Annotated in this window: 60 protein-coding genes (1 of these 60 running past the window's edge); 34 read left to right on the top strand and 26 right to left on the bottom strand. The window is 39.8% G+C overall.

Features of this window, described 5'->3' with window-relative positions:
* The 3 genes from B2906_RS15385 to B2906_RS15375 all read left to right on the top strand — a co-directional run.
* Positions 1-573, top strand: the 3' portion of a protein-coding gene (locus B2906_RS15385; protein WP_219959340.1) for a metal-dependent hydrolase family protein. It extends 711 nt beyond the left edge of the window; 573 of the gene's 1,284 nt are visible here — the last part of the coding sequence; the start codon falls outside the window, past its left edge; the stop codon is at positions 571-573.
* A 199-nt stretch (positions 574-772) separates the two neighbouring features.
* The gene (locus B2906_RS15380; protein WP_286941289.1) at positions 773-2,290 is read left to right on the top strand and encodes a S10 family peptidase; all 1,518 of its coding nucleotides are present in this window, start codon (positions 773-775) and stop codon (positions 2,288-2,290) included.
* Between the two features lie 13 nt (positions 2,291-2,303).
* On the top strand, positions 2,304-3,395 hold the full coding sequence (locus B2906_RS15375; protein ID WP_286941287.1) for a serine hydrolase domain-containing protein: 1,092 nt from the start codon (positions 2,304-2,306) through the stop codon (positions 3,393-3,395).
* A gap of 4 nt (positions 3,396-3,399) precedes the next feature.
* Here the strand turns inward: B2906_RS15375 and B2906_RS15370 are convergent, their stop codons facing one another.
* From B2906_RS15370 to B2906_RS15360, 3 genes are all read right to left on the bottom strand, one after another.
* Entirely contained in the window at positions 3,400-3,795 is a 396-nt protein-coding gene (locus B2906_RS15370; protein WP_219959337.1) for a response regulator, read from the bottom strand.
* A gap of 165 nt (positions 3,796-3,960) precedes the next feature.
* Positions 3,961-5,589, bottom strand: coding sequence for a chaperonin GroEL (gene groL, locus B2906_RS15365; protein WP_091655178.1), 1,629 nt, complete (start codon positions 5,587-5,589; stop codon positions 3,961-3,963).
* A gap of 36 nt (positions 5,590-5,625) precedes the next feature.
* The gene (locus B2906_RS15360; RefSeq protein ID WP_091655179.1) at positions 5,626-5,904 is read right to left on the bottom strand and encodes a co-chaperone GroES; all 279 of its coding nucleotides are present in this window, start codon (positions 5,902-5,904) and stop codon (positions 5,626-5,628) included.
* 221 nt (positions 5,905-6,125) lie between these two features.
* On the opposite strand from B2906_RS15360, the gene B2906_RS15355 reads away from it, so the two are divergent.
* On the top strand, positions 6,126-6,836 hold the full coding sequence (locus B2906_RS15355; RefSeq protein ID WP_091655180.1) for a hypothetical protein: 711 nt from the start codon (positions 6,126-6,128) through the stop codon (positions 6,834-6,836).
* An 11-nt stretch (positions 6,837-6,847) separates the two neighbouring features.
* Here the strand turns inward: B2906_RS15355 and B2906_RS15350 are convergent, their stop codons facing one another.
* The 9 genes from B2906_RS15350 to B2906_RS15310 form a co-directional block, all read right to left on the bottom strand.
* Positions 6,848-7,777 (bottom strand): sterol desaturase family protein, encoded by a 930-nt coding sequence (locus B2906_RS15350; protein ID WP_091655181.1) that lies wholly within the window; start codon positions 7,775-7,777, stop codon positions 6,848-6,850.
* Between the two features lie 145 nt (positions 7,778-7,922).
* A complete protein-coding gene (gene secG, locus B2906_RS15345) occupies positions 7,923-8,282 on the bottom strand; it encodes a preprotein translocase subunit SecG (protein ID WP_091655182.1) in 360 nt (119 codons plus the stop codon).
* Positions 8,283-8,292: 10 nt separating this feature from the next.
* On the bottom strand, positions 8,293-9,039 hold the full coding sequence (locus B2906_RS15340) for a hypothetical protein (protein WP_219959334.1): 747 nt from the start codon (positions 9,037-9,039) through the stop codon (positions 8,293-8,295).
* Positions 9,040-9,070: 31 nt separating this feature from the next.
* Entirely contained in the window at positions 9,071-9,610 is a 540-nt protein-coding gene (locus tag B2906_RS15335) for an LptE family protein (protein WP_219959333.1), read from the bottom strand.
* A complete protein-coding gene (locus B2906_RS15330; RefSeq protein ID WP_219959332.1) occupies positions 9,594-10,889 on the bottom strand; it encodes a sigma-54 interaction domain-containing protein in 1,296 nt (431 codons plus the stop codon). The genes B2906_RS15335 and B2906_RS15330 overlap by 17 nt, the downstream gene beginning before the upstream one ends.
* On the bottom strand, positions 10,886-12,364 hold the full coding sequence (miaB, locus tag B2906_RS15325) for a tRNA (N6-isopentenyl adenosine(37)-C2)-methylthiotransferase MiaB (protein WP_219959331.1): 1,479 nt from the start codon (positions 12,362-12,364) through the stop codon (positions 10,886-10,888). The genes B2906_RS15330 and miaB overlap by 4 nt, the downstream gene beginning before the upstream one ends.
* Before the next feature lie 85 nt (positions 12,365-12,449).
* Positions 12,450-13,550 carry a DNA polymerase IV gene (gene dinB, locus B2906_RS15320; RefSeq protein ID WP_286941231.1) on the bottom strand — a complete coding sequence of 367 codons (1,101 nt, stop codon included), beginning with the start codon at positions 13,548-13,550 and terminating at the stop codon, positions 12,450-12,452.
* Positions 13,540-14,775 carry an anthranilate synthase component I family protein gene (locus tag B2906_RS15315; RefSeq protein ID WP_219959330.1) on the bottom strand — a complete coding sequence of 412 codons (1,236 nt, stop codon included), beginning with the start codon at positions 14,773-14,775 and terminating at the stop codon, positions 13,540-13,542. The genes dinB and B2906_RS15315 overlap by 11 nt, the downstream gene beginning before the upstream one ends.
* A 56-nt stretch (positions 14,776-14,831) precedes the next feature.
* Complete coding sequence (locus B2906_RS15310; RefSeq protein ID WP_219959329.1) at positions 14,832-15,554, bottom strand: YceI family protein; 723 nt, start codon at positions 15,552-15,554, stop codon at positions 14,832-14,834.
* Between the two features lie 125 nt (positions 15,555-15,679).
* Between B2906_RS15310 and B2906_RS15305 the strand changes: the two genes are divergently transcribed.
* The 7 genes from B2906_RS15305 to B2906_RS15275 all read left to right on the top strand — a co-directional run bounded on the left by B2906_RS15305 (position 15,680) and on the right by B2906_RS15275 (position 21,804).
* Entirely contained in the window at positions 15,680-16,201 is a 522-nt protein-coding gene (locus B2906_RS15305) for a gamma carbonic anhydrase family protein (RefSeq protein ID WP_219959328.1), read from the top strand.
* Positions 16,202-16,282: 81 nt separating this feature from the next.
* Positions 16,283-16,804 (top strand): hypothetical protein, encoded by a 522-nt coding sequence (locus B2906_RS15300; RefSeq protein ID WP_219959327.1) that lies wholly within the window; start codon positions 16,283-16,285, stop codon positions 16,802-16,804.
* Between the two features lie 105 nt (positions 16,805-16,909).
* Complete coding sequence (locus tag B2906_RS15295; RefSeq protein WP_219959326.1) at positions 16,910-17,623, top strand: esterase family protein; 714 nt, start codon at positions 16,910-16,912, stop codon at positions 17,621-17,623.
* A 19-nt stretch (positions 17,624-17,642) separates the two neighbouring features.
* Complete coding sequence (locus B2906_RS15290) at positions 17,643-18,599, top strand: ATP-grasp domain-containing protein (RefSeq protein ID WP_091655190.1); 957 nt, start codon at positions 17,643-17,645, stop codon at positions 18,597-18,599.
* Positions 18,600-18,617: 18 nt separating this feature from the next.
* On the top strand, positions 18,618-19,736 hold the full coding sequence (locus tag B2906_RS15285; protein WP_219959325.1) for a carboxylate-amine ligase: 1,119 nt from the start codon (positions 18,618-18,620) through the stop codon (positions 19,734-19,736).
* A gap of 42 nt (positions 19,737-19,778) precedes the next feature.
* The gene (locus B2906_RS15280) at positions 19,779-20,609 is read left to right on the top strand and encodes a type 1 glutamine amidotransferase (protein WP_255590670.1); all 831 of its coding nucleotides are present in this window, start codon (positions 19,779-19,781) and stop codon (positions 20,607-20,609) included.
* A 4-nt stretch (positions 20,610-20,613) separates the two neighbouring features.
* Positions 20,614-21,804 (top strand): hypothetical protein, encoded by a 1,191-nt coding sequence (locus B2906_RS15275; protein WP_219959324.1) that lies wholly within the window; start codon positions 20,614-20,616, stop codon positions 21,802-21,804.
* 116 nt (positions 21,805-21,920) lie between these two features.
* Here B2906_RS15275 and pyrE read toward each other — a convergent pair whose 3' ends face one another.
* A complete protein-coding gene (gene pyrE / locus B2906_RS15270; RefSeq protein ID WP_091655192.1) occupies positions 21,921-22,565 on the bottom strand; it encodes an orotate phosphoribosyltransferase in 645 nt (214 codons plus the stop codon).
* Between the two features lie 96 nt (positions 22,566-22,661).
* Between pyrE and B2906_RS15265 the strand changes: the two genes are divergently transcribed.
* Positions 22,662-23,339: an NUDIX hydrolase gene (locus B2906_RS15265; RefSeq protein WP_286941179.1), complete on the top strand. Its 678-nt coding sequence runs from the start codon at positions 22,662-22,664 to the stop codon at positions 23,337-23,339.
* On the opposite strand, the gene coaD is transcribed toward B2906_RS15265, so the two are convergent.
* From coaD to B2906_RS15245, 4 genes are read right to left on the bottom strand one after another with little or no spacing between them, the layout of a single operon-like run.
* Positions 23,336-23,791 carry a pantetheine-phosphate adenylyltransferase gene (gene coaD, locus B2906_RS15260; protein ID WP_091655194.1) on the bottom strand — a complete coding sequence of 152 codons (456 nt, stop codon included), beginning with the start codon at positions 23,789-23,791 and terminating at the stop codon, positions 23,336-23,338. The two genes, B2906_RS15265 and coaD, sit on opposite strands and share 4 nt — an antisense overlap.
* A gap of 2 nt (positions 23,792-23,793) precedes the next feature.
* Positions 23,794-24,612 carry a DUF3822 family protein gene (locus B2906_RS15255; protein ID WP_219959322.1) on the bottom strand — a complete coding sequence of 273 codons (819 nt, stop codon included), beginning with the start codon at positions 24,610-24,612 and terminating at the stop codon, positions 23,794-23,796.
* A gap of 13 nt (positions 24,613-24,625) precedes the next feature.
* On the bottom strand, positions 24,626-25,207 hold the full coding sequence (locus B2906_RS15250) for a hypothetical protein (protein WP_219959321.1): 582 nt from the start codon (positions 25,205-25,207) through the stop codon (positions 24,626-24,628).
* Positions 25,208-25,256: 49 nt separating this feature from the next.
* Positions 25,257-25,766, bottom strand: a complete 510-nt coding sequence (locus B2906_RS15245) for an NUDIX domain-containing protein (protein WP_091655197.1) — start codon at positions 25,764-25,766, stop codon at positions 25,257-25,259.
* A 14-nt stretch (positions 25,767-25,780) separates the two neighbouring features.
* Between B2906_RS15245 and B2906_RS15240 the strand changes: the two genes are divergently transcribed.
* From B2906_RS15240 to B2906_RS15220, 5 genes are all read left to right on the top strand, one after another.
* Positions 25,781-27,220 (top strand): ATP-dependent DNA helicase, encoded by a 1,440-nt coding sequence (locus B2906_RS15240; protein WP_219959320.1) that lies wholly within the window; start codon positions 25,781-25,783, stop codon positions 27,218-27,220.
* Between the two features lie 125 nt (positions 27,221-27,345).
* Positions 27,346-27,741, top strand: a complete 396-nt coding sequence (locus B2906_RS15235) for a DUF1573 domain-containing protein (RefSeq protein WP_091655199.1) — start codon at positions 27,346-27,348, stop codon at positions 27,739-27,741.
* 72 nt (positions 27,742-27,813) lie between these two features.
* Positions 27,814-28,563: a TerC family protein gene (locus B2906_RS15230; RefSeq protein WP_219959319.1), complete on the top strand. Its 750-nt coding sequence runs from the start codon at positions 27,814-27,816 to the stop codon at positions 28,561-28,563.
* Between the two features lie 46 nt (positions 28,564-28,609).
* Positions 28,610-30,355, top strand: coding sequence for an ABC transporter ATP-binding protein (locus B2906_RS15225; RefSeq protein WP_286941127.1), 1,746 nt, complete (start codon positions 28,610-28,612; stop codon positions 30,353-30,355).
* An 81-nt stretch (positions 30,356-30,436) separates the two neighbouring features.
* Positions 30,437-30,949 carry a UpxY family transcription antiterminator gene (locus B2906_RS15220; RefSeq protein WP_219959317.1) on the top strand — a complete coding sequence of 171 codons (513 nt, stop codon included), beginning with the start codon at positions 30,437-30,439 and terminating at the stop codon, positions 30,947-30,949.
* 26 nt (positions 30,950-30,975) lie between these two features.
* Here B2906_RS15220 and B2906_RS15215 read toward each other — a convergent pair whose 3' ends face one another.
* The 5 genes from B2906_RS15215 to ligA form a co-directional block, all read right to left on the bottom strand.
* Positions 30,976-31,680, bottom strand: a complete 705-nt coding sequence (locus B2906_RS15215) for a hypothetical protein (RefSeq protein WP_219959316.1) — start codon at positions 31,678-31,680, stop codon at positions 30,976-30,978.
* 125 nt (positions 31,681-31,805) lie between these two features.
* Positions 31,806-31,994, bottom strand: a complete 189-nt coding sequence (gene xseB / locus B2906_RS15210; RefSeq protein ID WP_219959315.1) for an exodeoxyribonuclease VII small subunit — start codon at positions 31,992-31,994, stop codon at positions 31,806-31,808.
* Positions 31,991-33,304, bottom strand: a complete 1,314-nt coding sequence (gene xseA, locus B2906_RS15205) for an exodeoxyribonuclease VII large subunit (RefSeq protein ID WP_286941103.1) — start codon at positions 33,302-33,304, stop codon at positions 31,991-31,993. Before xseA ends, xseB begins: the two co-directional genes overlap by 4 nt.
* 2 nt (positions 33,305-33,306) lie before the next feature.
* A complete protein-coding gene (gene dapA, locus B2906_RS15200; protein WP_286941089.1) occupies positions 33,307-34,170 on the bottom strand; it encodes a 4-hydroxy-tetrahydrodipicolinate synthase in 864 nt (287 codons plus the stop codon).
* A 72-nt stretch (positions 34,171-34,242) separates the two neighbouring features.
* A complete protein-coding gene (gene ligA, locus B2906_RS15195) occupies positions 34,243-36,696 on the bottom strand; it encodes an NAD-dependent DNA ligase LigA (protein WP_286941075.1) in 2,454 nt (817 codons plus the stop codon).
* Between the two features lie 141 nt (positions 36,697-36,837).
* Here ligA and B2906_RS15190 point away from each other — a divergent pair, with 141 nt between their 5' ends.
* Both B2906_RS15190 and metG read left to right on the top strand, forming a co-directional pair.
* Positions 36,838-37,470: a TetR/AcrR family transcriptional regulator gene (locus B2906_RS15190; protein ID WP_144605361.1), complete on the top strand. Its 633-nt coding sequence runs from the start codon at positions 36,838-36,840 to the stop codon at positions 37,468-37,470.
* Between the two features lie 66 nt (positions 37,471-37,536).
* The gene (gene metG / locus B2906_RS15185) at positions 37,537-39,594 is read left to right on the top strand and encodes a methionine--tRNA ligase (RefSeq protein WP_286941356.1); all 2,058 of its coding nucleotides are present in this window, start codon (positions 37,537-37,539) and stop codon (positions 39,592-39,594) included.
* Between the two features lie 196 nt (positions 39,595-39,790).
* Here the strand turns inward: metG and B2906_RS15180 are convergent, their stop codons facing one another.
* On the bottom strand, positions 39,791-40,693 hold the full coding sequence (locus tag B2906_RS15180; RefSeq protein WP_286941068.1) for a YitT family protein: 903 nt from the start codon (positions 40,691-40,693) through the stop codon (positions 39,791-39,793).
* 185 nt (positions 40,694-40,878) lie between these two features.
* Here B2906_RS15180 and B2906_RS15175 point away from each other — a divergent pair, with 185 nt between their 5' ends.
* From B2906_RS15175 to B2906_RS15160, 4 genes are read left to right on the top strand one after another with little or no spacing between them, the layout of a single operon-like run.
* Entirely contained in the window at positions 40,879-42,306 is a 1,428-nt protein-coding gene (locus B2906_RS15175; RefSeq protein ID WP_286941063.1) for a circularly permuted type 2 ATP-grasp protein, read from the top strand.
* Positions 42,307-42,315: 9 nt separating this feature from the next.
* Positions 42,316-43,293: an alpha-E domain-containing protein gene (locus B2906_RS15170; protein ID WP_286941054.1), complete on the top strand. Its 978-nt coding sequence runs from the start codon at positions 42,316-42,318 to the stop codon at positions 43,291-43,293.
* The gene (locus B2906_RS15165; RefSeq protein ID WP_286941046.1) at positions 43,293-44,042 is read left to right on the top strand and encodes a peptidase; all 750 of its coding nucleotides are present in this window, start codon (positions 43,293-43,295) and stop codon (positions 44,040-44,042) included. The genes B2906_RS15170 and B2906_RS15165 overlap by 1 nt, the downstream gene beginning before the upstream one ends.
* A gap of 1 nt (position 44,043) precedes the next feature.
* On the top strand, positions 44,044-44,901 hold the full coding sequence (locus tag B2906_RS15160) for a transglutaminase family protein (RefSeq protein ID WP_286941039.1): 858 nt from the start codon (positions 44,044-44,046) through the stop codon (positions 44,899-44,901).
* On the opposite strand, the gene B2906_RS15155 is transcribed toward B2906_RS15160, so the two are convergent.
* Complete coding sequence (locus B2906_RS15155) at positions 44,902-45,672, bottom strand: DUF6503 family protein (RefSeq protein WP_286941033.1); 771 nt, start codon at positions 45,670-45,672, stop codon at positions 44,902-44,904.
* Positions 45,673-45,837: 165 nt separating this feature from the next.
* Between B2906_RS15155 and B2906_RS15150 the strand changes: the two genes are divergently transcribed.
* The 3 genes from B2906_RS15150 to B2906_RS15140 all read left to right on the top strand — a co-directional run bounded on the left by B2906_RS15150 (position 45,838) and on the right by B2906_RS15140 (position 49,472).
* Positions 45,838-47,058, top strand: a complete 1,221-nt coding sequence (locus tag B2906_RS15150; protein WP_286941027.1) for a PepSY-associated TM helix domain-containing protein — start codon at positions 45,838-45,840, stop codon at positions 47,056-47,058.
* Between the two features lie 42 nt (positions 47,059-47,100).
* Positions 47,101-48,201: a glycoside hydrolase family 130 protein gene (locus tag B2906_RS15145; RefSeq protein ID WP_286941019.1), complete on the top strand. Its 1,101-nt coding sequence runs from the start codon at positions 47,101-47,103 to the stop codon at positions 48,199-48,201.
* A gap of 188 nt (positions 48,202-48,389) precedes the next feature.
* A complete protein-coding gene (locus tag B2906_RS15140; protein WP_286941013.1) occupies positions 48,390-49,472 on the top strand; it encodes a sulfatase-like hydrolase/transferase in 1,083 nt (360 codons plus the stop codon).
* Between the two features lie 235 nt (positions 49,473-49,707).
* On the opposite strand, the gene B2906_RS15135 is transcribed toward B2906_RS15140, so the two are convergent.
* Positions 49,708-50,046, bottom strand: a complete 339-nt coding sequence (locus B2906_RS15135; protein ID WP_091655218.1) for a single-stranded DNA-binding protein — start codon at positions 50,044-50,046, stop codon at positions 49,708-49,710.
* 482 nt (positions 50,047-50,528) lie between these two features.
* Here B2906_RS15135 and B2906_RS15130 point away from each other — a divergent pair, with 482 nt between their 5' ends.
* The 5 genes from B2906_RS15130 (at position 50,529) to B2906_RS15110 (ending at position 52,647) form a co-directional block, all read left to right on the top strand.
* Entirely contained in the window at positions 50,529-50,786 is a 258-nt protein-coding gene (locus B2906_RS15130; RefSeq protein ID WP_286941008.1) for a hypothetical protein, read from the top strand.
* 79 nt (positions 50,787-50,865) lie between these two features.
* Positions 50,866-51,072 carry a GDCCVxC domain-containing (seleno)protein gene (locus tag B2906_RS15125; protein ID WP_286941000.1) on the top strand — a complete coding sequence of 69 codons (207 nt, stop codon included), beginning with the start codon at positions 50,866-50,868 and terminating at the stop codon, positions 51,070-51,072.
* A 30-nt stretch (positions 51,073-51,102) separates the two neighbouring features.
* Complete coding sequence (locus tag B2906_RS15120) at positions 51,103-51,459, top strand: bleomycin resistance protein (RefSeq protein ID WP_286940993.1); 357 nt, start codon at positions 51,103-51,105, stop codon at positions 51,457-51,459.
* 62 nt (positions 51,460-51,521) lie between these two features.
* Positions 51,522-52,130 (top strand): hypothetical protein, encoded by a 609-nt coding sequence (locus tag B2906_RS15115; RefSeq protein WP_286940990.1) that lies wholly within the window; start codon positions 51,522-51,524, stop codon positions 52,128-52,130.
* Positions 52,117-52,647 (top strand): GNAT family N-acetyltransferase, encoded by a 531-nt coding sequence (locus tag B2906_RS15110; RefSeq protein ID WP_286940980.1) that lies wholly within the window; start codon positions 52,117-52,119, stop codon positions 52,645-52,647. The genes B2906_RS15115 and B2906_RS15110 overlap by 14 nt, the downstream gene beginning before the upstream one ends.
* Before the next feature lie 107 nt (positions 52,648-52,754).
* On the opposite strand, the gene B2906_RS15105 is transcribed toward B2906_RS15110, so the two are convergent.
* Entirely contained in the window at positions 52,755-54,110 is a 1,356-nt protein-coding gene (locus tag B2906_RS15105) for a glucoamylase family protein (RefSeq protein WP_286940974.1), read from the bottom strand.
* Positions 54,111-54,193: 83 nt separating this feature from the next.
* Between B2906_RS15105 and B2906_RS15100 the strand changes: the two genes are divergently transcribed.
* The 3 genes from B2906_RS15100 to B2906_RS15090 all read left to right on the top strand — a co-directional run bounded on the left by B2906_RS15100 (position 54,194) and on the right by B2906_RS15090 (position 56,972).
* On the top strand, positions 54,194-55,441 hold the full coding sequence (locus B2906_RS15100; RefSeq protein WP_286940966.1) for an ectonucleotide pyrophosphatase/phosphodiesterase: 1,248 nt from the start codon (positions 54,194-54,196) through the stop codon (positions 55,439-55,441).
* Positions 55,441-55,839 carry a group III truncated hemoglobin gene (locus B2906_RS15095; protein ID WP_286940963.1) on the top strand — a complete coding sequence of 133 codons (399 nt, stop codon included), beginning with the start codon at positions 55,441-55,443 and terminating at the stop codon, positions 55,837-55,839. The genes B2906_RS15100 and B2906_RS15095 overlap by 1 nt, the downstream gene beginning before the upstream one ends.
* 116 nt (positions 55,840-55,955) lie before the next feature.
* The gene (locus tag B2906_RS15090; protein ID WP_286940955.1) at positions 55,956-56,972 is read left to right on the top strand and encodes a hypothetical protein; all 1,017 of its coding nucleotides are present in this window, start codon (positions 55,956-55,958) and stop codon (positions 56,970-56,972) included.
* The last annotated feature ends 54 nt before the right edge of the window (positions 56,973-57,026 follow it).

Below are 57,026 nucleotides of genomic sequence, written 5' to 3'. Positions count from 1 at the left end.
GCTAAAGACTTTGGAATTCATGTGGCAGCTCATGCCCATGGGGACGAAGGAATGCAGCGTGCGGTAAAAGCTGGGGTTTATTCGATTGAACATGGTACTTTGATGTCTGAAGCAACCATGAAGTTGATGAAGGAAAAAGGAACTTGGTACGTGCCAACTATTACGGCAGGAATGTCAGCTGCTGCTTTTGCAGAAATTCCGGGATATTATCCTCCAGTAGTAGCAGAAAAAGCGAGAAGGATTGGAGCTCAGATCCAAGATACTTTCGGAAAGGCCTATAAAAGTGGGGTGAAAATCGCTTTCGGATCTGATGCAGGGGTTTATCCGCACGGAGAAAATTACAGAGAATTTGTCTATATGGTTGAGGCAGGAATGCCAGCAATGGAAGCTCTGAAATCGGCAACCCTTACCAATGCGGTTTTTATGAAAATTGAAGACAAATTAGGCTCGATTGAGACTGGAAAAATTGCCGATATCATTGCTGTGAAAGGTAATCCTGATCAGGATATCTCTGTCATGAAAAATGTGGTTTTTGTGATGAAAGAAGGAAAGGTTTATAAGGCTGAATTATGAAATTAGAAGGCTGAAAAGGCAGTGCCAGTTGGCAGTACCCAGTAGGCAGTAAGCAGTAGGCAATCTCGGAGAACGATGAATCTGAAATTAGAAAGAGTTCTCAGGAGATTTTAAATTATCAATGATCAACCACCAATTTTCAATAGACAATAACCATTAACCAATAAACCATTAACCAATAACTCAACAATCCATAATCATGTACTTAGTATCCAGATTAAGACTAGTTTTCCTTTTTACCTTTATTTCAACCTTCACTTTTGCTCAGGAGAAGGCTCATGAATCCAAAGAGCTTCCCAAAGCTCAGGTGTTTGAAAGTAAACAGACTGTCACCATTGACGGCAAGGTAATCAACCTTCAGGCAAAGGCAGGAACCCTAGAACTGAAGGACGAGAATAATAAGCCTATCGCCCTTTTTGGTTTTACTGCTTACTTTAAAGAAAATGGAGGAAAAAATAGACCCATCGTTTTCGCCTATAACGGAGGCCCTGGTTCATCGTCTTACTGGTTGCACATGGGTATCATGGGACCCAAAAGAATTGTTGTCGACGATCCGAATTACAACCAAGGAGCTCCCTATCAACTAGTCAATAATGAATTCTCCATTCTGGATGTAGCAGACGTGGTCATGATGGATCCTGTTGGCACAGGTCTTTCCGTACCCATTGGAGATGCAACCGGAAAGGATTTTTGGGGAGTGGACCAAGATATCCGCTCTGTCAGCTTGTTCATCATGCAATTTCTTAAGGCTCATGATCGGCTGAATTCTCCTAAATATATCCTTGGTGAGAGTTATGGGACTTTTAGAAATGCAGGAGTAATGAATTACCTGCTAAATAAGGGATATGCTTTGAATGGTGTGATTATGGTTTCAGCCGTATTTGACTTGAGATCACTGTTTTTCGCTCCTAATGAGGATTTATCCTATATCGTGTATTTGCCTACTATGGCCGCTACTGCTTGGTATCATAATAAGATAGAAAGGAAACAGTCGGACTTGGATGCATTCGTGGAAGAAGTGAGAGGGTTTACAGAAAATCATTATACGCCGGCCTTATTTAAAGGAAACAGAATATCTGATACTGAAAAAAATCAGGTTGCTGCCAGTCTTGAATCCTATACTGGAGTCTCTGCAGATATTTGGAAGAGAGCTGATTTGAAAATTACAGCCGGTGAATTTTTCCAGGAATTATTGCGCGATGAAAAGAACACAGTGGGACGACTGGATTCCAGATACAAAGGAATCAATATCGATCCAATGTCAATGGACTCCTTCACAGATCCTCAAAGTGATGCCATCTCACCTGCTTATACTATGGGCTTTCTAGACTACTTTCATGGAGCCTTGGGCGTGAGTAAGGACTTGCTTTATGCTACCTCTGCTTATTCCAAAGAAGGATTCAAATGGGACTGGAAGCATCAGGGCAATAACTTTTGGGGAGCAGATGCAGCCGTCACCACAGTTCCTGATATGACAGAAGCTCTGAGTAAGGATCCAAATGTGAAGATATTGATCATGAATGGATATTATGATTTAGCAACTGTCTTCTATGGCGTGGAGCATAGTATTTCTCATATAGATCTCCCCAAGTCGGCAACTGACAGAATTATCATGGAATACTATGAAGCCGGACATATGATGTACACCCACTTGCCATCTGCGAAGAAATTTAGAGAAGATTTGAAGACATTTATTGAAGATACTTTAAGAAAATAAAGTAGATTTCCACATGATAAAATTCAAGTTTTTCAAGGCCCTGTTATTGAGCGGGGCTTTTTTTCAATTGGTAACTGGCTTGGTCCAGGCACAGTCATCATCTCTTTATTTTCCGCCTATCAATTCTGAGGATTGGGAAAAAATGTCAATTTCTGAAGCAGGTTTTGACCAGGAGAAAATGGGTGAATTTTTGAATTGGCTGAGTGAAACAGATACCAGAGCTTTTCTGATTTTAAAAGATGGTAAGATTGTCATAGAAGAGTATTGGGGCAATAAACTGACAGGATTGGGTCAGATGGATGCTAACTCTTATTGGTATTGGGCTTCTGCCGGCAAAACTCTTACTGCTACTTTGATCGGAATAGCTGAAGAGCAAAAACTATTAAAACTCAAAGATAGGTCTCAAAAATACTTGGGGAAGGGCTGGACCTCATTAAGTCATAAACAGGAGAAGAAAATACGTTTGATTCATCACTTGTCCATGGCCACAGGCTTGAATGATCAAGTTTCAAATTTAGATGATACTACGCCCTCATCCTTTCAGTATTTGGCTGATCCAGGCAAGCGCTGGGCCTATCACAATGCTACTTATACAGTTCTGGATAAAGTGATTGAAGTATCCACTGGAATGGATATGCAGGAATACTTTCGGGTAAACATCGGAGATAAAATTGGCATGAAGGGTTTTTGGCAAAAGACCGGACAAAACAATGTCTTTTTCAGTACGCCTAGGAGTATGGGCAGGTTTGGTCTAGTGCTTTTGGCCAATGGGAGCTGGAATGGAAATAAATTATGGGAAGGACAGTTTTTTAAGGATATGATCCAACCATCTCAGCAGCTGAACCCAAGCTATGGATACTTGACTTGGCTAAATGGAGAGAGTTCATATCTATTACCAGGAAGTCAAACAAGACTGCCGGGAAGTTTGATTAAAAGTGCTCCAGAAGATATGTATCAGGCTATGGGAAAAAATGGACAGTTCTTGATGGTTGTACCATCCCAAAATCTGGTGATTGTTAGAGTAGGGGGAGCTCCGGGAAATCTTCCGGTTCCATTTTTATTGGCAAGACAAATTTGGGATAGGCTAGGACCCATACTAAAGTAAAATTTTAGTCCTCGGAATCGTTTCTTGAAAGTTGATAGTTGATTTTCTCCATGGTTAGTGGTTTTTCGATAAATCCACTAACTACTTCATAATCCATAGCCTTTTGCCTATCCTGAAAATCAATGGAGCTGGAAAGGATGACTATTTTATCTTTTCTTTTCGGAAATTTTTCCAGATAAAAATTCAAAAACTCCCATCCGTTCATAACGGGCATGTTAATGTCCAAAAAAATCATGATTTGTTGGTCTGTTGGGAGTTCGGCTATTGCCATTAAAGCTTCTTCACCTTCTAGAAACTGGTAAATGTGCTTGGAGATATCCGTCTTTCCTAACAGCCGTTTATTGATCAGATTATTTATCGGATCATCGTCCACAAGAAAAATCGCTTCGAAATGGATCATGTTGGCAAAAGTAACTAATCAGGCTGTATATAGCCCAAAATACAATTATTCCTACTGTCAGAAAAAACTTTAGGAGCCTTTTTTCAAAAATGATTTTACAGGCACTCAAAATCAGGACAATAAAAAAGGAGGCCGAAGCCTCCTTTTAAATTTTATGGGGTTGAATTACATCATTCCACCCATTCCTCCGCCGCCCATTGGAGGCATTGCAGGACCATCTTCTTTAACGTCTGCTACTACACATTCGGTAGTCAAAAGCAATGCTGCGATTGAAGCCGCATTTTCCAAAGCAAGTCTGGTTACCTTAGTTGGGTCGATTACCCCCGCTGCGAATAGATCTTCATATTGATCTGTTCTCGCATTGTAACCATAGTTTCCTTTGTTTTCTCTGATCTTATTGATTACTACAGAAGGCTCGCCACCTGCGTTCAATACGATAGTTCTCAAAGGAGACTCAATTGCCTGTCTGATGATATTGATACCCGTGTCTTGGTCTTCGTTGGATCCTTTCAAATCCGCCAAAGCATCAACAGCTCTTACAAGAGCTACACCACCACCCACTACTACACCTTCTTGTACAGCAGCTCTGGTAGCATGCAATGCATCATCTACACGGTCTTTCTTCTCTTTCATTTCTACTTCTGTTGCAGCTCCGATATATAGGATAGCTACACCACCAGAAAGTTTAGCAAGTCTTTCCTGCAACTTCTCTCTGTCATAGTCAGAAGTAGTTTTTTCTATTTGAGCTTTGATCTCAGCGATTCTACCCTTGATTGCATTTGGATCACCAGCACCGTTTACCACAGTAGTGTTGTCCTTGTCGATGTTGATTTTCTCAGCACGACCCAACATATCAACAGTAGCATTCTCTAATTTGAATCCTCTCTCTTCAGAGATTACAGTACCGCCAGTAAGGATAGCGATGTCTTCCAACATTGCTTTTCTTCTGTCACCGAAACCAGGAGCTTTAACAGCAGCCACTTTCAGAGCACCTCTGATTTTGTTAACTACTAGAGTTGCCAATGCTTCTCCGTCTACATCTTCAGAAATAATTACCAAAGGCTTGCCGGACTGTGCAACTGGCTCCAATACTGGAAGCAACTCCTTCATGGAAGAAATCTTCTTATCATAAATCAAGATATAAGGAGATTCCAATTCAGCTTCCATTTTCTCAGTGTTGGTCACAAAGTATGGAGAAAGGTAACCTCTGTCAAACTGCATACCTTCTACAGTTTTAACTTCAGTTTCAGTACCTTTTGCTTCTTCTACAGTGATTACACCGTCTTTTCCAACTTTGTCCATCGCATCAGAAATCATCTGACCGATTTCCTCATCATTGTTAGCGGATACTGTAGCTACCTGAGCTATTTCTTTAGAGGTAGAAATCTCTTTGGAGTTTTCTTTCAATCTGGCAACTACAGCAGCTACCGCCTTGTCAATACCTCTTTTCAAATCCATTGGGTTAGCACCCGCAGCTACGTTTTTGATACCTACGTTGAAAATTGACTGAGCCAAAACAGTTGCAGTAGTAGTACCGTCACCTGCATTATCAGCAGTTTTGGAAGCTACTTCTTTCACCAACTGAGCGCCCATATTTTCGATAGGCTCTTCCAATTCGATTTCTTTTGCTACAGATACACCATCTTTAGTAATGGTAGGTGCACCGAATTTTTTATCAATGATTACGTTTCTTCCTTTTGGACCAAGCGTAACTTTTACAGCGTCTGCCAAAGCATCAACGCCTTTTTTCAGTCTGTCTCTTGCGTCTGTATCGAAAAATAGTTCTTTAGCCATTTTCTTGATTTTTTAGTGTTTGTTCTTGTTGAATGATTAAAGGATCGCGAAAATGTCAGATTCTCTCATAATAAGGTAATCTGCACCATCTACGTTGAGTTCAGTACCGGAATACTTTCCGTACAAAACAGTGTCTCCAACTTTTACAGTCAAGGGCTCATCTTTTTTACCATTGCCAACTGCTACTACGGTACCTCTTTGAGGCTTCTCCTTGGCAGTGTCCGGGATGTAAAGACCGGATGCGGTTTTCTCTTCAGCTGCAGCAGGTTCTACTAGAACTCTGTCCGCAAGAGGCTTGATGTTCACTTTTGACATAGTTATGAAATTGTTTAAAGGTTAGTTTAAAATTCTATACTCCCTAATGAGCGATTCCTGTGCCAAGGGAGTTTTTCATGAAAAGTCTGACAAATCGGCTACATCCTGTCAGGTAGAGGACTGCCAATTCGAATTTTGAGCTACTTTTTGTCTGCCAAAATTTCCAAAAATGCTGGATAAAATGTCAGAATTCTGTAAATTTTCGTAAACCTATGTTGCCTATGAAAACATTGTCGAAAAACTGGATGACAGAAGGGCTGATTGATTTCGAATATAAGAAGTATCAATTGTTAGCCTATTTGCAGGAAACAGAAAAGCAGTTTAAAGCGGTTCGCCTGTATCCGCATTTAGGGGAGTTGATTGAGCATCATCGAAACCTCAATGAGTTTAAATCCGGGAAAAAGTCTATCTCTGACTTCTTTCCCAAGGCTCTTTCACATGTGGATTTGAAGCAAGTTAAACTTCACTACAAGGACCTGGAAAAAGAAGATCAGGTGCTGCAGGAGGTAAACCAAATTGCGGACTTTGCCTTACCCAGCATTGAGAAAAAAATCGTGGAGGGAAGAAATATCTATGATTATGTAGAGGATCAAGTGGAGTTTGAACCAGTAGGAATTCAGCCGATTTACAATAGGGAAGGCTTTGTTTTTCTGACAAGAGAGAAAGACTCTGATGTCTATGCATACAGGTATAAATCCAGTTTGCTCCAACTTGCAGGAGAAAAATTCCGAAGTATCAGCTTATGGCTTTTAGGTGTTTTTCAGAAAACCCTTGTCAAGACATTGGAAATGCTCAAATTGGAATTAATCCGGGAGGTAAAAGAATTGCCCAATCCAGCTACTTGGAGAATGCACTCCCACCAGGCTTTTCCCATTGATGAAACGTTGATACCAATCAGTAAAAGGCTATTGCTTCAAAAAGTCAATTCATAAAAAAAGGAGGCCTAACTGGCCTCCACTAATTCTTCTTTCTTATCTATTTCCTTTTCTACGGGAACCAACTTTTTCTCCCGGTTAGCTATTACTTCAGCGCCAGGCTTGTCAAATAATATTCTCCAGGCTTCTTTAAAGCTTTGAGCTTTTCTTAAGTCAGAGAAAATGTCTCTCCATTCATGAAATACCAGGTAAATAGGATTGTAAGAAGTTACCGGCTTGGTAATTCCATAATTAGGTCTTTCGCCTTCCGGCATGAAAGTGCCAAACATTCGGTCCCAAATTATGAAGGTTGAACCGTAGTTTTTATCCAAATAATGCTCATCACTAGCGTGGTGAACTCGGTGATGGGAAGGAGTGGTGAAAATGAATTCAATTACCGGGTGAAGTTTTTTGATGTATTCTGTATGGATCCAGAACTGATAGAGAACTGCTATCTGGTGGCAAATGAAGAATACAAAGGGGTCAAAACCCATGAACATCACAGGGAAAAAGAAAATGATTTTAATATGCTGTGTCCATCCCAAACGGAAGGAAACGGATAAGTTATACTTGGATGAGTTGTGATGGGTAATATGCGTAGCCCACCAAAACCTCTGCTCATGCGCGACTCTATGTGCCCAATATCTGGCAAAGTCAATGGCGATAAAACAAAGGATAAAAGACCACCAAGTCGCCGGGATTTTGAAAGGGGAAATGTTGTAGAAGAACAATGCAGAACCAAAAGTGGCTAATTTGATCATTGCGCTGATGCCCACATTAACAAAACCAATAGTGGCTGCCGCAAAGAAATCTTTGGCATCGTATGAATCTTTCTTTTGATACCAGCTAATTCCCCATTCTAAGAATACTAGGAAAAACATGATCGGTGCTGCCCATAAAATGAGATTAGGCCAGCTTTCTAGATTAAGATCCTCCACTCGGAGTGTTTGATTATTCATAAAGGATAATTTGGTTGAAGCAGCAGATTTTAAAGAACGGTGATTAGCTATCCGCTGAAAAAACGCTTATCTACTAAATTAAATAAAAAAGTCCGCCTTATGAAGGCGGACTCTAATTATATTCTTAAATGGTCTTAATTTTCCATTATTGGTTGGAACTGCTGTCCGGAGTGGTAGTCTCGGCTGGAAGAACGCTTTCACCCTCGGTATCTCCGAATGCCGGAGCAACTACTTGCTGCTTCGCACTTTCAATATTTGGTGATGCGAACTGATTTGGCTGGCTTCCAGTGTAGAAAGCTGAAGATGCCAAGGAAAGAACCAAAATTGCAATTGCCAATACCCAAGTGGCTTTTTCAAGTACATTCCCTGTACGAGTTACACCCATGATTTGGGAAGCACTTCCACCGAAAGCTGCCCCAACTCCACCTTTAGAATTTTGTCCTAAAATCACAAGGATCAAAAGAACTGCTAAGATTAGGATAATGGTGATTAATAAGGTAAACATATATTTTTAATTAAGATTTTTTCAGATTTTCAATCAAGTCCGCAAAGTAAGCCCTTTTATCCGGAAACTTCAAACTCAATTTCTTATAAATTTCAATGGCTTTTGCCTGTTTATCTTGCTTTACCAAGAGTTTGGCATATGATTCTGAAATCAGATTGTCATTAATTTTAGTGCTTTCTGCAGCAAGATTTTCTGTATTTTGATTGGCCTCTATTTCTTTAATGGTAGCCAGCTTGATATCCTTTTTGCTGAACGCCTTAATCAGGTCAATTTGTTCCTGCTTTTTGGAATCGAGAATTTGCTTCTTCTCTTTCTTTTTGATCGTTTCGATCAAATCTTCTCCCGCTCCCAGTCTTTTAACTCGCTTTTTAGGCTTTTCAGGGCTTTTTGGCTTCTCAGGTTGGGGAGCAGTACCTTTCAATTGATCACCCAATGCTTTTAAAGACTGGGTTCTGCTCGCTTGATCAGGTTTTTCAGGCTGGTCTTCCGGAAGAAGATCGTCTTTTCTGGACCCTGTATCGCTTGCACTTATTTTTTGTTCTATCAGTTTTTTCAACCAAATCCTATCCGGACTGGTGATTGCAGCCATTCCCAAAGCGCTAGATTTGGATTTCTTTTGAAATTCATACCTGGCTATCAAAACATGAGGGATTTGAAAATAAGGAAAGTTTTCCTGCACCTTCTTCAATTGGAGGATATCACTCTTCTCCAAGGAGTCGGCTTTTTGGATTATTTCTTGAAATTGGCTGGCGTTCACTTTCTGGCTTTTGGGTGAAAATATAGAAAATTTACCAATTTGCTACAGTTGCAGTAAATACATCCTGTATGATGTTTTTGAAAATTTCCTCGATTAACTGACTTTCTACATCCAAAAAGGTAGTATTTCTCGAGTCATAATCCTGGAAAAAGGAAAAACTTCTTTTAAGATTTTCTTCTTCATTGGTTAGGTTGATATAATCAACTTCTACTGAAATGGTTAACCGCATTTGTCCAGCTCTATCAGGCACGTTTGGATCCCCACTAGATACCGCTGCTTGTGGTGTGAGTGTATAACTTTTGATTGCTCCGGAAAATTGCAAATCTCCATTACTCCTTACTAATTCCAGTTGGGTATTCCTCTGATAATATTCTTTCAGACTTTCTGTAAATAGCTGCTCCATATTTGCCGGACCACCACCAGAATCGTTGAAGAAATTATCAACAGAGAATGTCTTCACCAATTCATAATTAATGTTGGTTCCGGTAAAGCTGTATTTGACCGAGCAGCTTTGGAATAATAGAAAAATCAATCCCAGTACTAGGCCAAGGTTCTTATTGATCAATTTCATATTGCTTGATTTTTCTGTAAAGGGTCCTTTCAGATATTCCCAAATCGCTCGCCGCATACTTTCTTTTATTGTTATGCTTTCTTAACGCCCGAAGAATCATTTCCTTTTCCTTTTTCTCCAAAGAAAGTGAATTGTCATCTTCTTCGTGAATGATATCTTCAATTGCTTCGTCCTCGTACTCATCGGTATCTACAGAAGAGGGCTTCTGAGATTCTAGTACCAGTGGAACATTGTAATTGGGACTGTTGTCGCTTTTGTTTTCAGCCGGAGCTAAATTGCTCTCCATATCCTCAAACAGCCCGCTGTGTTTTTGAATTATACTTTGGTTTAAACCACCGCTTTGATAAGACTCCAATACCAATTTTTTGAGCTCATTCATGTCCTTTTTCATATCAAAAAGAACCTTGTAAAGAATATCTCTTTCTGAAAAATCCATCCCTTCGCTTTTTCCCTGATTATTAGGGAGCGTCATAGGGAGGCGGGAATTTTCTGCTGGTAAATACCTGGATAAGGTTTCTGCATCTACCTCTCTTTGCTCTTCCAAGAGGGAAATTTGTTCAGCAATATTTTTCAGCTGCCTGATATTTCCGGGGAAAGGATAGCGCATCAATAAGGTTTGCGCCTGCTCATCCAGAGAAATAGGCTTAACATGATATTTTTCAGAAAAGTCAGAGGTAAATTTTCTAAAAAGTAAAACCACGTCCTCTCCACGCTCTCTCAAAGGCGGGACATAAATTGGAACAGTGTTTAACCTGTAGTAAAGGTCTTCCCTGAATTTTCCTTTTTCTACTGCCTTTAATAAATTGACATTGGTGGCAGTGATGACGCGGACATTCGTCTTCTGGACTTTTGAAGAACCCACTTTAATGAATTCCCCATTTTCTAAAACCCGAAGTAATCTCGCCTGTGTTCCCAATGGCATTTCTCCTATTTCATCCAAGAAAATAGATCCTCCGTCTGTTACCTCGAAATAGCCTTTTCTAGCTTCATGAGCTCCGGTAAATGATCCTTTTTCGTGACCAAATAATTCAGAATCAATGGTTCCTTCCGGAATCGCTCCGCAGTTGATCGCGATAAACTTTCCATGCTTTCTGGTAGAAATGGAATGGATGATTTTTGAAAAACTCTCCTTACCGCTCCCACTTTCTCCGGTAATCAAGACCGTCATATCTGTAGGAGCAGCCTGCATTGCTACTTGAATGGCATGGTTCAGTAGGGGACTGTTTCCTATGATTCCAAACCGGAGTTTGACGCTATGTATCTCTTGGGCTGTGATCATGCAAAGTTTGGATTTACTTCCAAAACTTCTCCGAACAGTGTTGCGGGAGAGCAGTCTGTAATTTTCACTTTGACATAGTCACCTATTTTCAACCCTGCAGCTGGTACGATGACTACCTTATTTGCAGAATTTCTACCTTTCAGCTCATCCTGAGACTTTTTAGAAGTCCCTTCGATCAATATTATTTGTTCTTTCCCTAAATCCAGCTTGTTTCTTTCAAATGAAATCTGACTTTGCTTGGAAATGATTTCTGCCAATCTTCTTTTCTTGACATCCAAAGGAATGTCATCTTCATATTTCTTAGCGGCTAGAGTTCCTGGTCTTTCAGAATAGTAGAACATGTAGGAAAAGTCATATTTCACTATATCCATCATGGTCAAGGTATCCTGATGCTCTTCTTCAGTTTCGGTACAGAAACCTGCAATCATATCAGAAGAGATACCGCATTCCTCACCAAGGATTTCACGGATAGCCTGCACTCTATTCAAATACCATTCTCTATCGTAAGTTCTGTTCATAAGTTCAAGAACCCGGCTGTTTCCTGATTGAACAGGCAAGTGAATGTATTTACAGATATTGTCGTGCTTTTTAATGGTATACAACACCTCATCAGTAATATCCTTAGGGTGGGAGGTAGAAAATCTTACTCTCAAAAGAGGACTCACTTGGGCAACCATCTCCAACAAATTGGCAAAATTGACCACCTCTGTGACATCACCTTCTTTTTTATTGAGACGTGCTTTGTTGTTTTCTTCAGGAGACCATTTGTAGGAATCTACATTTTGACCTAAAAGTGTGACTTCTTTATAACCCTTATTAAAAAGATCCTGAGCTTCTGCAACAATAGAATGTGGGTCCCTACTTCTTTCTCTTCCTCTAGTAAATGGTACCACGCAGAAGGAACACATATTATCACAACCTCTCATGATAGAGATGAAGGCCGTCACTCCGTTGGAATTTAACCTTACTGGTGCAATATCGGCATAGGTTTCCTCTCTGGATAAAAAGGTGTTTACCCCTTTTCTTCCATCCTCAGCAGCATTGACTAAGTTAGGCAAGTCTCTGTAAGCATCCGGACCGACTACTACGTCTACTATTTTTTCTTCCTCAAGTAATTTATCCTTCAGACGCTCAGCCATACAGCCTAAGACGCCAATAGTCATTTCAGGCTTATGTTTTTTAACAGCATTGAAATGATTCAATCTGTTTCGGACTGTTTGCTCGGCTTTTTCACGGATAGAGCAGGTATTCAAAAAGACCACATCAGCCTGCTGAAAATCCGAAGTCGTATCGTACCCATTTTCTTTCATGATGGAAGCCACGATTTCTGAGTCAGAAAAATTCATCTGACAGCCATAGCTCTCAATGTAGATTTTCTTGGATTTACCGGTATTTTCCTCAACGGTGGTTTTATAATCGACTGCTTGCTCCTCTTCTCCAGTGATAATGTCGATATCTTTGATCAGTTGGTCCATGTAGTATTTTGAATCTTAAGGGATGCGAAATTAACAAAAAGCGGACAAAATGGCAGATTTCTTAACGATATTTATTAATAAGTGTTTATTCAAATGGAATCCTCAATTGCTCTCCAAAATGAGTCTGTTCTTCTGTAATGTTGAGGTTGGAAACTCCCAAGCCCAGTAAGCGCACCGCTTTGGGGATTTCTTCCTGGTAAAGTAATTCCTTTGCTATCTCCCAAATCAGTTCTTTTTCAGGATATTGTTCCAAGGTTTTACTTCGAGTTTGCTGGGTAAAATCAGAATATTTCAGTTTCAAAGTAATCGTTCTGCCTTTGACTCCGGACTTCTCCAGCCTTCGTATGACTTCTTCAAAAATTGGAAAAAGTTGTTCTTCCATTTCCTGAACCGTAATCAAATCCCTGTCAAATGTATTTTCTGCGCTTAGAGATTTTCTTGTTCTATGAGGTTGAACTTCGGAGAGATGGATTCCTCTCACAATGTTATAATAGTGTAAGCCTGATTTTCCGAATTTTTTGGTTAAAAACTGAAGGGAAAAGTCCTTAAGATCTTTGCCGTTATGAATCCCGAGTTTTTGCATCTTTTCGGTGGTGACCTTTCCAATTCCGAAAAACTTCCCAATCGGTAACTTTTCTAAAAATTCTTCAGCATCTTCTGGAAGGATGACCGCTTGTCCATTTGGCTTATTGAGATCGGAGGCAATTTTCGCCAGAAATTTATTGTAAGAAACCCCAGCGGAGGCATTCAAGCCGGTTGCCTCTTTGATTTTTGCCCGGATTTGCCTAGCTATTAGAATGGCGGACTTGATGTCTTTTTTATTTTCTGTGACATCCAGAAAGGCTTCGTCCAAGGAAAGGGGTTCTACCAAATCTGTGTATTCGTAGAAAATCTCACGAATTTGATATGAAATCTCGCGGTATCTATCAAACCTGGCTTTGGCAAAGATGAGATGAGGGCACTTTCTTGATGCCAATACGGAAGACATGGCCGAGTGAATTCCATATTTTCTAGCCTCGTAGCTGGCAGCAGCCACTACGCCACGCGCGGCATTTCCACCAACTACCAGCGGTTTGCCTCTCCATTCCGGATGATCCAACTGCTCCACTGAAGCATAAAAGGCATCCATATCCACATGGATGATTTTTCTGATTTTTGTTTGCTCTATGCTGTTTTCAAGATCCACGTAATACCTCTAAAAGCGCGCTGGCCTTGAGCAGACACTCCTCGTATTCCTGCTCTGCTTCCGCATCAATGGTGATGGCGCTACCTACTGCAAAATACAGTTTCTTAGTTTCTAAATCAGTAACTATACTCCGGATAATGACTGAAAAATCGAAATCTCCGTTTTCCTGAATTATTCCCAAAGCGCCGGAAAACCAGCCTCTTTGGAAGTTTTCAAATTTTTCGATCAGCTCCATGGTGCTGATTTTTGGTGCACCAGTCATACTTCCCATGGGGAAGGTCGCCTGAAGAATCTCCTTCAGGCCTATTTTTGGTAAAAGATTCGATTGAACAGTACTGATCATCTGATGAACTTTCGGAAATGAGTATACACCAAATAGTTCAGGTACATGAACAGATCCAATCTGAGAGACTTTGGATAGATCATTGCGCATCAAATCGGTGATCATCAGATTTTCTGCTCTTTCTTTTTCACTTTGAAGCAGGATTCTTTTGTTAGCTTCATCTTCCTCTTTATTCTTTCCTCGTTTGGAAGTTCCTTTGATGGGCTGGGCAATCAATCTGGATGCTTCTTTTTTCAAGAATCGCTCAGGAGATGCCGAGATTAGGTACTTTTCCTTGGACTTAAAAAGGCCTGAGAATGGCATAGGTGAAAGCTGCATGAGTTTGAAAAAACTGATAATTGGGTCAAGTTTTTCGAAAGAAGCTTGGTATGCTATGCAGTAATTCATCTCATAGGTATTTCCTTCTATGATTTCATTTTGAATTGCTTCAAAAGCGCGGATGTACTCCTCTTTCGAAGTCAAAGCTTGAATCTCTGTAGGGGTAGAGTCAATTTTAGGGTTTGACCCTTCCATTGATTTTTCAGGTAGAGCTTGGTTAGAATAGATTTTGTCTCCGTCCCAGGTGATTCTGAGTTCAGCTTTGAAAAAAGTTAGATCAGGAACTTTGACTAAAATAGGATTCTTGCTGCTGAGTTTTTCCAGCTGATTTTTGTAATCGTAAGAAATGATTCCTGCTGCAGGGTAATTTGAATCTTCCCATAAAGAATCATCCTCTAAAGCAGTATTACCTGCCAGAATTTGATCCGGAAAAGTGCCCTCGGGATAGTCATGCCCGTTTCCGAACGTAAGACAATAAAAAGCATAATTCTGGTCAATCCATTTGATCAGCTTTTCAATGACTTGATCCGATTGGATGGGATATTCAAAAAGGTCGTTTTTCACAGATACAAAAAAAAGAGGAATTCGTTCGAATTCCTCTTTTTAAGATTAATTTCTGATTAGTTAGCTTTTACGTCCAACTGCAAAGAAACAGTGTTATAAATAAACTGATCTTTTGCTTTGTCTACTGCATTGGCTTCGTCACCATAGGATAATCCCCAAGCTGTTCTGTCAATGTTGAATCCAGCTTTTGCCATTACCGCACCATTTTCAATAGTTACAGCAGCAGGGAATTTGATGTTTTTGGTAGTTCCTCTCATGGTCAAATTACCGCTAATCCAATGAGTTGGGTTTTCTGGAGAAAGCTCAGAAGCTGCCTTAGGAGTGTTGTCAGTCTCGAATTGCTCCTGATCTGCTACCATGTCGCCAGCGGCAAATGGTTCTACGCCTGTGATTTCAAATGTTGCTGTTGGATAGTTTGCAGCATCAAAGAAATCTGCGGATTGCAAGTGTCCCCAAAGTTTTCCGTAATCTTCTGAGCCATCTTCCAAATCTTCGATTTTCAATCCTTTGATGTCAAAAGTGAAAGATCCACCTGTGATTTCTGAACCTTGAACAGTCAAAGTACCAGTTGTAGCAGGAATTTTACCGAAATGCTGGCCTGCAGGCTTGTAACCTCTCCAAGCGATAGAAGTAGAGGCAGGATCCAAAGATAGGGTAGAACCTTCACCTTCAGCTACTTCCTGAGCATCGGTAGTTTCTACTGTGTCACCTGGTTTGCTACAAGCGAATGTAATCATTGCAGCGGCTAAGAATAGTCCGGTTTGTTTGATAAACTTCATAATGGTTTGATTTAGTTTCTTTATTTGATGTATATACACGGAAACTCAAAATTGGTTAAAAAGTTCACGGAGTTCAAAAAAAATTATCAATTTTTGTTTTTGAGTCAAACAAAAGCCCGAAAGTGATGAAAGCATTGATTATGGAAGTGAACGGTAAATCTCCACAAATGGGGAAAGAATGTTGGTTGGCACCTAATGCCACCTTGGTAGGAGATGTGATCATGGGAGATAATTGCACAGTATGGTTTAATGCCGTCATTCGTGGAGATGTTCATGAGATCAGAATTGGAAATGATACCAATATTCAGGATGGAGCAGTAATTCACTGTACCTATAAAAAAGCTGGTACATATATAGGTAATCGGGTTTCCATTGCCCATAATGCCATTGTTCATGGATGTACAATTCATGATGATGTTTTGATTGGAATGGGGGCTGTGGTGATGGATGGAGCTATTGTGCATTCTGGAGCCGTGATTGCTGCTGGAGCAATCGTATTAGCCAATACGGTTGTTGAGGCCAACAGTATTTATGCGGGCATGCCAGCCAAAAAGGTAAAAGATACCGGACCTGAAATGTTGGAAGTTATTGAGCGTACTGCCAAAAATTATCCCATGTACTCCAAATGGTTTTCAAAAAATGAGTGAGTTAACCGGATTTTTTTGATTTGGATCATTTTTAAAAGCGGCTGATTTTCTTACTTTTAACAAACTTTTAAACTACTTTTTATGACTAAGTTATTGGATTTTGTAGGCAAGAAAAACCACTTAATAATTTTGTTTGCCTTGGTAATTCTCTTCAACGTTCTCCTGTCTTTTTTTATGCCAAAAGATCAGGCTCTTGACCTAAAGTTCGCTTATACTTTCGGAGAGGCCTACCAATCGATTGAAACCATGGATCTGGAAACCAGGCAAATTTACCGTCTTGGAGTTTGGACGCTGGATTTTCCTTACATGATTTTGTATTCTCTGGCGTTCTATGGTCTACTGTTTAAAATCTGGGGAAATAGGGGATTCATCAAGCTTCCTTTTCTGATTGCATTAATGGATTTGGGCGAAAACCTTTTGGTAATAAAGATTTTAAATTCTTTTCCTGATGTGAATAAAAGTATGGCGATTTTGGCCTCTGTTTTTACGACTTCGAAATGGATTTTAGTGGGTGTACTAATGCTTTTTATCTTGGGAGGCCTTTTTAAAATTCTACATTCTAAAGCCCTTTCCAAAGAGGAGAGGGAGGAAGTCAAGGCATAATTCATTCTTTCAATACTCTTTCTCTGAGGTTCTTTGCTTTTGGGGAAATTTTTGAATAGTTTTTACCAATAGACCTATCAACTCATCAGGTCTATTTGATTATTTATGAAAGAAGAATATATAAAGTGGTATTCGCCAAACCTTCACAGGGATGTGCAAATGCTGGTTTTTGGTCATGCAGGATATCCTGTTGTAGTTTTTCCAACTTCCAAAGGCTCGTTTCACGAAAATAAGGACATGGGTTTGATCGGCTCAGCTCATTGGTATTTGGAGCAGGGTTTGATTCAGATTTACTGTCCTGAGAGTAATGATGCTCAGTCTTTTTATAATAAAAATATACACCCTCACGATAGAATTCAGAATCATATAGCTTATGATAAAATGATTTGTCATGAAATCGTGGAAAGGATCAGACTGAATACCTCAGTAGCAAAAGTGGTCATGGCGGGATGTAGTTTTGGAGGATATCATGCTGCCAATTTCGCTTTTCGGCATCCCGGCTATGTGAGCCATATGTTCAGTATGTCTGGGGCATTCAATATCCGGGATTTTATGGACGGATATCATCATGATGATATTTATTACAATAGTCCTCTAGAATACCTACCCGGCTTGATGGATGGGGAGCTCTGGAATATGGACATAGTTTTAGGCACTTCCAATTGGGATATCTGCTTTGATGCTAATCTCAAGCTTAATGAATGCCTGAAAAACAAGAATTTGAATCATTGGCTGGATGTGAGGCAAGAGCGTCATCACGACTGGCCTTTGTGGAAAGAAATGTTTCCCCATTATCTCAGTAGAATAAAATTTAATTAACCCTTTGGTATAAATAGCAATGAAAAAAATCGGAATACTTTTCGGAATGGAAGATACTTTTCCTCATGCTTTTGTGGAGAGAGTCAATCAAAAGGCAGAAAAAGGCATAGTCGCTGAAGCTGTCAAAATTGATAAGGTAGTACAAAATCAACTGACTGATTACGCTGTCATTATAGATAGAATATCTCAGGACGTACCCTTTTACAGAGCATATTTGAAAAATGCTGCTTTGACCGGCACCGCAGTGATCAATAATCCTTTTTGGTGGAGTGCAGACGATAAATTCTTTAATAATTGCCTAGCAGATCAGTTGGGAGTTCCATTGCCGAAAACTGTTTTATTACCGTCAGCTGAACACCCAACAGACACTACCAGTAAGTCATTTAGAAATCTGGCAGCTCCTCTGGACTGGGATTCCATGTTCAATTACATAGGCTTTCCGGCTTACATGAAACCTTACGCAGGTGGAGGCTGGAAAAATGTTTATAGATTGGAAAACAAAGAAGAGTTTTTTCAAAAGCATCCTGAGACCGGGCAATTGGTGATGTTGCTGCAGGAAGAAATTGTGTTTGATGAATACTTCAGAGTCTATTGTTTGGGAGGAAAGGCTGTTCGAATCATGCAGTATGAACCCCGAAATCCTCATCATCTTCGCTATGTAATTGATGGGCCTCCTGCCTCCAAAAAGCTATTGGCAAAAGTGAAGGAATATACCCTAGCTCTATGTAAAGGATTGGGATACGATTTTAATACCGTGGAATTTGCTGTTCGGGACGGAATCCCTTATGCTATTGATTTCGGTAACCCTGCACCAGATGCAGATATCAATTCGGTTGGTCAGGAAAACTTTGACTGGGTAGTGGAAGAGGCTGCGAAAATGGCGATCAGCTACGCCAAAGCCCAAAAGCCGGGGAAGATGAATCTTACTTGGGGAACTTTCATGAGAAATTCTGTAGAAGCAGCCAAGCGCTTCTAAAACTCAAACCAAAAGCCTATGTGCGCTTCAATCAAAAAGCTTCCCCCCTTTACCTTGGGCGTGGAAGAAGAGTATCAAATCATAGATCCCAAAACCAGAGATCTCAGGTCCCATATGTCCAAAATTGTGGATGGAGGGAAGATAGTGCTTAGGGAACAGGTGAAGGCTGAGATGCATCAATCTGTGGTCGAGGTTGGAACCAATATCTGTAAAAACGTAGGAGAGGCCAGAAAGGAAGTTTCTTATTTGAGGAATAAAATCTCCGAATTGGCAGCAAAACAAGACTTGGTAGTAGGTGCCGCGAGTACACATCCATTTGCTAAGTGGCAAGATCAGGAGATTACTGATGATCCGCGCTACCATAATATTGTGAATGAGCTGAAGGATATTGCCAGGTCCAACTTAATCTTTGGACTTCATGTGCATGTGGGAATAGAAAATAGAGAAGTAGCCCTTCAATTGATGAATCAGGCTTGCTATTTTTTGCCCCATATTTACGCATTGACTACAAATTCACCCTTTTGGGAAGGAAGAAATACGGGATTCAAAGCTTTTAGAGCCAAGGTTTTCGCTAAGTTCCCGAGAACCGGATTACCGGAATACTTTGATTCGGTACAGTCTTATGACAACTTTCTGGAAATCCTCGTCAAAACCAATTGCATAGATAATCCCAAGAAAATCTGGTGGGATTTGCGCATGCATCCATTTTTCAGCACAATAGAATTCCGTATTTGTGACATGTGCCTTACGGTTGATGAGACAATTTGCATCGTAGCCATTATTCAAGCGGTAGTGGCTAAGCTTTACAAGCTTTTGATGAGCAATACCAGCTTTAATATTTACCGAATTGCACTGATTAGAGAAAACAAATTCAGGGCTGCCCGAAATGGAATAGAGGGACAGTTGATTGATTTTGGCAAGAAGACCGAGGTGCCTACTACCGAACTGATCATGGAATTGCTTGATTTTATTGATGATGTGGTAGATGAGTTGGGAAGCAGAAACGAAATCGAATATGTGCATACCATTTTGAAAAATGGAACAGGCGCTGATCAGCAATTGGCTGTTTTTGAAAAGACCAATGATTTAAAGCAAGTAGTCGATTATATCACGGGCAAGTTTAACCAAGGGATCTAATCATTTGCGTACCTTTGTAGCTGGAATTTAAATGAATTAAAGGTGGGTAAGCGAAAGTTGCAATTGGCTATTTTGGATATGTATGATGGGGAACCCAATCAGGGAATGCGCTGTATCCGAGAAATCGTGGAGCGCTTTTCCAAGGAAGTTACCTATAAGATATTTGATGTAAGAGGAAAGGCTGAGATTCCTGAAATCAGGGATTTCGACCTGTTTATTTCCACGGGAGGTCCAGGGAATCCACTGGAAGGAAATGGCTATTGGGACTTGAAATACTATGATTTTTTGGACCAGGTTTGGATTTGGAATCAAAACCATAGTAAAAAGAAATACCTACTGTTGATTTGCCACTCTTTCCAGATGGCCTGCAAGCACTTTGGTTTGGGGGAGATTACGATGAGAAAGTCTACCTCTTTTGGTGTAATGACTATTCATAAAACTGCCGATGGGATCAAAGATCCATTGTTCCAGAATCTTCCCAATCCTTTTTGGGCTGTGGACAGCCGGGATTTTCAGGTTGTTCAGCCGAAAATGAGAAAATTCAAACTTTTGGGTTCTCAAGTGATCGCTTTGGAGAAAATCCGAAATCACGTAGAGTATGAGCGAGCCTTGATGGCTATTCGATTTTCTGAGGAAATTGTGGGAACTCAATTTCACCCGGAAGCAGATCCAGTTTCCTTTTTAAACCATCTAAAAAAACCTGATGTAAGGGAGAAAATAATTGCATTAAAAGGTAAGGGTAAGTTTAGAAGCATGTTGGAGGATTTGGTTGACGAAGAGAAAATCTACAAAACCAATGAAACATTGATTCCGAATTTCCTTGCTAATTCAATTCGAAAATTGACCAATCGCTCCGTGGAAGTGATGATATAATAATATGATAGAAAAATTCAGGCGTTTATTTAATCAGCATTTTTCAGAGGAATCTTACGCTGAATTTTTAAATTCCATTGACAGGGATTTTGATCATAGGCCGACTTTTAGAATCGCGGAAACTCCTTTTTTTATCCCAGAGGAGTTTCAAAAGCAATTGATTGAAGCGAGTCAGGAGGTTATTCGATTCATCAAAAGGCCTGATTTCAAGCAATTGACCCAAAAAGCGATTGACCTGAATGTTTCTGTGCCCAATGAGGATGCACATACCCAGTTTTTGGCCATTGACTTTGGTGTCTGCATGGAGGATGGGAAATTGACTCCCAAACTGATTGAAGTACAGGGTTTCCCTTCTGTATTTAATTTTCAATATAACCTGAATCAAAAATTTCAAAGGACCTATCCATTCCTTTCCGAATTGACACCCTATTTCCCTGGAGTAGATTCTGAAAAGTATTTAGAAATTCTCAAAAAAGTGGTCCTCGGGGTACATAAGCCGGAAGAAGTAATTTTATTGGAAATCGAACCTGAAAAGCAGAATACTAAAATTGATTTTTATTACTGCAAAAAGGATTTGGAAGTACCATTTGTTTGCGTTACTCAAATTAGAAAAGAGGGAAAGAAATTATTTTATACAGACGACAAGGGGAAAGAAATTCAGATAAAGAGAATCTACAATCGGGTAATCTTTGACGAACTCAATGCCAGACCTGATTTAAAGATGCAATTCAGCTTTGAAGAGGAATTGGATGTGGAGTGGGCAGGACACCCTAATTGGTATACAAGAATCTCAAAATTCATTTTACCATATCTGAGTGGGCCGTACTTTATTGAGACCACCTTGCTAAGTGAGTTAAAGGAAATTCCTGAGGACTTGGAAAATTACGTATTAAAGCCTCTTTTTTCTTTTTCTGGAGCCGGAGTAATATTCAATGTGAGGAAGGAGGATATTGAAAAAGTGAAGCAGAAGGATTTGTATATTCTTCAAAAGAAAGTGCAATATGAACCCGTAATTCAATCTCCAACAGGAGGAGTAAAAGTAGAAGTAAGAGTCTTGGCGCTTTGGCCAGAAAATGATGAATCTCCAACTTTAGTGGGGAATTTGTCCAGGTTAAGTAGGGGAGAAATGATAGGAGTGAAGTTTAACAAAGACAAAGATTGGGTAGGAGGTTCAATTGGATTTTTCGAAAAGTAAATGCCTGTCTTTGTGTTTTTGAATCCTAAAAGGTTTGAAAGTCCCTAAAAAAGAAAGTCAAAGCCTGAGAAGACTTTGACTTTTTCATTAGAGAATAAAGTGTCCCATATTGGTGCTTAAGGGGTCCAGTTAGCAGGATCTTTTCTCCAAGTTTCAAGGGATTTTAAAACCTCATCACTGATATACTTCTTTTCTACAGCTCTAGGTAACATGGCTTCATAATTTGACAATACCACCAATTTGATCCCTGCTTCCTCGAAATTATCATCCGCAACAGAGAATCCATAGCTAAATATTGCTACCATCCCCATTACTTCAAATCCGGCATTTTTCAAATCCTGTACCGCTTTCAAGGAACTTCCCCCTGTAGATACCAAATCCTCAACGACCACTACTTTTTGTCCCGGTGTTACTTTTCCCTCTATCATGTTTTCCATTCCATGTCCTTTAGGTTTGGAACGCACATAGATAAATGGAAGCTTCAGATCATTGGCAATCAGTGCTCCTTGTGGAATACCTGCAGTAGCAACTCCCGCAATGGCTTCTGCTTCCGGATAAAAATGTTGGATACTTTTCACCAGGTTTTCCTTTATCAAATCTCTGACAGCGGGGAAAGAAAGTGAAAGTCTATTGTCACAATAGATGGGGGATTTCCATCCTGAGGCCCAGGTAAAGGGCTTTTCGGGTTGAAGTCGGATAGCTTGGATTTGCAAGAGTTGGTCTGCTACTTCAGCAGCAATTGAAGAGTCTAAAATTTCCATGCTTCAAAAATAAGTGAATATGATGGTTTCGGGTTGTGGTAAGTGATTTTTTTATGCATTTTTGGCGCTTACCCAATCAACAGTACTGATTCTTCCATGAGAATTTTTGTAAATGATAAACCAATGGATTTGATCGGTTTCGAAGATCTGAATCCTAAGAAGAAGTTTGATGCAATTTTTTCGGATTCTGAAGAACTTCCGCCTGCAAGTCAGTGGCAGGAAGACATCCTTTTTCAGGAGCCCTCACATGATTTGATTATCAAAATCCTCTATCAACTTCGTACCCGTAAACTCAAAGATCTGGACTCTGTCACTTTGGTAAGCAGGAATAAGGATGAGTTGAAAAAATCTGTCAAGAGTAGATTTTCCATAATCAAAGCAGCAGGGGGTATAGTGACCAAAAAGAATCAGATTCTACTCATTTTTAGACTAGGTAAATGGGATTTTCCGAAGGGGAAATTTGAAAAGGGCGAAACCCCTAAAGAATGTGCTGTCAGAGAGGTGGAAGAGGAATGCGCCATTCATGTTAAGGCTGGAAAACCTATTTGTAATACTTGGCATACCTATACTCAAAACCGAAAGAGTATTTTAAAGAAAACCTATTGGTTTGCGATGGAGTGCGTATCTGATACTGAGATGAAGCCTCAAAAAGAAGAGGGTATTGATGACATTCGCTGGTTTCCGGAAGCAGAGACAAAAACAGCTTTAATCAATTCATATCCTTCAATGAGATGGCTTTTCAAGCATTTTCTCAAAGAGCACTTTAAGCATTAAATAGAGTAGGGTAGAAACTCGCTCACATCGCCACCATATCTATGTACCTCACGAATGACAGTAGAGGAGATTGCTGCGAATTGAGGGGTGGTGATTAAAAAAACGGTTTCCAGATCTTCGTTGAGGTAGCGATTCATCTGAGAAATGGTATTTTCATATTCAAAGTCTGTAGTATTTCTCAGACCTCTTATTAAAAAGTTTGCTCCGTGTTTTTTGGCTAAAGTAGAGGTCAGTTCATTGTAAACAATCACTTTCACATTAGGCATATCTACATAAACAGATTCAATTTTTTCCACCATCAGATCAATATCGAAGTATCGATTTTTTTTGGTTGAATTGTAACCGATCCCGATAATAACCTCATCAAAAATATCCAGGCTGCGGATGACAATGTCATGATGCCCTTTGGTGTAAGGATCAAAAGAACCGGGGAAGATTGCTACTTTGCTCATAATTAAAGGTATTGCCAAGAGACCTCAAATAGCCCCAGATCTTTTAAATGTTTGAATCCATGGGAATAATTTTGGTTTGCATGAGGAACCAGAATTCTGAAGTTTTGAAAATATTGTTTCCCCCAGTTTTCGGTGATTTCGCTTTTTGCAGGGATTCCAAAAACACTGATTCTCACATGATTTCTGTCGTAATGCAGTTGCTCTATCAGGATTAGAACATATTTTAAAATATCCTCCTTAGACTGAATCTCAAACAAGTTGAATGTACTAAGCTCCTGATCAGTAAATGCCGCCACATACATTTGCTTCCCAAATACATTGACGATTATTTCCTGCCCGATCAGGTTGAATCTTTCCTTGAAAAGGTAAGAAAGGAATGAACAGGATCCATGATAGAAACTGAGATCTGAAAATCTGGCTTCCAGATGCTTCTTCATTTTTTCATCTACATAGGAAAGCACTTGCAAATTATTGCTATCCAATGGAGTGTTGAAGTAAAAGGCGTTATCCGGAACTTCCTTGGAAAAACTTAAGAATTGAGCTTCATTTCCTGAGGAGTATAATACTCCGGGAACCAAGCTGAATCCTGGGTGGTGAATGAATAATCTGGCCGGCACATCCAATCGTAGCAATGGATCAGTTAGGATTAATTGATCCAAGCTTTTAATGTCCAACTTTGGGTAATAGTGAATTCCCGTGTTGGATTGATTTTGATCTTTTGCGAAGATGACCAAAAAGTCGGGATACAAAAAAAGTGATAAACTTGCTGTATCCTCTACATCAAACTTATCACTTTTGAATACTTTGAGAGTATTTTCCAAAATTAGGAGGGGATTATTTCCAGTTACCTTCAGTAGAAGCGTCAGTTCTGGATCCTACTCTTAATGCTTTTTCGTTGTTGTTTAATCTTCTCTCAGGATTAATCGGAGCAGGGTCTCTGATTTCAAATACGTTGATTTGATAGTTGTTTCTTTCGATTTTATCTGCAAAGAACTCAAATGTCTTACCACCAGAACCAGGAACAACAGCCAGAGCCTCTAGGTTGAAGTCAGGATATTTTCTTTCGTTGAACAAAGAGTCCATCACATTTACCGAACCTAAGGTATCGAAAGTCACAGTAGTTTCTTCCTTACCGTAATCCAATAATTTGGTAGTTTCAGTTCTTTGTACCAACCAGATTTCACCGTTTTGGATGAAGTTTTTCAAATCATTCCAGTTGTCAGCATACTTACCGTTAGATGCTTGGTAAGCCAACTGTGCATCGCGAAGCATTTGTAGTTTTTCGATGATTGCACTTTCGATAAGAGCGATTCTTTTCTCTTCTTCTACGACATCATCTACGCCTTTATAGAGGAGATAGCCAAGAGCAATTGCTACTGCGAAGAAAACAAAGGATAATACTTTGGTTAAATTCATTTTGTTGAAATTTTAAAATCTGGGTAAGGTTGAAGGTTTTTAAAACGTGCTATTTTAGATAATTATTTTCAAAATTAAAATATCCTTTCCACAATCCTAAGTCCTTTAGGGAATTAATTCCCCAAAAGATTTGATGAACTGACTCTGGAGGCAATGAACGGAGCTCTGAAATGGACATCCATGCAATTTCGGTAATTATTTGGTGATTATCCTCTAATTCTGGGTCTTTTCCCAATTTTACTTGCCCTGAGCCCGATTTTACTTCGAAAAACAGCTCAATTGCGTGTAAAGGTGGGCGTAAAAACTCGTGAACGAAAAGAAAATCCCCGATTTCTACTGTCAAGCCGGTCTCTTCTGCGAATTCGCGCTTCAGATTATTTTTAGCATCGGAACCGTAATTCATACCACCTCCCGGAACTGACCAAAATATTCTGTCGTCTCCCATCAAATGACGAATCATTAAGATTTTTTCATCCTGAATAAAAATCCCATTTACTCTAGTTCGAAGTTGATTGCCAAATTTTGATGTGATTTCCTTACCGATTTTGTCTTGCTTCATGTACTTTCGTCAATATGGGTAAAGATAGTCAAGCTGCTTGGAAGGCCTCAGAATTGATCCGGAAAAATTTCCCCTTTGATCCCACTTCCGGTCAGTCTTCTTTTTTCCAAAAAATGGATGCCTTTCTTTCCTTGGAACCAGGGGAAAAGCCTTGTTTTGTTTTGAGAGGATATGCCGGAACCGGAAAAACTTCGGTGATTTCTGCTTTGGTTCAAAGCCTTCCCAAACTAAAAATGAGATCTCTTTTATTGGCACCTACCGGAAGAGCTGCCAAAGTAATGAGTAATTATAGTGGAAAGGCTGCCTATACCATTCATAAGATTATCTATAAGCCAAAAGGTGAAATGGGGGCTCTATCCAATGGCTTTGTTCTACAAAAAAATTATTACAAAGACACTGTATTTATTGTAGATGAATCTTCTATGCTGGCAGATGATGGCGGAATGTCGGGAAATTTGCTGGGAGATTTGATTCGCTTTGTTTTTAGTGAAGAAAGTAACCGATTGATATTGGTGGGAGATACAGCCCAACTTCCTCCTGTGGGCTCAGAATACAGTCCTGCATTGGATTCTAATTACCTCACTCGCTATTTCCGATTGCAAACAGATCAGATTGAATTGACCGAGGTTATGCGCCAAAGGTTGGAGTCAGGTATACTATTTAATGCCACCCAATTGAGAGATCAGGTTTTGAAAGAAAAGCCTGCTGTTCAGATCATGACTTCTCAATTCCGTGATATTTTCAAGATGACTGGGGAAAAATTGGAGGATGGATTACGCTATGCTTATGACAAGTACGGGACTGAAAACACAGTAATCGTCACTCGGTCCAACAAGAATGCAGTTCAATACAATTTGTACATACGAAAGGTCATTCACTTTTTTGAAGATGAGATCAGCTCAGGTGATTTACTAATGATCGTGAAAAACAATTACACCTATATGGCTGATTCGGATAGGGTCAACTTTTTAGCAAATGGGGATATGGCGGAAATCATGAAGATCCGCTCCTTTGAGGAGCTTTATGGCTTACGCTTTGCGACTTTGGAATTACGTCTTCTGGATTATCCAGAAGAACCACACTTTGAGGCAAAAGTCATTTTAGACACGCTTTATTCACCCAGCCCCTCATTGACAAGGGAGCAATATAAAAGTTTGTATGAGCAGGTTTCTGAGGACTATGCAGATATAGCAAATAAAACTGAGCGGATGGAGATGATCCGAAAAGATCCCTATTTGAATGCATTACAAGTTAAGTTCGCCTATGCTTTGACTTGCCATAAAGCGCAAGGAGGGCAATGGAAGGCAGTTTTTGTAGATCAAGGCTATTTGCCTGATGATACTGTGGATAAAGACTTCATCCGATGGTTATATACTGCAGTCACTAGATCCTCTGAGGAATTGTATTTAGTGAATTTTTCCCAAGGCTTCTTTGTTAAGAATTCAGGTATTTAGAAAACTTAACATTCCCTTTCCATGAATTTTGGCAAGGTATTTTCGGATATTTGATGAAAGCTTTAGAAATTTAGCCTCAAAGAGTAATTAGAATTAAAAATTTGAACTCAACAATTAACATAATCATGAAAAAATTAGGATTGATCTTGACCCTCTTTGCAATGGTTTTTGCTTTCCAGGCGAATGCTCAAAGCGAATCTGGAGCAGTAATTACCTTCAAAGAAAAATCAGTGGATTTCGGTGATATTACCCAAGGTGACAAGGTTTCCCATACTTTCGAACTGACGAATACCGGTACTACTCCATTGATTATTTCCAATGTAGCGGCTACTTGTGGCTGTACGGTTCCTTCTTGGCCTAAAGATCCGATTGCTCCAGGTGCGAAAGCAAAAATCGAAGTATCCTTCAACTCAGCTGGAAAAATGGGTAAGCAAAACTCAGTAGTGAGAATTTATTCAAATGCTTCTGAGCCAATCGAAAAAGTATCTTTGATTTCTAACGTTTTGCCTAAAACGAAGTAATAAACTTAGTAAAGCATGGAAAGCCTGTCTTAACTTTGGACAGGCTTTTTTGTGCCCAAAAATTACCCCACTATGGAAATATTCATGCAGTCCGAAACCTGGATCGCACTTCTCACTCTGACATTTCTGGAAATAGTATTAGGTGTAGACAACATCATATTTATTTCCATTGTATCCAATAAGCTACCGGAAGCTCAGCAGCCCAAAGCAAGAAATTTAGGATTGACTCTGGCTTTGGTTTTTAGGATAGGCCTATTATTAGGGATTTCTTATATAATACGATTCACCCAGCCACTATTGACGGTTTTTGAATATGATTTCAGTGGAAGGGATTTGATATTACTTTTAGGAGGTTTATTCCTTCTTTTTAAATCTACTATGGAAATTCACCATAAAATGGAAGGGGATCCTCAGGAAATAAAAGCTAATACTGGGAAGAGCTTTGGTTCAGTCATCGCTCAAATAGTATTCTTGGATATCATCTTTTCATTTGACAGTATTTTGACTGCGGTTGGCTTAGTGGATCATGTGATCATCATGATTATTGCGGTTGTAATCTCTTTGGGAATAATGATGGCATTTGCCGGGAAAATCAGTCGCTTTATCAACCAACACCCAACTTTACAAATTCTTGCATTATCCTTTCTGATATTGATTGGCTTTATGCTGTTCTTGGAAGGCTTTCACCAAGAAGTTCCAAAAGGATACATCTATTTCGCAGTATTCTTTTCTTTGAGTGTGGAGTTGTTGAATATTCGAGTAAGAAAGAAATCAACTGATCCAGTAGAGTTAAAACCAAGATTAAAAGAAGAAGAAAATTGATTTGGAACCCCGGAAGTGATTTCGGGGTTTTCTTTTTTTTACACCCATGCAACAGAAATCAGAAAGAAAAGTAACCATTGGTCAGGTTTTTACCACCATCATCTGGCCCCGTAGAAAACACCTGTTTTTAGGTCTTTTTCTCATCATCATTAGTAGGCTATCAGGCTTGGTCCTTCCTGGAGCCAGTAAATATTTGGTGGACAATGTCATTCCTTCCAATGATTTGAACTTGCTAAAATGGCTGATTATTGCGGTGGTAGTAGCCATTGTGATTCAATCTTTGACCTCATATGCCTTGACTCAGATTTTATCTGTGGAGGCACAAAACCTCATTGCGAAGCTCCGGTCTAAAGTTCAAAGTCATATCATCAAGTTGCCCATTCGTTTTTTTGACAATGCAAAGACCGGAGAACTTGTATCTAGAATCATGTCTGATGTGGAAGGTGTAAGAAATCTTGTGGGAACCGGTTTTGCTCAAATGATAGGAGGAGTGATTACCTCAGTCATTTCGCTGGTTTTATTAATAAGCATTAGTCCCTTGATGACTTTGTATGTCTTGGTTCCGGTAGCAATATTCGGTTTGGTTTCCTTAAAAGCATTTGGACGGATCAGACCGATTTTTAGAGAAAGAGGCAAAATTAATGCTCAGGTTACAGGCAGGCTTACCGAAACCCTGGGAGGAATTCGAGTGATCAAAGGCTTCAATGCTGAAGCTCAGGAAATAAAAACTTTCCAACAGGGTGTAGATGAGTTGTTCCAAAACGTGAAAGCGAGTTTGACAGCAACTTCTTTTGTGACCTCAGCAGGCACCTTACTTTTGGGACTGGCTTCTGCTGGCATTATGGGTATCGGAGGTTGGATGATCATGGAAGGGGACATCACGTTCGGAGATTTTCTGGCTTTCACGCTCTATCTAGGTTTTATGATCGCACCTATTGTACAAATGTCAAATATAGGTTCCCAACTTACTGAGGCCTTCGCAGGCCTTGATAGGACAGAGGAAATCATGAATACTCCTTTGGAATCTGATGATAAAGAAAGAACCATTGAACTTGAAAGCATTCAAGGGGATATTCGTTTTGAAGACGTTTCCTTTGCCTATGAATCAGGAAAAGATGTAATCAAGAATATCAATTTCCACGCACCGGCTGGAACAGTAACAGCATTGGTTGGTTCTTCTGGTTCGGGCAAAACCACTATAGCAGGTCTTGCGGCCACATTTTTAAATCCGGATTCTGGAAATATATACTTAGATAATCAAGACTTGCAAAAAGTAAGTTTGGAGTCCTTCCGGTCCAAATTAGGGGTTGTATTACAGGATGATTTTCTTTTTGAAGGAACCATTCGGGAAAACATTCTTTTCCCGAGACCTGATGCTACCGAAGAGCAATTACAGCAAGCGGTTCATGCCGCCTATGTACAGGAGTTTTCGGATCGTTTCGAAGACGGTTTGGATACCTTGATAGGGGAGCGGGGTGTGAAGCTTTCAGGTGGGCAGAGGCAAAGAATAGCCATTGCCAGAGCGATTTTGGCAGATCCTAAAATTTTGATTTTGGATGAGGCCACTTCAAATCTGGATACTGAGTCAGAAACTTTAATACAGGCTTCTTTGAAAGAACTAATGAAGGGGAGAACCACCTTTGTAATCGCACATAGATTGAGTACTATTCGACAAGCTGACCAAATATTGGTGATAGAGCATGGGGAAATAGCAGAGAGAGGAAAGCATGAAGACCTAATAAGCAAAGAGGGACGCTATTATCAATTGTATACCTATCAGGCAAGAATCTAAATTTGGACTTGAAAACTCAGGTTTATTCATGGGGAGAAGATAGGATTTTGTAGATTTGAAGTCCCAAAACAAATTTTAGAGATGAGTGATTTGAAATGGTATGTGATGTATACGGCTTCACGTTCCGAAAAAAAGGTGGCCACAAGATTAAGAGAAAAGGGTTGGGAAGTTTATTTGCCTCTGGTCACTGAGTTAAGACAGTGGTCTGACAGAAAAAAGAAAGTAGAAAAAGCCCTATTCAACGGTTATGTTTTCGTAAAAACCCAGAGAAACCAACTTTGGGAATGTCTTCAAGTACCGGGAGCAGTGAAGTTTGTTCATTTTTCCGGACAGCATGCCACAGTGAGGGAAGAGGACCTGGATATTATCAAAAGAGTTGTAGAAACCGGTGTTGCTGTCGAGACAGATGGTTCGGAAATTGAACCGGGAGAAAAAGTTCAAGTGATTGGAGGAGCACTACAAAATATGATAGGGGAGTGCGTGGAGAAAGGAAATAAAGATTATTTCATGATTAGGATTCCGGGAATTTATCAGAATATGCTGATATCTATCCCAAGGAAATTTTTGCAAGTCATTCCAGAAAAAGTTCAATGAAAAAAGGCCGGTTTAACCGGCCTTTTTTAGTCTTTATTTTTTGGTAAAATATAGCGTCTAAATACGATTTGAGCCTGAAATAGATGGTCCGCAAACCGATTGAATCCGACATTGCCATCTATGTTATCCGTAAATGTCAAAAGCATAGTGCCTTCTCCGGCTATATCGGAATAAGGACCAACCCTATAACTTAACCCTGCTCTTACGGGCACGTACGCCGTGGTCAAGCTTTCATTGGTAGGTCGCTCGTCTGGGCTGTAAGATTTTGTTTGTTTGGTTGATACAGCCATTACACCTATTCCAGCCCCTCCGTAGATATTAAACCTGCTCCTATGCATATGATTGCTAAAAGGGATTAGGTTAATACTTGGCATGACATCCAGATAGAAGGTTGAACCTTTAGCCGTAAAAGCAGCTTCATTTTGTCTCCAAATTTCCTGAATTGTCAAATTGGCATTGCCGCTACTGGCAATTGATTGGTATCCCACCGTATACCGAAGGTCAAAAACCTGAGATAGCTTTTTGGTCCAGGCTACTGAAAGAGAAGGCAAAATCTCAAAGCCTATGGTCCGGTAAGGTCCTCCATTATCAATATAAGAAAACGATGGACCAGCGCCCACAGTCAAGATATTGTTTCTGGAAATCCTTTCTTTATAAAAGTTCTGGCTGTAAGAATTTGAAGATATCACCAAAAATAAAAGTGCCAGAAATAGTTGAAATACTTTTTTCATCACGTCTCAAAGAGCTTAAAGCTCAATTAATTCTTTTGCAAATTTGGCAACAAAAATGCCAAGTACCTGAAAGATGGCTTATTAAAAACTCGAATATCTGAAAATTATTGTTCCAGATGCCAAAATCAGGCTTCTTCAAAAGCCTTTTGAATCTCCTCCTCGGTAGTTTTTAGCTTCTTTTTACAAAAGCTGACCAATTCTGTCGCCTCTTTCACCAATTCGGAAAGTTCATCTACACTCTTTTTGCCTTCTTCTAATTGTGCCAATATGAGCTCTATGCGCTCCAATGCCTGCTGATAATTTAAATCCTTCATAGTTCTTTGATATCAGTGATTGTACTTTTAATCTTTTTTTGATTGCTTACTGTAAGAATCTCCTGTCCTTTTTCAAGATCCTTTACCAAATGAATAGGAACCCCATCCAACTCTGTTCGAGTGTAACCTCTTTCAAAAATTGCTTTGGGATCTAAGCTTTTCAAGCTTTTCACAAGATGTTCTAATTTTTGACCATTAGACAAGATTTGCTGGGAGGCTGCCTTTTTTAAAGCCTGATGGAGTTGCTCCAGACGAAATGACTGTGTATTGAGATTTGTAGACAAATTTGCTTTGATCCTGTCTTTTTTGGCATTTAGCCTTTCTTTCTCCAAGGTCAGCCTATTCTGAACTGCAGTTTTTAATCTTAAATTCTGTTGATGTAGTAGATTGTCAGCGAGCTTGATGTTTTGTCTGGTTAGCCTGTCCAATCTTGTCAGGGCTATTCCTAAATTTTCCTCAAAAATTCTGAATCCTGAAAGTAGAAATTCAGCCACTGCTGTTGGAGTTTTTAATTTGGTATGGGCAACCAAATCTGCAACTGTTTCATCCCTTTCATGTCCTATGCCGGTAAAGACAGGCAAAGAAGAGTTGGCTATTTTGGCCGCTAGCCTATAGTCATCAAAGCAATCTAAATCCAACTGTGCACCCCCACCTCTGATGATAATTATAGCTTCCAATCCTAACCTTTCTTTCAAATCCTCAACTTTTTCCAAAGCATTGATTAAGCTGGAAACGGCCTCGTTCCCTTGCATCATGGAAGGTATCAGCGTATGGTAAATTTTATACCCCTTAGGATTATGCTCCAGTTGATTGATAAAATCCCCATATCCAGCAGCAGTAGGGCTGCTGACAATGCCTATTTTTTGAATGACTTGAGGGAAAACTCGGGAAGCATTTAGTCTGAGCAGCCCTTCTTTGGTTAAGCGATCGATGGTTTCCTGACGGATTCTAGCTCTTTCACCCAAGGAGAAAGAAGCATCAATATCTTTTACATTCAGGCTTAATCCATAGACTGGGTGAAAGGTGATTTGGACCTGAGCCAGGACCTTCATCCCATTTTTGATTCCTGTTCCGGTCAAACTTTCAAAACGGGAAGCTATGCTACGGTAAGTAAACTGCCAGCAATTGCAACGGATTTTGGCCAGAACTTGGTTGCCCTGTTTTTCGGCTAATTCAAAGTACGCATGTCCCTGAGGAGCCTGTCGGAAATCAGCGATTTCACCGATCACCCAATAGGTGGGATCCAGCTGGTTTTCCAGCGTAGATTTGATCAGCTCTCCCAGCTCCTGTATGGATAGCGCTTGCTGCATCTTTATTTGAATTTTTGGGCAGCCGCCTTGATCAATTGATTTAATTCCATACTAGCTCTTAGCATTGGCAGACGAACTTGATCATCACAAATTCCCAGATGGCATAGCAGGTTTTTGATTCCTACAGGATTTCCTTCTTTATACATTAGGTCATTAATTTCTAAAAGTGAAAAAGCTGCTTCTCTACTTTCAGACTCCGTTCCGTGACATAATTTATGAAAGGTTTCAGGAAGGGCATTCGCCAAAACTGAAATGACTCCAACTCCTCCTATACCATACAGAGCTTTGGTCATTAGGTCATCTCCAGAGATTAGCAAAAAATCTTGAGGCTTACCAGCTGCAATACGCATGCACTGCTCCAAATTTCCGCTAGCCTCTTTGATTCCTATGATATTTGGATGATTTGCTAAACTAAGTGTAGTTTCTGCACTTAAATTGGACATGGTTCTTCCCGGTACATTGTAAAGAATAACCGGAACAGGGCATGCATCAGCGATAGCTCGATAATGTGCAATGATACCTGCCTGACTTGGCTTATTATAGTAGGGGCTTACTGATAAAATAGCGTCAATTCCAGTAAAATCTGTATTGGCGATTTCATCCAGAACTGCCTGCGTGTTATTCCCTCCAATTCCATAAACTACAGGAACTCTTCCAGCATTATATTTTAGGCAAGCTGCCAACACTTGTTTTTTCTCTGTTGCATTCAAAGTGGCGACTTCCCCAGTAGTTCCTAATGCTACCAGGTAATCAACTCCACCTTTGATAGTGTGATCAATGAGTTTTTCCAATCCATTGTAATCAATGGTGTAATCATCATTAAAAGGAGTGGCCAGTGCCACACCCGTACCGTAAAATTGGTTCATTGCTTTTCGAATTTGGAGGTGCAAAGATAATTGCTTCCTCGTGGTTTGGTTCTACCTTAAATAAAATAGGAATTATTCCTGAATCATAGAAAGAAACTCTTCCTCTGAAATCAATGGAATACCTAATTTTTGGGCTTTATCCTTTTTGCTAGGCCCCATTCCTTCACCTTCTATAATAAAATCCAGATTTTTGGAAACGGAAGAAATGTATTGCCCTCCGTGGGCTTGAACGAAATCAACAATCTCATCCCGCTTAAAGTTTACCAATTTGCCTGAAGCTAATATCTTCTTTCCGGCTAGGGATTGACTTGCAGGCTCTTGATCCGCCTGTTCTACCTCGAATTTGAGACCTAAATCTCTCAACTGCTGAAGTATTCTCTGATGTTCAGGATTAGCAAAAAACTCTTGGATACTTTGAACCAAAGTGCCTCCCACGCCATTAATCTCCAATAATTCCTCCTCAGTCGCTTCTTGCAAATTGTCCAAGGTTTTGAAGTGTCTAGCCAAAAGCTGGGCTGTATTTTCTCCAATATTTCGAATTCCGATGGCAAACAAAACTTTTTCAAAAGGTTGGTTTTTGGAGGCCTTGATACCCTCCAGCATATTGGAAATAACTCCTTCCTGAAAGGTGTTGGCCTTCAATTTTTTGATTCGCTCCCGAAGTTCATCCGGTAATTCCAAATTCAATCGTAGAATGATCCCATGGACAGTTCCTTCTTTTTTGCTGGCTTCCAGGATTCTCTCAAATTCCACTCTTCTTCCCAGAAATATTTCCAACACAACTGCTACCGGAACATAATCTTCCAGCTTGGGAAGTTCTCGATGATCCTTCAGGGAGTTGATCAGATAATCCACCATGCCGGTGTTGGATGGAACCTTCTTCTTCCATTTTCTGATTTGTTCCTGAAATCCTCTCAGGGTTTCGTTCAAAGGTAGTTCCGCAGCACTTTCTAGGTACTCCTGAATTTGCTTGAAGGAAATTTGTTCGGTCAAAGCAAAAAGTGCTTTTTCCAATTTAATATAGAGCAGTCCACTTCCTTCCTTTTCATATTGGTCTTGGCTCATTTCCAAACCCAGCAGTTCACGCTCCTTGGTTTCCAGAAGGTAAATATCACTATAGTTGGAGATGAACTTTTGGTCAATTAATGCTCGAATTCTTTCTGTTCCCAATGAATCAATATCCATGGCTCTTTTAGAAACAAAGTGCTCAATTCTTCCCAAAACCTGAGGAGGGCAGGATTCAGCATTGGGACAAAAGTGCTTTGCTTCACCTTCTTTTCTCTCCAATGCAGTTCCACATTCAGGGCAGGTTTGGATGTATTGAATAGGCTGGGTGCCAGCTTTCCTTTTTTGAAGATTAACCGCTGTTATTTTAGGGATAATTTCACCGCCTTTTTCAACGGCTACTATATCACCCTCATGTATTCCTAATCTTTCGATTTCGTTGGCATTGTGGAGGGAAGCACGTTTTACAGTGGTTCCGGCTAGGCTAACCGGAGCTAAATTGGCAACAGGTGTGATAGCTCCTGTTCTCCCGACTTGATAAGTAATAGACAGCAGTTCGGTCTCTGCACTTTCCGCTTTGTATTTGTAAGCAATCGCCCAACGAGGAATTTTAGCAGTAAACCCTAATTCTTCCCTTTGCTCATAATTATTGATTTTGAGAACTACACCATCAGTATCCAAGGGTAAGGTATGGCGCTTTTCTCTCCAGGTTTCAATGTATTGTAAAACCTCTTCCACATTAGAGGCTTTTGTGTAGGTCTGTGAGACATTAAAGCCCCATTTTTCAATTAGATGAATAGCTTCTGCATGGGTTTCAACCCCAATATTTTCTCCCAAAAGCTGATAAAAATAGCAATTCAACCTCCTTTTGGCTACGACCGAGGAGTCCTGCATTTTCAATGTTCCCGAAGCTGCATTTCTAGGATTTGCTAAAAGTGCGTCTCCTTTTTCTGCCCGTTCAGCATTGATTTTTTCAAATTCACGATGAGGCAAAAAGATCTCTCCCCGCACTTCAAATTTTTCGGGTATATTTTTACCAGTTACCGAAAGCGGAATGTTTCGGATGGTTCTCACATTGGCTGTGACATCATCTCCTTTGGTACCGTCTCCACGTGTCACTGCCCGGATTAATTTGCCATTTTCATAGACTAAACTGATGGCCACTCCGTCGAATTTCATTTCGCAGAAATATTCGTAATCCGAATGCCCTAATCCTTTTTGTACGCGTTCGTCAAAGGCTTTAAGCTCTTCGATCGTATAGGTATTGCCCAAAGAAAGCATGCGGTATTCATGCGCGACAGTTTGAAATTCCTTGGTAATCGTACCACCAACTCGCTGACTTGGACTATCTGGATCCAATAAATCCGGATATTCGGTTTCAAGCCGAATTAATTCTTCCAGCAACTGATCAAACTCATAATCAGATATTTCAATTCTGCTCTCTTGATAGTACAAGTGATTATGATAATTGATTTGTTGGCTGAGTTCTGCGATCCTTTTGGCAGCTTCTTGGTGGTTCATGGATTGAAAAGAATTTTGGGTGGGTAAAAATACCCCTTTGCATTTGGCTTCACAAGGAGATTATCCTTCAAAATATGCAACTAAAAATAAAGATAGCTGTTGGATACCTTTGTATATATATTTGTTTCTAAATCTGTTCCTATGAGCAAAAAGACAAGTGTAGAAAGTAAAATTTTGGAAAAGGCTTATCAGCTTTTTTTGGAAAAGGGATATCGTCATACAACTATGGATGATATAGCTCAGGAATTGACGATGAGCAAAAAAACGCTATACAAGTATTTTCCTGGCAAACTGGAATTGCTTTCCGCATCCTTTGATAAGCTTAAAACTAAAATGACAGCGAAAGTGGAGGCTATTTTGGATAATAGATATATCACATTTCCACTAAAGCTGAAGTCTACACTTTCAGTGATTGCTACCCATTTGGCCCCCATCAATCCAGGCTTATTTGAAGATTTAAGGGAATATGCCCCTGAGATTTGGGTGGAATTGCAAGAGTATATCAATGAGTCAGCTTTTCTTCGATTTCAAAAGCTGATAGAGCAGGGGAAGGAACAGGGTTTGGTGAAAAACAACCTGAATGTCAGCTTGGTAGTGACTTTGTATGCAGCTGCTGTTCAGTCATTATTGGATCCGAAATTTTTGAGCCAGTTTCCGGAGAATATCCGAAAGGATATGAGTTTGCCGCCCTCTGATATTTATGATCAGGCGATCACGATTATCTACAATGGGATTTTGACGGAGGATGCCAGAGATGAATTTACCAATGCATAAAGGCCCCTTTAAGGGTTTTTCCTATCTTTGCGACCTGATTAGAAATTTGTGATCACCCATTCAGACATGTCTAAGAATTTCAAGCGATATACAGTTACCTCAGCTTTACCTTATGCCAACGGACCTTTGCATATCGGCCATTTAGCAGGATGCTATGTTCCTTCAGATATTTATGTCCGTTATCTTCGGTCTAAAGGGAAAGATGTAGCCTACATTTGCGGCTCCGATGAGCACGGAGTAGCCATAACAATCAAAGCCAAAAAAGAGGGCAAAACTCCTCAGGAAGTAGTAGATCATTACCACGAAATGATGAAAAAGAGCTTTTCCGAATTTGGAATCAGCTTTGATCATTATTCCAGGACTTCGGCAAAAATCCATCACGAAACAGCTCAGGGATTTTTTAAGGATTTGTATGAAAAAGGAGAATTCTTAGAGCAAAGTACCGAGCAGTATTTCGATGAGGAAGCGGGGCAGTTTTTGGCGGATCGCTATATAGAAGGCACCTGTCCCAAGTGCGGGAATGAACATGCCTATGGAGATCAGTGTGAGCGTTGCGGCTCATCTTTAAGCCCTACGGATCTGATTAATCCTAAGTCCAAATTGAGTGGGGCTACTCCAGTCTTGAAAGAAACAAAACATTGGTTTTTGGACTTGGCTCGCTATCAGAATTTTTTGAAAAAATGGATTTTAGAGGAGCATGCTCAAGATTGGAAAAACAATGTATTGGGACAATGCAGATCATGGTTGGAAGCTGGAGATGGCTTGCAGGCAAGGTCCATGACCAGAGATTTGGATTGGGGTATCAAAGTGCCTTTGCAAGATGCAGAAGGGAAGGTACTCTATGTTTGGTTTGATGCACCGATTGGCTATATCTCCTCTACGAAAGAGTGGGCTGCTGAAAAGGGGGTTGACTGGAAGCCTTATTGGAAAGATGATGAAACCAAGTTGGTTCACTTCATCGGAAAAGACAATATCGTTTTCCATTGTATCATTTTCCCGGCTATTTTGAAGACTCACGGAGGCTATATCCTTCCAGAAAATGTTCCGGCCAATGAATTCTTGAATTTGGAAGGAGATAAGATTTCAACTTCCAGAAACTGGGCTGTGTGGTTGCATGAGTACTTGGAAGAATTTCCGGGAAAGCAGGATGTACTTCGTTATGTATTAACTGCCAATGCTCCTGAAACTAAAGACAATGATTTTAGCTGGAAAGATTTCCAGGCTAGGAATAATTCTGAGTTGGTGGCTATCTATGGCAATTTTGTCAATAGGGCAGTGGTTTTGACTCATAAATATTATCAAGGAGAGATTCCACAGCGTGGAGAGTTGACCGGATATGATGAGGAAGTGTTGCAGGCCCTTTCTGAGTTTCCTGAAAAAATTGAGGCTTCCATTGAACGCTATAGATTCAGAGAGGCATTGGGAATCATGATGGATTTGGCTCGATTGGGGAATAAGTATCTTGCTGATACCGAGCCTTGGAAAGTAGTAAAAACGGACGAAGTTCGTACAGCCACCATCATGAATATTGCCCTCAATATTGCTGCAAATTTGGCGATCGTTTCCGAGCCATTCTTACCATTTACAGCCCAGAAATTAGTGGAGCTGTTCGGCTTGGAGGCTCCTGATTGGACTCAGGCAGGTAATGGACAGCTTTTAAAAGAAAGCTCAAGTATTGGTCAAATGGGCCTTTTATTTGAGAAAATTGAAGATGAAGTAGTAGAAAAGCAATTGAATAAACTCCAAGAATCCAAAAAGATGAACGAAGCAGCAAATGCACCGGCAGTACCGATGAAGGAAATAATTACTTATGATGATTTCGCAAAATTGGATATGCGGGTAGTGACCGTTTTGGAGGCTGAAAAAATGCCTAAATCCAAGAAATTGATCAAACTGAAAGTAGATACCGGCTTAGGACATAGAACTGTTTTGAGTGGAGTAGCTGAGCATTTTGAACCGGAGTTTTTGGTGGGTAAGCAAGTAACCATGCTGATCAACTTGGCGCCAAGAAAAATGATGGGTATTGATTCCGAGGGAATGATTTTAATGGCTGAAGACAAAGACGGTAAGCTGAAGCTATTGACTCCTCATGAGGGAACGGCGAGCGGTTCGACAATCTCATAATATTGAGATGCGAGAGACTAGAAGCGAGAGATGAGAGTTTAGAATCTAGAGCCTACTAAAAAAAGAAAGCCATCGGAGATAACCAGATGGCTTTCTTTTTAGATATACCTGTCTAATTTCTAACATCCAACTTCTTTCAACTAAGCACATCTTTTTGATTTCTAGCATCTATCATCTCGCTTCTCGTATCTATAAATCAATGCAGTGGCCTTTTTTTAATCATCCCTCCCTTGGTATCCTTGATCGGATATTGGATCACAAATGCTTTGGGGTCAATTTTGTCGATTTCGGTTAGAACTCTGGTCACTTCCAGTCGAGTTACCACACAGAATAATACATTTCGGTCAGGATTTTTGGCTTTTTCCCCAAAGCCTCCGTCAGCTTTGAAGGCAGTTACTCCTCGTCCCAAGTCGTAAGTGATTTTTGTTTTGATATCATCCGAAAAGTCCGAAATGATCATTACTCCGATATATTCTTCCACTCCATTGATCAAAAAATCCACTGTCCTAGAAGCTGAAAAATAAGTCAGCATGGAGTACATGGCTGTTTCCAAGTTGACCATGAGCGCGGCAACCAAGAATAAACAGACATTGAATACAGTAATAAAATCACCTACAGTTAAGCTGGATTTTCTTGATACTTGAATGGCCAAAACTTCTGTACCATCAATTACTGCTCCTCCTCGAATAGCAAAGCCAATTCCGCTTCCCAAGAAAAACCCCCCAAAAACCGCTATAAGTAGCTTATCAGCAGTAATCGTGGGTAATTGTATATAATGGACCAATAGTGCTAAGGCAAATATGGCTAGGGTGCTTTTCAGTGCAAACCTAAGGTTGAGTTGCTTGTAGCCTAGATATATAAATGGAATATTGACCAAAATAATGAGGTAGGAGAGATCCAGTGGGGTCAGGATTTCCAAAAGCAAGGAAACCCCCATGGCACCGCCGTCAAAAAATCCATTGGGCAATAAAAATCCTTTTAGCCCAATACTCGCCATGATTACTCCAATTCCAATAAATATAACGTCCTTAATTTGTCTCCAAGTAGTCACTTGTTGTACCCAATTTTTGTCCGTTACCTTCAGTATACCTTTCGCCATATGCGAAATTAATCTAAAAAGGGGAAACTATTTTACTTTATGGATTAGCAGTTTTTCTCTGATATTATTCAGATAAATGAAATTTTACGCTGTTCTATTGAAAAAATCTTAATCACCGCTATGATTTTTGAATTAATGTAAAATTCACTTATCTTATCCGAGGACTCCGTAAATTTTTGAAACTTATGAAAATAGAAGGATATAATGCTGGAGAGCATTATGATGAGATGTTTACACCCCAAGGAGAAATACGCCCTCATTATGAGGAGTTTTTTCAAAGCCTAAAGAAAATTCCCAACAGGAAGATGAATCACCTGCAGTTTTCTGCCAATCAAACTCAGCGGGCAATGGGGATGACCTTTAATGTGTATCATGACAATCAGGGATTGGAGAAGATTCTTCATCTGGATATCGTTCCCAGAATAATCCCCAATCAGGAATGGAAAAAGCTGGAGGCAGGTCTTAAGCAAAGGACATATGCTCTAAATCTTTTTTTGCAGGACATTTACAACGACAGAAAAATTCTAAAGGATAAAATCGTTCCAGAAGAATTAATACTAGGCAGTAAGGATTACCTCAAGCCCTGTATAGGTTTGACACCTCCTAAAGGAATTTGGTGCCACATCACAGGCACAGATTTGATCAAAAATAAAGATGGGGAGTATTACATTTTGGAAGATAATCTTCGCTGTCCTTCCGGAGTGTCTTATATGCTGGAAAGCAGGGAAATTATCAAGCGGGCCTATCCTAATTTGTTTAATAAAGGGGGGGTTATGCCTGTCTCTGATTATCCTGCTAAGCTGCTTAGGATGCTCCAAAATCTCTGCAATAAAGCCAAACCTGTAGTAGGGGTTTTAACTCCTGGGATTTACAATTCAGCATATTATGAGCATTCCTATTTGGCTCTGCAGATGGGGGTGGAATTGGTCAATGGGGTAGATCTTATTGTGGAGGACAAAAAGGTTTTTATGCAAACTACCCAAGGCTTGCAGCAGATAGATGTGCTGTATCGAAGAATTGATGATGTTTTTCTGGACCCTTTGGCTTTTAGGGCTGATTCTATGTTGGGGGTGCCTGGGTTATTCGAAGCCTACAAAGCGGGTAATATAGCATTAGCTAATGCACCTGGAACGGGGGTGGCAGATGATAAGGCAGTGTATGCTTACGTTCCCAAAATTATCAAGTATTACTTAGATGAAGATCCCATTCTTAATAATGTGCCCACATATTTGTGTAGAGAGGAAAAGGATAGGAAATATGTCTTGGAGCATATTCATGAGTTGGTGGTAAAGGAAACGAATGCAGCTGGAGGATACGGGATGCTGATCGGGCCTAAAGCCAGTAAGGAAGAACATGATAAATTCCGTGAATTGATCAAAAACAACCCAACCAATTACATTGCTCAGCCTACTTTATCGCTATCTACCGTTCCAACACTCACTGAAAATGGACTGGGAGCGAGGCATGTGGATTTGCGTCCTTACATTTTGTATGGTAGTGAAATTGAAGTAATTCCTGGAGCTCTCACAAGGGTTGCTTTGAGAGAAGGCTCTTTGGTAGTCAATAGCTCTCAAGGAGGAGGAAGTAAGGATACTTGGGTCTTATACAATTAATCGAAAACTATGTTAAGCCGCGTTGCAAACCATATATATTGGCTGGGAAGATACCTGGAAAGGGCTGAAAATTATGCCCGATTCATCGATGTAAACTTTAACCTGATGCAGGATTTGCCAGTAGATCTTAAGGAACAATGGCAGCCTTTGATAGCTGCTACAGGTGATTGGGATTTATATTCAGCCAAGTATCAGGAATTCGAGAAAAATCAGGTGTTGTTCTTTTTGGCATTTGACTTGGATAATCCCAATTCCATGCTTTCTGCAATCTCCAGAGCTAGGGAAAATGCTCGGATTATCCGTGAAAATTTGAGTAAAGAAACTTGGGAAAAGACCAACCAGCTCTATATGATGATGCAGGAAGGTTGCGAGAAAAAAGTTTGGAAAAAGCCAGACCCAAGACCCTTTTTCGAAAAAATCAAAAATCAAATCCTGCTGCTATATGGAATCGCAGATAGTAGTGTAGCCAGAGTTGAAGGTTGGTATTTTAGGCAGTTGGGCCAATTTCTGGAAAGGGCAGATAAGACTTCCAGAATCCTAGACGTCAAGTACCATATTTTACTGCCTTCCGGCCAGGATATAGGTTCTCCTTTAGATTTTCTCCACTGGATGGCCTTGCTTAAGTCGGTAACTGGCTTTAATGCTTATCGAAGAGTTTATGGAAATATTGATCCTTCCAATGTTGTGGAGTTTTTAGTATTGAATAAATACTTTCCAAGGTCCATTTATTATTGTTTGAAAGAGGCAGAGTCTTGCTTACATCATATTTCAGGGAATCTGGACGGTGGCTTTAAGAACCCAGCTGAAAAAGCCATTGGAGAGCTTAGGTCTCATGTGGAATTTGCAGAAGTTTCCGAAATTATTGACTTCGGTTTACATGAATACTTGGATAATCTGCAAATAAAACTGAATAAGCTATCAGAACTGATCGACAGTACGTACTTTCGACTTCGGGATAACTTTATCTCACAAAATCAGGATCAATAATGACATTTTGCCTCGGCATTAAGACCAAACAAGGACTGGTAGGTCTTTCTGACACTAGAATCACCTCTGGAAATGAGACTACCTCTTCCAAAAAAGTATTTACAGTAAACAGAGAAAAGCACTCTTTTTTTATCATGACGAGTGGTCTCAGATCTGTAAGAGATAAGGCTATTACCTACTTTACAGAAGTCATTGAGCAGCAAGACGAGTCTTTTACCAAATTGTATCATGCCGTAAATGAGTTTGGGAATCAGGTAAAAACTGTTGCCAAAGAGGATAAGCAATTTTTAGAAGAGGCTGGACTGAGCTTTAATTTATTTTCAATCATTGGAGGGCAGCTGGAGCATGATCCCGAGCCAAAGCTCTATCTATTATACCCTCAAGGGAACTGGATAGAAATCAGAAAAGGAACTCCTTTCGTGATCATTGGCAACTCTGGCTTTGGAAATCCGGTGTTAAAGAGATCCCTTCATTATGAGGATTCAATGGAATATGCCTTACGCTGTGCTTTTCTGGCTTTTGACGCTACCAGGATTTCGGCCAATGATGTGGATTTCCCCATAGATACGGTTGTTTTGAAAAATGACGAGTATTTCATTAAGGAAAAAAGATTTGAACAAAAAGAGCTGGAGCATATATCAGCATTTTGGAATAATAGACTCAAAAATGCCATTGCGGAATTACCCGCTGAAGTATTAAATACAGCAATTTCGGATTTTCAGAAATTACTTGAAGAGGAGGAAAGCTAATATGCTAATCCAAGTCAGACACCTTAGCGAATATCGCTATTCCAACCCTGTAGGTTTGGGAGTGCATAAACTATTTCTGATTCCACAGTATCGTCCTTTTTTCCGGATTGAGCATCAAAAGATCAAGATCGATCCGAAACCTGTTGATCATAATTACAGACAAGACTTAGCAGGAAATTGGTATCAACAGGCTTGGTTTGTGGGAGAAACTGAATCACTCAAGATCGAAACAGACTGGATCTTCAGACTGGATTCCTTTAATCCTTTTGGATTTATATTGGATAAAGGATTTGAGGACTCTGGTTGGAATCATGAGTACCCACATTTCAATTATCAGGAAGTAGAAAAGTTTTTACTCCCTTTTCTTGATCGTCCTGAGCCTGTCAAGTACCGGGATTTTATTACTCCCATAAAAAGTAAATCATCAGGGCTAGTCGATTTTTTAGTCAGGCTGACAGAAAAGATCCATCAAAACTGGGGGCATATCATCAGACATGAACAGAATATTTGGGCGGCAAGTTTGACGTATTCAACTAAAAAGGGTTCTTGTAGGGATTTGGCTTTGATGCAGATGGATATGCTCAAATCGTTGGGACTTGCTACTCGCTTCGTCAGTGGATATGCTTTCAATCCTGATTTGGAAGATGGACATGAATTGCATGCTTGGTTGGAAGTCTTTCTTCCAGGTTCCGGTTGGGTTGGAATGGACCCAAGTCTTGGGCTTTTTACAGACCATCATTACATCCCACTGGCTGTGCATGCTGATCCTGATGCCACAATGCCTATCCAGGGAGCATTTTTAGGTTCAGGTAAATCCGAGCTACATACTCACGTTGAACTCAAGCTAATTCGTGCCTGATTAGTTGGCCACTACTGCTTGTTTTTCAGGCATTTCAAAAATATCCTCATTCAAGGGGTCTTCACTAAGGACTACATCAGAAAAGCTTACCTGATAACGGATTCTACCGGTAGAATCTCCTTCCAAGGTATATCCTGTCATTATCCTTGGAAACACTAATCCTCCTGCATCTCGATAATCTTCATATTTCAAGGCATTAAACTGACTGTTGGATTGATCGAAAAAAGTCACAGTATAAAGTAACCATTGAAGCCTTTTGGTTTCAGGATCAACTAGCATAACATATTGATCTTCTGGACTATCTCCTTTTCCTTCATCAAAGGAAACCTCAAAGGCCTCAAACTCTTCCCCATTCAAAGTTTTATTGTCAACCTTTTTCACATTAACTCCTGGGTCAGTGAAAATGTAGGGAATGGAAAAAAAGTAGAAATAAAGATTATGATAAAACCTTACGGAATTACCAGCAAAAGCCTGCCTGTTTGGACTGATCCAAACCTTTTCTCCATCAAACCCAATTTGAAAATTCTGAGCGTCAATTCTTCCTTTTCTACTGTCCAAATTGAAAAAGTGATTTTCCTGGGTCAGATTAGTTTCATGAATCATGGTATAGGAAAAAGCCTTGGAATCTATCCATTTATTCCAATCTCCATGAGCATCCAATACCTGCTTGAATTCCTCCGGTTGCTCAAGTCTTGGATCAGGAGTTTTTTCTGCACAGGAAATTATTAGAATGATGATGATAGAACAAAGAAAGGTTGAGAGGCTACGCATGAGATTCATATTTGATCGGGAAGATAAAAACTTTCTATGCTTTTTACCCATTTAATCTCCGCGTTTAAATGAGAAAACTGGCGATTCAAATTATTTTTTAGAATTAGTCTTAATAATAAAGATTCTTGTTTTAATTTTGACCAAATCTAAATAAGAAAGATGTCCATGGCTCAGAAATCTACTCTTTGGAAGAAAGTTCGTTCAGTTTTTAATCAAATTCACCTCTATGCAGGATTGATATCCGGCTTAGTGGTTATTGCAGTTTGCTTGAGTGGAACTATCTATGTCTACAATACTGAAATCAAGGAATGGACTGATTCTGATAGATATTTTGTAGAAAAAGGAGAAGAATCCTTGTCTTTGGACGTGCTGAAATCTCAGATGGAAAGGAAGATGGAAGGAAAAGTCACTTCCGTTTTTGTATCTGAAGATCCTGAGAAGTCCGTTCAAATTGGATTTTTGAAAGCAGGAGAAGAGGGTAGAGGTACTACCTATTATGTGAATCCTTACACGGCTGAAATTTTAGCAGATAACTCTGAGCGAACTTCTGCAGAGGAATTCATGAGCTATATGTTTTCTCTACACCGCTGGCTGATGATTGATAGAGTGGAGGAGCCGATTTTGGAAAGTATGGGTAATCGGGATTTAGGAAGATTTATAAATGGAATCGCCACTTCTTTATTTCTGCTGGGAGTTATTACCGGAATTTTCATTTGGGTTCCACAAAAAGTGAAAGGCTGGAAGCAAGGATTGAAAGTGAAATGGTCTGGAAACTGGAAGCGAATTAATCACGACCTACATAACACCTTAGCTTTTTATTCACTGATAGCATTGTTTATCATGTCCGCAACCGGTCTTTTTTGGTCATTTCAATGGTACAGGGAAGGCTGGCAGAAAACATGGGATACCTATCAGGCACCCCAGGAAGAAAAATCTGAACCAGAGGAGAATATTGTTCCCGGACCAGCCAAAGAGTTCTCTTTAGACGAAGTATTAGCGTCTTCTCAGGAGATTTTGCCTTATGCTGGAAATACAAGAATTTCCCTTCCTTCGGATGATTCCCAAACGATTGAAGTTAACAAGTATAGAACAGGGTTTTTTGCAAGAGCGGGATCGGATCAGCTTTCTCTGGATCAATCAAATCTGAGCTTGGTTAATCAAAAACTTTTTTCTGATATGTCAGTGCGGCAGCAAATCGGGAGATCCGTGAAAAGTCTACACACGGGTGAGATTTTTGGGTCCTTCACGAAGTTTCTATGGTTTGTGGCTTGTCTTATTGCAACTTCACTACCTATAACAGGAACTTTGATCTGGTGGAATAAAAGGAAGAAAAAATCTGCGAAGAAAAAGTCAAAAGGAAAAACTGAGGTTGCACAAATGGCTTAAGACCTTTCAGGGTTTTGGGAGAAATATGCCTTAAATTGAGGCATGAAAAAACTTCTTCTACTCTGTTTATTCTTTTTGTTTGCCTTTGGTTCTGCTTTCTCCCAAGAGAAAAACTGGATCCTTGGCCCCTTTTTTAGGCCAAATGATGCTGTGCCTATTATCAGCCCTGATCCAGAAAGCACTTTTCTGGACCCCATGAGTCAGAGAACTGTTTTTTGGGAATCCATGGCAACCTTTAATCCTGCAGCCATTGTCAAGGATGGAAAGATTCTTGTCCTGTATCGTGCAGAAGAAAAGTTGGGGGAAAAGGAGATTGGCGGGCATACTTCCAGAATTGGGATGGCTATTTCTTCCGATGGAATCAATTTCGAAAGAAAATCAGATCCAATATTTTTTCCCGGCAATGATAATCAAAAGGAATTTGAATGGACCGGAGGCACCGAAGATCCTCGAATAGTTGAGACTGAGGATGGCTTGTATGTTCTAACCTATACGCAGTGGAATAGGGATGTGCCAAGACTTGCTGTGGCTATTTCAAAGGATTTATATAACTGGGAGAAAAAGGGTCCTATTTTTATCAATTGGAAGGTAGGCAAGTACCATAACGTTGAGTCAAAATCTGGAGCCATAGTAACCAAATTGGTAGACGGGAAATTGGTGGCTGCCAAAATCAACGGGAAATACTGGATGTATTATGGTGTGCCGCATATTTGGCTAGCAAGTTCTGAGGATTTGATTAATTGGACACCGGTAGAAAATCATGAAGGAAATAGAGTACCTGTTTTAAGTCCCAGACCAGGATATTTTGATTCTTGGTTGGTAGAAGCTGGACCGCCGCCTATTTTGACAGAAGATGGAATTGTGGTGTTGTATAATGCCGGGAACTCGCAAGCTGTTGGTGTTAAAAACTTGGGCAATCGGGTGTATACAGGTGGTCAGGCTCTTTTTGATGCGAATGAACCTTGGAAATTAGTAGATAGAACCGATGAGCCATTTATCCAGCCCGAGCTACCATTCGAAAAGTCTGGGCAATATCCGGAAGGAACCACCTTTTTAGAGGGTTTGGTTTATTTCCAAGGAGCTTGGTACTTGTATTATGGTACAGCGGATAGTATGGTTGGGGTAGTTGTGGATAGAGATTAGAGGCGAGAGACGAGAAGCGAGAGACGAGAAGCGAGAGACGAGAAGCGAGAGAACTGATGCGAGAAGTAAGAGACTCGAAGTTATATTTATGAGAGAAATTAGGGATAGGTATAATTTCTATGGGAGTTGCTTAGTGTTTGAGTGAAAAGTTTGAAATGAAGTTTTAAGAGAAAATACCTTCAATTACTATGAATAGTAAGTTGCTTTTTTTAGCCATTTTGGTGGGTTTATCGGGTTTTGCTCAAGCTCAAGAAGCCAAAAACATTATTTTGATCACCTTGGATGGCTTAAGGTGGCAGGAAGTTTTTTCGGGAGCTGATTCATTATTTCTCAGAGATGCCGAAATGGTTAAAAACCCTCAAGGCTTATACAATGAATTCTGGGAGACTAATCCCGTCAAACGAAGGGAAGTCCTGCTTCCATTTTTTTGGAACGCAATTGCTTCTACAGGACAGCTTTATGGAAATCGCCAATTGGGAAATAAGGTAAATACCCAAAATACCCATTGGTTTTCTTATCCGGGTTATAATGAAATTTTGAGTGGTTTTGCTGATGATCAACGAATCAACTCAAATGATAAAATTAATAACCCCAACAAAACCTTCTTGGAATACCTCAACCAAAAGGAAGGTTTTGCCGGTAAGGTTTTGGCTTTCGGCTCTTGGGATGTTTTTCCTTATATCATCAATGAGGAAAGAAGCGGAATTCCTGTGAATGCAGGTTTTGATCAGGCTGAAGGAGAGCACTTGTCTGATAAAGAAGAGTTACTGAATAGATTACAGACAGAGATTATTGGACCTTGGACCGAGGTAAGATTGGATGCTTTTACCCATCATTTTGCTATGGAGGCTTTGAAAAACCAAAGACCAAGAGCATTGTATATTGCCTATGGTGAAACGGACGATTGGGCGCATGAGAACCACTACGATAGATATCTTTGGGCTGCCAGGCAAACCGATGATTACATCAAAGAAATCTGGGAATGGGTTCAAAGTGACCCTGAATATCGGGACAACACCATCCTCATTATCACTTCAGATCATGGAAGAGGAGTTAGAAAGGATACCTGGTTGGGACATGGATCTTCTATTCCAGAATCCAGCGAAACTTGGATTGCTCTATTGGGAGCAGGAGTAAGCCCTCGAGGTGAAATTTCAGAAAAGGGGCAATGGTATAATGCACAAATTGCCCGAACGATTTTTGAAATGCTAGGCTTCGAGTACCCTGATGAAAAGGCAGCTAAGCCCTTGAAATTGACGTCAAAAAATTAGCAGGGTCTACTTTTTCAGCTTTAAGATATTCTCTAGCGATCGTTTGATTTTTAAAAAAGAAACAGAGGCTTTCTGAAATTCCATTTGACTTCTTGAGCAGGAGAGAATGCAAAATCGCGAAGTTGGAAGATGATTGGTTGAAATTAACTAACCATGAATCCAATTTCTAGAAATCACTTTAACTCAGTCTTTCAAAATTAGATTTTCGAGAAAGCCTCCATCTTTCCAAGATGAATTAAGGTTTTGAACCCATCAACATCACCTCGCTGACCACTACCTCGGTAATATATTTTTTTACTCCGTTTTTATCCGTGTAATTCCGGCTGCTCAATTTTCCTTCTATGCCGATTTCAGAACCTTTATCCGTGTATTTTTCCAAAATATCTACCTGCTTGTCCCAGATAACCAAATTATGCCAAGTGGTTTCGGTGACTTTTTCACCTTGCTGATTTCTGTAAGTTTCATTAGTGGCTAACCTGATTTTCCCAAGCTTTTTTCCTGATTCCAAAGTCTTTACTTCGACTTTGTCTGCCATTCTTCCGATGAGTTGTACTCTGTTTTTAAGCGCATTCATAATTGTTATAGTTTTAGTGTGAAATAATTTTTCGCCTTTGGCAAAATGTTGATTCAAAGTTGAAGGATAGGCGATCAGTTAGTCGGGAGGCAGTCGATAGTATCCGATAGCAGTCGTTTGTTGTCGGATAATTGGACTTTAGGAGACCCAATTCAAAAAAATCAAAAAAAAGTTTAGTGATTTTTTATACCTACTTGTTGGATAGGTCTTTTATTACTAGGCTGTACCTAGCTAAGGACTTATTTGATTAGTAAGAGAAAGGTTGATAAAGAATAAATTTCAGTTCAATTATTTACTGTATCATTACCTATAAGTTGGTCATAAATACATTTTATAAATAATCTGATTATCCGAAATCATGCTGGTTGACAAAAAGTCTTAATTAGTTGTTTTCGGTAAGAAAGCGGAAATCCATATTAAAAAAGTTGACATTGAAAAAGTCAGTTTTCTTATCTTTACCTATATCAAAATTGATTTGAAATATGAGTTTGAACCTAGCATATTACAGAAAATCAGACTGGAGCAAATTGATAGAGATGATTGATGATCCTGAAAAAATGCATGATACTTGGGAAGAGTGGTACCAAGACTTTTTGAGGGTCGAAAAACAATTAAAGTCTTTAGGTTTTTCACCCAAAAGAATCACAGTCGATTTGGATAAGCTTAAGAAATTTTGTCTTCAGAAGAGAATCAAGATTGATGGAAATGCCAGATCTTCTTATGTTAGCTCATTTAATTAGTTTTAAAACTAACGAATAAATCAATAAAAATTTATAACCGCTGAATATCTTATCATCAAATTATAGGTATTTTGAATTCATGGTCGTTCAACCTGATTCAACCATCACTTGCCCAAATTGTGGATTTCAAAAAAGAGAGCAAATGCCTGAAGATGCCTGTGTTTTCTTTTATGAATGTGAGCAATGTAAATCTATTCTCAAACCTCTTCCGGGTGACTGTTGCGTTTTTTGCAGTTATGGAACAGAGAAATGTCCGCCGATTCAAAAAGGTAATTCTTGTTGTTGAATTAGTCACTACTTAATAAAATTGAATTCTATGCTCACTGCAATCCACCCCAAGCTTCCCATGAGGAATAAGAACCTAACTCAAAGATATTATTGTGAGCAATTAGGTTTTGAGGTGCTTGGAAAGGCAGACTATGAGGATTACCTTATGTTAAAGAAAGATCATATTGAGATTCATTTTTTTCGGTTTACGGACCTTGATCCCAAAGAGAACTATGGCCAGGTTTATATCCGTGTCACGGGTATCGAAAAATACTATCAATCCTTAATTGATAAAAGAGTAGCTATTCATCCCAATGGACCGCTACAACTCAAGCCTTGGGGTCAAAAGGAATTTGCTTTACTTGATCCGGATAATAACCTATTGACTTTTGGTGAGTCGATATAAAAAGCTATTTGAAATTTTACTTCTATCTTTTTGGACTGAGTAGAAGCCCTTATTTTTCCAGGATGAAAGCAATTTTTCTACTATTTCTTCTTCTCTCACCACCCGCTCTTATTGCCCAAACTGGCTATAAAGATGAAATGGGAAGGGATGTAAGCAGGGAGTATTTTGAAAACCAAATCTTGGAAGGTCCCTATTTTGGTATTCCAGATGGAGAAGGAGGGAAAATATTGGTTCATAGGATGCCGTTTGGAAAGGTGGATCCCCAAGCATTTTTTGAGAAAACAGGAAATCTGGATGCGCTGAATCAAGGTAAATCACTGATTGTGATTTTTTACCCTGGCCAAGATGAATGTAATTCCACTGGTTCGGGAGATCGGACCAAGTCCTTTGAGAAGGAGCACAAAACTTTAATTAAATGGGCGGAAAAAGCTAATGCAGCCCCACCGATTTATCTTTATTCCAATCCTTCCGGTTTGGAAAGGTTTAAGGATGTAGTTACCTGGAAACCTGATCCGGATGGAGTATTTTCCCAAACATTTTTTCGATATCCATATCCTTGCGGAAGTTTTGTGGTGATACATCCATCGGGGGAGTTTCGAGGAATTTTAGGGGGATACCCTCTCAACCAAATTCAAGTTGCACTTAAAAAACTTCAGCGTGCCAACCGATAAGATTGATCTCAAAATCACTGCCCTCAAGAAGGAGGAATTACCAGAGCTGGTAGATATGGCTAGAAAGGCATTTATAGAAGCTTTCACCGAGGGTAATAAGCCTGAGAATGTAAGTTCATACTTAGATGAAGCATTTGCGTATTCCCAAATTGCCAAAGAATTTGAAGAACCTGCATCACATTTTTATGTTGCCAAATTAGAGGATACCATCATAGGCTACACAAAACTGAATGAAGTACCTGCCCAAACTGATATTCATGATCCAGAGAGTTTGGAAATAGCTCGCCTGTATGTTTTGAAAGAATATCTAGGGAAAGGTATAGGTAAGAAATTATTGGATTTTGGGATCAAATTCGCCAAGGAAAAAGGTAAAAAATATCTTTGGTTGGGTGTTTGGGAGCATAATGCCAGAGCTATTCGTTTTTATGAAAAAAATGGATTGAGAATTTTTGATTCACATCCCTTTCCTTTCGGGGATGAAATTCAAACAGATTATTTAATGAGGATTGATTTTTAAATTTTATAGACTCTTCCCTTTTACAGCTGGGGATTATTGGAGTAAAATTGTTTAGTGGAATTCTAAAACAGCAAGAATAAATCATAAAATTTATATCATTTTCAACATTAATTAGGGATTCTATATTCAAATCCCAGCTTATCCAATCCAGCCTGAATCTCAGGAGCATTCATAAATAGTTTCCAACCTAATCCTGAACGGTAATTTTCTATCATGGTCACCATTGGACCTTGATCTATTGCCAAATAGCGCTGTGGAAAAAAGTTATGATGAGGACTCATGGCATCGTAAAACCCATAAGGCCCAAGTACTTGGTCTCCGTAATTTTCATATAAATTTCTAATCACTTTCATGGACTCTTCCGGAGTATATACTATGGAAGAAACAGCTGCAGTCGGAGAAATGACCCCTGTGTCATTCCCCGGCCGATGCGCATCGTAAAAGTTGATTGAATAAGATGCAGTAAGTCCCCAAAGATTCTCTCCATACCCGGAAAATTTATTCGGGTTTGCAATACACCATGCTCGATTAATCAGTGTTTGGTTGGTGTTTTCCTGCCCATAATCTGCATAAGCATCTTTTAGCCCAAAAGGATGTAAGCCCAAATAGGAGTAATGTGCCCAAAATAACGGTCCTCCCAACTCTTCCGCTCCATTATGCCTAAGTTGAAGAGGGAAGCCATATCCACCCGCAGAAGGAGCTTTGATATCTCCAGACCTAGCCCATCCCTGATGGTAAACTTCGGAGTTGATGCTATGTGTAGGAGAGGAGGCTGCTAGGATGTAAGTGATTAATACCTCATTGTATCCCTCCAAAGCGAAATTCATGTCCCATCCAAAATTAGGGGACCAATGCCAGTATAAAACGTTCTGTCCTCCTCTTGTAAACCAACTCCAATCCATTTCCTTCCAGAGTTGATCTATTCTTTCAGCAATGTTTTTTTCTAATTCATTGCCATCTTTATAGTATTCCCGCACAGCCAATAAACCTTGCATCAAAAAAGCAGATTCTACCAAATCGGCTCCATCATCCTTTGGGGAAAAAGGAACAGTTTTACCGGTTTTTCCATCCAGCCAATGTGGCCAAACTCCGTGGTAACGGTCTGCTTTTTCCAGAAAGTTTAAGATTTTCTCAAATCTCCCTGCAGCCTGAACTCTGCTGATCCAACCTCTATCAATTGCTCCTAGTATTCCTATCAAACCCATTCCTGTCCCTCCAGTAGTGATCACATGGGCATCATTGGCCGGATAAACGCCATCCATGTGAATTCTTTCAGGTGCCATTCCAGAGTTAGGTTCAGCCCCATCCCAAAAATATTGAAACGTGTAATATTGAATTGTATCCAATAGTTCTTCATCACTGAGTTTCGTGACATTTTCATCCGGTACCTGGTCCACAGGATCGGTTTTTGGTGAATCACAAGCAATAAACAGTAGGAATGGAATAATATAAATCGTTCTCATAGGACTTTGTTAGCTGGGAAATAAGTTAATGAATAGATAGGTAAAAACTTATTCAGACCATATTTTTGGCAAAAAATAAGTTTATGAGGCTATTACTCTTAGGTTTTGTCATCGGTCTTTCTACTATTTTGAAAGCTTTTTCTCAGGATAAAGAAGATCAATATGTGATTTTGATTTCCCTTGATGGATTTCGCTATGATTATGTGAACCGGTTCCAACCAGAAAATCTAAGCAAGTTCATAGCAAATGGAACAGCCGCACAAGGCCTCATCCCATCTTTTCCCAGTAAAACATTTCCCAATCATTATACGATTGCAACTGGTCTGAAGCCCGAGCATCATGGCTTGGTTGATAATAGCTTTTATGATCCCAAAAAGGATAAGCAATACTCAATTTCTAATAGAGATGTAGTAACTGACGGCTATTGGTATGGGGGAACGCCGCTCTGGGTTTTAGCTGAGCAAAATGGGCTGACAGCTGCGAGTTACTTTTTTGTAGGCAGTGAGGCGGCCATCCAAGGAGTTAGGCCTAGTTATTATTACGATTACGATGGTAAGGTCCCTAACCTGACTAGAATCTCAAAAGTTTTTGAATGGCTACAACTACCGGAAAATGAAAGACCAAGATTGATTACGCTTTACTTTTCTGATATGGATGACACGGGGCATGCATTTGGTCCATCTAATGATGCAGCACTGAAGCAGACACTCAAACGTTTGGATAGGGAGTTAGGAGCTTTATTTGAAGGTTTGAAAAGTTTGGATCTTCCCATCAATGTAATCTTGGTATCTGACCATGGAATGGTGGAGGTGCCTAGGGAGAATTTGATTAATTATGAAGCCTTGGTGGATGGGGTAGAAGCACGAATTGTAAATTCGGGGGCTTTGTTGCATATGCACCTAAAAAATCCAGATAAAAAGGCTGAGATTAAAGCATTGATAGAATCCAGAGGAAAGCATATTCATGTCATTGATATAGCCGATCGTGAATATTATCAGGATTTAAGTTTGCATGAGGATTTGATGGGAGACCTTTTGATTATTCCTGATTTAGGATATTACCTGACAGATGATCGCGGGATGTTCCGATATCAAAATCGGGCTGCCATGTCCAAAACTGAAGTCTTTGGTGAGCATGGATTTAGTCCTGATTATCAAGAAATGCAGGGGATATTTTTTGCGAATGGTCCTGTTTTCAAAGAGGGACTTGTAATTGAGCCCTTTGAAAACATTCATATTTTTCCGATTATCTGTGAAATATTAGGCTTACCTATTCCTGATTCAATAGATGGTCAGCTAGAAGTTTTAAAGCCAATTCTCAAAGAAAACTGATGGACAGGGCTCTGATATCAAGTAGAAAGGAAGTTGATTTTTTGGTTCGCCGCTTTTATGATCAGGTTCGAAAGCATGAAGTTTTGGGGCCGGTTTTCAATCATGTGGTTCAGGATTGGGAGCACCACTTGGTGCATTTAAGTGACTTCTGGGAAATGATCTTACTCCAAACAGGGCCTGGAAGGGGGAAATTTAATCCTACAAAGGTGCATAGAGAGGTAGATGCTCAGGTAAATCATTCAATTGAGCAGTCGCATTTTGGACATTGGTTGGAACTGTGGTTTGCAACCATCAATCGATATTTTGAGGGGGAAGTTGCTGACTTTGCTAAAGAGCATGCCCGTCGTATGGGGCAAATGCTTTTTATGAGAATTTGGGAGGCTAGGAATAATTCCTAATTCTTAATCCTTTGAATATCTGACCTTTTTTGTTAGCTTGATTGTACTATTTCAGGATTTTTTAATGCCTGACTCAATTGGCTGAATCTTGAATATTTTTACCTAATCAATGACTTATGAAACTCAGATTTGCACTCATTCAGCTTTGTTTATTCTTCTTTTTTTCCGTCCCACTTTTAGCTCAGGGAGACTTATTTACCAATCAGGAAACCTTGGACTTGAGGATGAAATTCTCTATCAAGGACATGAAGAAAAACACCAATGATTCGACCTATGTAGATCAAGTAATCTGGTATAAAAATGAAGCAGGTGAATGGGAAGAATTGGAAGTTGAAATGAGGACTAGAGGGAATTTCAGGCTCAATAACTGCTATTATCCACCTATGCGTTTGAAGGTAAAAAAGAAGCAGCGCAAAGGCACTCCGTTTGAAAACAACAAAAGCCTGAAGTTGGTCATGCCTTGTAATCGTGCGAGTAATGCGGATTCTTATGTGATCAAGGAATTGATATGTTACAAGCTTTTTGATGAAGTAAGTGAATATACTTTTTCCACCCGAATGGTCAGACTCCACTTCGAAAACGAGGATGATAAGAGAGGTGAACAGGAATTAATTGGTTTTTTGATAGAAGACGATGATGATGTAGCTGATCGTTTTAATGCGCAAATTGTAGATGATAAAAAGATCCTGGGGACTTTATTGGAAGACTCAGCTGCATTGAGACATGATTTGTTTCAATTAATGATTGGGAATACCGACTTTTCGGGATTGTATAAGCATAATCAAAAAGTCATGCAATTGGACGAACGCACAGTGGTTCCCTTGGCATATGATTTTGATATGACTGGCCTTGTCAATCCACCCTATGCACAGGTGAGTAATCTCGTCGATATTGAAAAGGTGACAGATAGATTATATCGTGGTTTTTGTAGAGAAGAGGCAATCACCCAGACGATTCGAAAAGAATTTATCGCCAAAGAACAAAGTATCTATTCTGTAGTTAATCGATATAGTGATTGGTTAAGTACAGGAGACAAAAAAGAAATTGACAGATTTCTGAGAGATTTTTTTGAAATCCTGAACAATGACCGGTCTTTTGAAAAGTTCGTGGTCAAGGCATGTAGAAGCTATTAAACTTTTAGCTTGAAATTCATCTTTATTAAATACCCAGATTCAAGTAATAATTGC

It is taken from the genome of Algoriphagus sp. UBA3586, assembly GCF_002376385.1.
Taxonomy (GTDB): domain Bacteria; phylum Bacteroidota; class Bacteroidia; order Cytophagales; family Cyclobacteriaceae; genus Algoriphagus; species Algoriphagus ornithinivorans.
Note: the sequence above shows the minus strand (reverse complement) of the source record. Positions and strands in the feature narration are given on the sequence as shown.

Bases quoted from the DNA above. Each gene is read 5' to 3' on its own strand.
- B2906_RS15380 (WP_286941289.1), top strand. From the start codon at position 773: ATGTACTTAGTATCCAGATTAAGACTAGTTTTCCTTTTTACCTTTATT.
- B2906_RS15375 (WP_286941287.1), top strand. From the start codon at position 2,304: ATGATAAAATTCAAGTTTTTCAAGGCCCTGTTATTGAGCGGGGCTTTT.
- B2906_RS15370 (WP_219959337.1), bottom strand. From the start codon at position 3,795: ATGATCCATTTCGAAGCGATTTTTCTTGTGGACGATGATCCGATAAAT.
- groL (WP_091655178.1), bottom strand. From the start codon at position 5,589: ATGGCTAAAGAACTATTTTTCGATACAGACGCAAGAGACAGACTGAAA.
- B2906_RS15360 (WP_091655179.1), bottom strand. From the start codon at position 5,904: ATGTCAAAAGTGAACATCAAGCCTCTTGCGGACAGAGTTCTAGTAGAA.
- B2906_RS15355 (WP_091655180.1), top strand. From the start codon at position 6,126: ATGAAAACATTGTCGAAAAACTGGATGACAGAAGGGCTGATTGATTTC.
- B2906_RS15350 (WP_091655181.1), bottom strand. From the start codon at position 7,777: ATGAATAATCAAACACTCCGAGTGGAGGATCTTAATCTAGAAAGCTGG.
- secG (WP_091655182.1), bottom strand. From the start codon at position 8,282: ATGTTTACCTTATTAATCACCATTATCCTAATCTTAGCAGTTCTTTTG.
- B2906_RS15335 (WP_219959333.1), bottom strand. From the start codon at position 9,610: ATGAAATTGATCAATAAGAACCTTGGCCTAGTACTGGGATTGATTTTT.
- B2906_RS15330 (WP_219959332.1), bottom strand. From the start codon at position 10,889: ATGATCACAGCCCAAGAGATACATAGCGTCAAACTCCGGTTTGGAATC.
- miaB (WP_219959331.1), bottom strand. From the start codon at position 12,364: ATGGACCAACTGATCAAAGATATCGACATTATCACTGGAGAAGAGGAG.
- B2906_RS15310 (WP_219959329.1), bottom strand. From the start codon at position 15,554: ATGAAGTTTATCAAACAAACCGGACTATTCTTAGCCGCTGCAATGATT.
- B2906_RS15305 (WP_219959328.1), top strand. From the start codon at position 15,680: ATGAAAGCATTGATTATGGAAGTGAACGGTAAATCTCCACAAATGGGG.
- B2906_RS15300 (WP_219959327.1), top strand. From the start codon at position 16,283: ATGACTAAGTTATTGGATTTTGTAGGCAAGAAAAACCACTTAATAATT.
- B2906_RS15295 (WP_219959326.1), top strand. From the start codon at position 16,910: ATGAAAGAAGAATATATAAAGTGGTATTCGCCAAACCTTCACAGGGAT.
- B2906_RS15290 (WP_091655190.1), top strand. From the start codon at position 17,643: ATGAAAAAAATCGGAATACTTTTCGGAATGGAAGATACTTTTCCTCAT.
- B2906_RS15285 (WP_219959325.1), top strand. From the start codon at position 18,618: ATGTGCGCTTCAATCAAAAAGCTTCCCCCCTTTACCTTGGGCGTGGAA.
- B2906_RS15275 (WP_219959324.1), top strand. From the start codon at position 20,614: ATGATAGAAAAATTCAGGCGTTTATTTAATCAGCATTTTTCAGAGGAA.
- pyrE (WP_091655192.1), bottom strand. From the start codon at position 22,565: ATGGAAATTTTAGACTCTTCAATTGCTGCTGAAGTAGCAGACCAACTC.
- B2906_RS15265 (WP_286941179.1), top strand. From the start codon at position 22,662: ATGAGAATTTTTGTAAATGATAAACCAATGGATTTGATCGGTTTCGAA.
- coaD (WP_091655194.1), bottom strand. From the start codon at position 23,791: ATGAGCAAAGTAGCAATCTTCCCCGGTTCTTTTGATCCTTACACCAAA.
- B2906_RS15250 (WP_219959321.1), bottom strand. From the start codon at position 25,207: ATGAATTTAACCAAAGTATTATCCTTTGTTTTCTTCGCAGTAGCAATT.
- B2906_RS15245 (WP_091655197.1), bottom strand. From the start codon at position 25,766: ATGAAGCAAGACAAAATCGGTAAGGAAATCACATCAAAATTTGGCAAT.
- B2906_RS15240 (WP_219959320.1), top strand. From the start codon at position 25,781: ATGGGTAAAGATAGTCAAGCTGCTTGGAAGGCCTCAGAATTGATCCGG.
- B2906_RS15235 (WP_091655199.1), top strand. From the start codon at position 27,346: ATGAAAAAATTAGGATTGATCTTGACCCTCTTTGCAATGGTTTTTGCT.
- B2906_RS15230 (WP_219959319.1), top strand. From the start codon at position 27,814: ATGGAAATATTCATGCAGTCCGAAACCTGGATCGCACTTCTCACTCTG.
- B2906_RS15225 (WP_286941127.1), top strand. From the start codon at position 28,610: ATGCAACAGAAATCAGAAAGAAAAGTAACCATTGGTCAGGTTTTTACC.
- B2906_RS15220 (WP_219959317.1), top strand. From the start codon at position 30,437: ATGAGTGATTTGAAATGGTATGTGATGTATACGGCTTCACGTTCCGAA.
- B2906_RS15215 (WP_219959316.1), bottom strand. From the start codon at position 31,680: ATGAAAAAAGTATTTCAACTATTTCTGGCACTTTTATTTTTGGTGATA.
- xseB (WP_219959315.1), bottom strand. From the start codon at position 31,994: ATGAAGGATTTAAATTATCAGCAGGCATTGGAGCGCATAGAGCTCATA.
- xseA (WP_286941103.1), bottom strand. From the start codon at position 33,304: ATGCAGCAAGCGCTATCCATACAGGAGCTGGGAGAGCTGATCAAATCT.
- dapA (WP_286941089.1), bottom strand. From the start codon at position 34,170: ATGAACCAATTTTACGGTACGGGTGTGGCACTGGCCACTCCTTTTAAT.
- ligA (WP_286941075.1), bottom strand. From the start codon at position 36,696: ATGAACCACCAAGAAGCTGCCAAAAGGATCGCAGAACTCAGCCAACAA.
- B2906_RS15190 (WP_144605361.1), top strand. From the start codon at position 36,838: ATGAGCAAAAAGACAAGTGTAGAAAGTAAAATTTTGGAAAAGGCTTAT.
- metG (WP_286941356.1), top strand. From the start codon at position 37,537: ATGTCTAAGAATTTCAAGCGATATACAGTTACCTCAGCTTTACCTTAT.
- B2906_RS15180 (WP_286941068.1), bottom strand. From the start codon at position 40,693: ATGGCGAAAGGTATACTGAAGGTAACGGACAAAAATTGGGTACAACAA.
- B2906_RS15175 (WP_286941063.1), top strand. From the start codon at position 40,879: ATGAAAATAGAAGGATATAATGCTGGAGAGCATTATGATGAGATGTTT.
- B2906_RS15170 (WP_286941054.1), top strand. From the start codon at position 42,316: ATGTTAAGCCGCGTTGCAAACCATATATATTGGCTGGGAAGATACCTG.
- B2906_RS15165 (WP_286941046.1), top strand. From the start codon at position 43,293: ATGACATTTTGCCTCGGCATTAAGACCAAACAAGGACTGGTAGGTCTT.
- B2906_RS15160 (WP_286941039.1), top strand. From the start codon at position 44,044: ATGCTAATCCAAGTCAGACACCTTAGCGAATATCGCTATTCCAACCCT.
- B2906_RS15155 (WP_286941033.1), bottom strand. From the start codon at position 45,672: ATGCGTAGCCTCTCAACCTTTCTTTGTTCTATCATCATCATTCTAATA.
- B2906_RS15150 (WP_286941027.1), top strand. From the start codon at position 45,838: ATGGCTCAGAAATCTACTCTTTGGAAGAAAGTTCGTTCAGTTTTTAAT.
- B2906_RS15145 (WP_286941019.1), top strand. From the start codon at position 47,101: ATGAAAAAACTTCTTCTACTCTGTTTATTCTTTTTGTTTGCCTTTGGT.
- B2906_RS15140 (WP_286941013.1), top strand. From the start codon at position 48,390: ATGAATAGTAAGTTGCTTTTTTTAGCCATTTTGGTGGGTTTATCGGGT.
- B2906_RS15135 (WP_091655218.1), bottom strand. From the start codon at position 50,046: ATGAATGCGCTTAAAAACAGAGTACAACTCATCGGAAGAATGGCAGAC.
- B2906_RS15130 (WP_286941008.1), top strand. From the start codon at position 50,529: ATGAGTTTGAACCTAGCATATTACAGAAAATCAGACTGGAGCAAATTG.
- B2906_RS15125 (WP_286941000.1), top strand. From the start codon at position 50,866: ATGGTCGTTCAACCTGATTCAACCATCACTTGCCCAAATTGTGGATTT.
- B2906_RS15120 (WP_286940993.1), top strand. From the start codon at position 51,103: ATGCTCACTGCAATCCACCCCAAGCTTCCCATGAGGAATAAGAACCTA.
- B2906_RS15115 (WP_286940990.1), top strand. From the start codon at position 51,522: ATGAAAGCAATTTTTCTACTATTTCTTCTTCTCTCACCACCCGCTCTT.
- B2906_RS15105 (WP_286940974.1), bottom strand. From the start codon at position 54,110: ATGAGAACGATTTATATTATTCCATTCCTACTGTTTATTGCTTGTGAT.
- B2906_RS15100 (WP_286940966.1), top strand. From the start codon at position 54,194: ATGAGGCTATTACTCTTAGGTTTTGTCATCGGTCTTTCTACTATTTTG.
- B2906_RS15095 (WP_286940963.1), top strand. From the start codon at position 55,441: ATGGACAGGGCTCTGATATCAAGTAGAAAGGAAGTTGATTTTTTGGTT.
- B2906_RS15090 (WP_286940955.1), top strand. From the start codon at position 55,956: ATGAAACTCAGATTTGCACTCATTCAGCTTTGTTTATTCTTCTTTTTT.